Annotated in this window: 61 protein-coding genes (2 of these 61 cut by a window edge); 43 read left to right on the top strand and 18 right to left on the bottom strand. The window is 68.5% G+C overall.

Translation table 11 applies throughout. The features are described 5' to 3' along the window. The 16 genes from AB0M24_RS34390 to AB0M24_RS34315 all read left to right on the top strand — a co-directional run. Positions 1–422, top strand: partial view of a bifunctional oligoribonuclease/PAP phosphatase NrnA gene (locus AB0M24_RS34390; RefSeq protein WP_363777575.1) — the 3' end only. The gene continues 565 nt to the left of window position 1, outside the view; the window shows 422 of its 987 coding nt (coding positions 566–987); its start codon lies beyond the left edge, outside the window; it ends in the stop codon at positions 420–422. After that, positions 419–1,552, top strand: coding sequence for an ROK family transcriptional regulator (locus AB0M24_RS34385; protein WP_363777573.1), 1,134 nt, complete (start codon positions 419–421; stop codon positions 1,550–1,552). Before AB0M24_RS34390 ends, AB0M24_RS34385 begins: the two co-directional genes overlap by 4 nt. Positions 1,553–2,065: 513 nt before the next feature. Continuing rightward, on the top strand, positions 2,066–2,689 hold the full coding sequence (locus AB0M24_RS34380; RefSeq protein ID WP_363777571.1) for a dihydrofolate reductase family protein: 624 nt from the start codon (positions 2,066–2,068) through the stop codon (positions 2,687–2,689). 541 nt (positions 2,690–3,230) lie between these two features. Then, positions 3,231–3,554 (top strand): YciI family protein, encoded by a 324-nt coding sequence (locus AB0M24_RS34375; RefSeq protein ID WP_363777569.1) that lies wholly within the window; start codon positions 3,231–3,233, stop codon positions 3,552–3,554. A 38-nt stretch (positions 3,555–3,592) separates the two neighbouring features. Next, the gene (locus tag AB0M24_RS34370) at positions 3,593–4,816 is read left to right on the top strand and encodes an RNA polymerase sigma factor (protein ID WP_363777643.1); all 1,224 of its coding nucleotides are present in this window, start codon (positions 3,593–3,595) and stop codon (positions 4,814–4,816) included. A gap of 40 nt (positions 4,817–4,856) precedes the next feature. Then, a complete protein-coding gene (locus tag AB0M24_RS34365) occupies positions 4,857–6,158 on the top strand; it encodes an MATE family efflux transporter (protein ID WP_363777567.1) in 1,302 nt (433 codons plus the stop codon). Between the two features lie 110 nt (positions 6,159–6,268). Continuing rightward, complete coding sequence (locus tag AB0M24_RS34360) at positions 6,269–7,594, top strand: MFS transporter (RefSeq protein ID WP_363777565.1); 1,326 nt, start codon at positions 6,269–6,271, stop codon at positions 7,592–7,594. Positions 7,595–7,605: 11 nt separating this feature from the next. Beyond that, positions 7,606–8,493, top strand: coding sequence for a tRNA pseudouridine(55) synthase TruB (truB, locus tag AB0M24_RS34355; protein WP_363777563.1), 888 nt, complete (start codon positions 7,606–7,608; stop codon positions 8,491–8,493). A gap of 29 nt (positions 8,494–8,522) precedes the next feature. Beyond that, positions 8,523–9,455 carry a bifunctional riboflavin kinase/FAD synthetase gene (locus tag AB0M24_RS34350; protein WP_363777561.1) on the top strand — a complete coding sequence of 311 codons (933 nt, stop codon included), beginning with the start codon at positions 8,523–8,525 and terminating at the stop codon, positions 9,453–9,455. An 84-nt stretch (positions 9,456–9,539) separates the two neighbouring features. Further along, complete coding sequence (locus AB0M24_RS34345; RefSeq protein WP_363777559.1) at positions 9,540–10,019, top strand: helix-turn-helix transcriptional regulator; 480 nt, start codon at positions 9,540–9,542, stop codon at positions 10,017–10,019. Then, a complete protein-coding gene (locus tag AB0M24_RS34340; RefSeq protein ID WP_363777558.1) occupies positions 10,016–10,462 on the top strand; it encodes a 2'-5' RNA ligase family protein in 447 nt (148 codons plus the stop codon). The genes AB0M24_RS34345 and AB0M24_RS34340 overlap by 4 nt, the downstream gene beginning before the upstream one ends. A 128-nt stretch (positions 10,463–10,590) precedes the next feature. Then, positions 10,591–10,860, top strand: a complete 270-nt coding sequence (gene rpsO, locus AB0M24_RS34335) for a 30S ribosomal protein S15 (protein WP_030471762.1) — start codon at positions 10,591–10,593, stop codon at positions 10,858–10,860. A 229-nt stretch (positions 10,861–11,089) separates the two neighbouring features. Further along, positions 11,090–13,339: a polyribonucleotide nucleotidyltransferase gene (locus AB0M24_RS34330; RefSeq protein ID WP_363777555.1), complete on the top strand. Its 2,250-nt coding sequence runs from the start codon at positions 11,090–11,092 to the stop codon at positions 13,337–13,339. A gap of 62 nt (positions 13,340–13,401) precedes the next feature. Next, a complete protein-coding gene (locus tag AB0M24_RS34325; protein ID WP_363777641.1) occupies positions 13,402–14,739 on the top strand; it encodes a pitrilysin family protein in 1,338 nt (445 codons plus the stop codon). After that, positions 14,736–15,473, top strand: coding sequence for a 4-hydroxy-tetrahydrodipicolinate reductase (gene dapB / locus AB0M24_RS34320; protein WP_363777553.1), 738 nt, complete (start codon positions 14,736–14,738; stop codon positions 15,471–15,473). Before AB0M24_RS34325 ends, dapB begins: the two co-directional genes overlap by 4 nt. After that, positions 15,470–15,907, top strand: coding sequence for a tetratricopeptide repeat protein (locus AB0M24_RS34315; protein ID WP_363777551.1), 438 nt, complete (start codon positions 15,470–15,472; stop codon positions 15,905–15,907). The genes dapB and AB0M24_RS34315 overlap by 4 nt, the downstream gene beginning before the upstream one ends. Here the strand turns inward: AB0M24_RS34315 and AB0M24_RS34310 are convergent. Beyond that, positions 15,904–16,662 carry an SDR family oxidoreductase gene (locus AB0M24_RS34310; protein WP_363777549.1) on the bottom strand — a complete coding sequence of 253 codons (759 nt, stop codon included), beginning with the start codon at positions 16,660–16,662 and terminating at the stop codon, positions 15,904–15,906. The genes AB0M24_RS34315 and AB0M24_RS34310 overlap by 4 nt on opposite strands. 84 nt (positions 16,663–16,746) lie before the next feature. On the opposite strand from AB0M24_RS34310, the gene AB0M24_RS34305 reads away from it, so the two are divergent. Next, the gene (locus tag AB0M24_RS34305) at positions 16,747–17,322 is read left to right on the top strand and encodes a TetR/AcrR family transcriptional regulator (protein ID WP_363777547.1); all 576 of its coding nucleotides are present in this window, start codon (positions 16,747–16,749) and stop codon (positions 17,320–17,322) included. A gap of 299 nt (positions 17,323–17,621) precedes the next feature. On the opposite strand, the gene AB0M24_RS34300 is transcribed toward AB0M24_RS34305, so the two are convergent. Beyond that, positions 17,622–18,827, bottom strand: a complete 1,206-nt coding sequence (locus AB0M24_RS34300; protein ID WP_363777639.1) for a crosslink repair DNA glycosylase YcaQ family protein — start codon at positions 18,825–18,827, stop codon at positions 17,622–17,624. Positions 18,828–18,897: 70 nt separating this feature from the next. Between AB0M24_RS34300 and AB0M24_RS34295 the strand changes: the two genes are divergently transcribed. Together AB0M24_RS34295 and AB0M24_RS34290 are read left to right on the top strand one after the other, a co-directional pair. Beyond that, a complete protein-coding gene (locus AB0M24_RS34295) occupies positions 18,898–19,440 on the top strand; it encodes a GNAT family N-acetyltransferase (RefSeq protein ID WP_363777545.1) in 543 nt (180 codons plus the stop codon). A gap of 21 nt (positions 19,441–19,461) precedes the next feature. After that, entirely contained in the window at positions 19,462–19,974 is a 513-nt protein-coding gene (locus tag AB0M24_RS34290) for a hypothetical protein (protein ID WP_363777543.1), read from the top strand. Between the two features lie 168 nt (positions 19,975–20,142). On the opposite strand, the gene AB0M24_RS34285 is transcribed toward AB0M24_RS34290, so the two are convergent. After that, a complete protein-coding gene (locus AB0M24_RS34285) occupies positions 20,143–21,018 on the bottom strand; it encodes an SRPBCC domain-containing protein (RefSeq protein WP_363777541.1) in 876 nt (291 codons plus the stop codon). Next, the gene (locus AB0M24_RS34280) at positions 21,015–21,557 is read right to left on the bottom strand and encodes a helix-turn-helix domain-containing protein (RefSeq protein ID WP_363777539.1); all 543 of its coding nucleotides are present in this window, start codon (positions 21,555–21,557) and stop codon (positions 21,015–21,017) included. The genes AB0M24_RS34285 and AB0M24_RS34280 overlap by 4 nt, the downstream gene beginning before the upstream one ends. Positions 21,558–21,685: 128 nt before the next feature. On the opposite strand from AB0M24_RS34280, the gene AB0M24_RS34275 reads away from it, so the two are divergent. Genes AB0M24_RS34275 through AB0M24_RS34265 form a run of 3 tightly spaced genes read left to right on the top strand, consistent with a single transcriptional unit; the run spans position 21,686 to position 23,796 of the window. After that, complete coding sequence (locus tag AB0M24_RS34275) at positions 21,686–22,669, top strand: aldo/keto reductase (protein ID WP_363777537.1); 984 nt, start codon at positions 21,686–21,688, stop codon at positions 22,667–22,669. Positions 22,670–22,674: 5 nt separating this feature from the next. After that, complete coding sequence (locus AB0M24_RS34270; protein ID WP_363777535.1) at positions 22,675–23,283, top strand: TetR family transcriptional regulator; 609 nt, start codon at positions 22,675–22,677, stop codon at positions 23,281–23,283. An 18-nt stretch (positions 23,284–23,301) separates the two neighbouring features. Beyond that, complete coding sequence (locus tag AB0M24_RS34265) at positions 23,302–23,796, top strand: hypothetical protein (protein ID WP_363777533.1); 495 nt, start codon at positions 23,302–23,304, stop codon at positions 23,794–23,796. Between the two features lie 30 nt (positions 23,797–23,826). Here AB0M24_RS34265 and AB0M24_RS34260 read toward each other — a convergent pair whose 3' ends face one another. Next, entirely contained in the window at positions 23,827–24,723 is an 897-nt protein-coding gene (locus tag AB0M24_RS34260; protein WP_363777531.1) for a DUF4097 family beta strand repeat-containing protein, read from the bottom strand. A 7-nt stretch (positions 24,724–24,730) separates the two neighbouring features. After that, positions 24,731–25,246: a toxin-antitoxin system HicB family antitoxin gene (locus tag AB0M24_RS34255; protein WP_363777529.1), complete on the bottom strand. Its 516-nt coding sequence runs from the start codon at positions 25,244–25,246 to the stop codon at positions 24,731–24,733. 42 nt (positions 25,247–25,288) lie between these two features. Here AB0M24_RS34255 and thyX point away from each other — a divergent pair, with 42 nt between their 5' ends. From thyX to AB0M24_RS34210, 9 genes are all read left to right on the top strand, one after another. After that, a complete protein-coding gene (gene thyX / locus AB0M24_RS34250; RefSeq protein WP_363777637.1) occupies positions 25,289–26,008 on the top strand; it encodes an FAD-dependent thymidylate synthase in 720 nt (239 codons plus the stop codon). Positions 26,009–26,013: 5 nt separating this feature from the next. Next, on the top strand, positions 26,014–26,415 hold the full coding sequence (locus AB0M24_RS34245; protein ID WP_363777527.1) for an ACT domain-containing protein: 402 nt from the start codon (positions 26,014–26,016) through the stop codon (positions 26,413–26,415). A 70-nt stretch (positions 26,416–26,485) separates the two neighbouring features. Then, positions 26,486–27,925, top strand: coding sequence for a serine/threonine-protein kinase (locus AB0M24_RS34240; protein WP_363777525.1), 1,440 nt, complete (start codon positions 26,486–26,488; stop codon positions 27,923–27,925). Between the two features lie 10 nt (positions 27,926–27,935). Next, on the top strand, positions 27,936–28,346 hold the full coding sequence (locus AB0M24_RS34235) for a hypothetical protein (protein WP_363777523.1): 411 nt from the start codon (positions 27,936–27,938) through the stop codon (positions 28,344–28,346). A 23-nt stretch (positions 28,347–28,369) separates the two neighbouring features. Then, positions 28,370–28,981 (top strand): TIGR03085 family metal-binding protein, encoded by a 612-nt coding sequence (locus AB0M24_RS34230; protein ID WP_363777521.1) that lies wholly within the window; start codon positions 28,370–28,372, stop codon positions 28,979–28,981. Positions 28,982–29,000: 19 nt separating this feature from the next. Beyond that, entirely contained in the window at positions 29,001–29,897 is an 897-nt protein-coding gene (gene dapA / locus AB0M24_RS34225; RefSeq protein WP_363777518.1) for a 4-hydroxy-tetrahydrodipicolinate synthase, read from the top strand. Continuing rightward, the gene (locus AB0M24_RS34220; RefSeq protein ID WP_363777516.1) at positions 29,894–31,573 is read left to right on the top strand and encodes a ribonuclease J; all 1,680 of its coding nucleotides are present in this window, start codon (positions 29,894–29,896) and stop codon (positions 31,571–31,573) included. The genes dapA and AB0M24_RS34220 overlap by 4 nt, the downstream gene beginning before the upstream one ends. Before the next feature lie 70 nt (positions 31,574–31,643). Then, positions 31,644–32,441, top strand: a complete 798-nt coding sequence (locus tag AB0M24_RS34215; RefSeq protein WP_363777514.1) for a F0F1 ATP synthase subunit A — start codon at positions 31,644–31,646, stop codon at positions 32,439–32,441. Then, positions 32,441–33,277, top strand: a complete 837-nt coding sequence (locus tag AB0M24_RS34210; RefSeq protein ID WP_363777512.1) for an alpha/beta hydrolase — start codon at positions 32,441–32,443, stop codon at positions 33,275–33,277. Before AB0M24_RS34215 ends, AB0M24_RS34210 begins: the two co-directional genes overlap by 1 nt. Here AB0M24_RS34210 and AB0M24_RS34205 read toward each other — a convergent pair. After that, positions 33,274–33,888 (bottom strand): class I SAM-dependent methyltransferase, encoded by a 615-nt coding sequence (locus AB0M24_RS34205; protein WP_363777510.1) that lies wholly within the window; start codon positions 33,886–33,888, stop codon positions 33,274–33,276. The two genes, AB0M24_RS34210 and AB0M24_RS34205, sit on opposite strands and share 4 nt — an antisense overlap. A gap of 140 nt (positions 33,889–34,028) precedes the next feature. Between AB0M24_RS34205 and AB0M24_RS34200 the strand changes: the two genes are divergently transcribed. From AB0M24_RS34200 to AB0M24_RS34190, 3 genes are all read left to right on the top strand, one after another. Beyond that, a complete protein-coding gene (locus AB0M24_RS34200) occupies positions 34,029–36,800 on the top strand; it encodes a BTAD domain-containing putative transcriptional regulator (protein ID WP_363777508.1) in 2,772 nt (923 codons plus the stop codon). Between the two features lie 188 nt (positions 36,801–36,988). Continuing rightward, on the top strand, positions 36,989–39,304 hold the full coding sequence (locus AB0M24_RS34195; protein ID WP_363777506.1) for a tetratricopeptide repeat protein: 2,316 nt from the start codon (positions 36,989–36,991) through the stop codon (positions 39,302–39,304). Positions 39,305–39,360: 56 nt separating this feature from the next. Then, positions 39,361–40,038, top strand: coding sequence for a hypothetical protein (locus tag AB0M24_RS34190; RefSeq protein ID WP_363777504.1), 678 nt, complete (start codon positions 39,361–39,363; stop codon positions 40,036–40,038). Here the strand turns inward: AB0M24_RS34190 and AB0M24_RS34185 are convergent. Next, the gene (locus AB0M24_RS34185) at positions 39,935–40,708 is read right to left on the bottom strand and encodes a lysophospholipid acyltransferase family protein (RefSeq protein ID WP_363777502.1); all 774 of its coding nucleotides are present in this window, start codon (positions 40,706–40,708) and stop codon (positions 39,935–39,937) included. The two genes, AB0M24_RS34190 and AB0M24_RS34185, sit on opposite strands and share 104 nt — an antisense overlap. A gap of 118 nt (positions 40,709–40,826) precedes the next feature. Between AB0M24_RS34185 and AB0M24_RS34180 the strand changes: the two genes are divergently transcribed. Then, entirely contained in the window at positions 40,827–43,208 is a 2,382-nt protein-coding gene (locus tag AB0M24_RS34180; protein ID WP_363777500.1) for a DNA translocase FtsK 4TM domain-containing protein, read from the top strand. On the opposite strand, the gene AB0M24_RS34175 is transcribed toward AB0M24_RS34180, so the two are convergent. After that, a complete protein-coding gene (locus AB0M24_RS34175) occupies positions 43,205–43,720 on the bottom strand; it encodes a GNAT family N-acetyltransferase (RefSeq protein ID WP_363777498.1) in 516 nt (171 codons plus the stop codon). The two genes, AB0M24_RS34180 and AB0M24_RS34175, sit on opposite strands and share 4 nt — an antisense overlap. Then, the gene (locus AB0M24_RS34170; protein ID WP_363777496.1) at positions 43,717–44,517 is read right to left on the bottom strand and encodes a hypothetical protein; all 801 of its coding nucleotides are present in this window, start codon (positions 44,515–44,517) and stop codon (positions 43,717–43,719) included. Before AB0M24_RS34170 ends, AB0M24_RS34175 begins: the two co-directional genes overlap by 4 nt. Positions 44,518–44,667: 150 nt before the next feature. Between AB0M24_RS34170 and AB0M24_RS34165 the strand changes: the two genes are divergently transcribed. Then, positions 44,668–45,240, top strand: coding sequence for a TetR/AcrR family transcriptional regulator (locus AB0M24_RS34165; RefSeq protein ID WP_363777494.1), 573 nt, complete (start codon positions 44,668–44,670; stop codon positions 45,238–45,240). Further along, a complete protein-coding gene (locus tag AB0M24_RS34160) occupies positions 45,237–45,602 on the top strand; it encodes a hypothetical protein (RefSeq protein WP_363777492.1) in 366 nt (121 codons plus the stop codon). Before AB0M24_RS34165 ends, AB0M24_RS34160 begins: the two co-directional genes overlap by 4 nt. A 46-nt stretch (positions 45,603–45,648) precedes the next feature. On the opposite strand, the gene AB0M24_RS34155 is transcribed toward AB0M24_RS34160, so the two are convergent. The 8 genes from AB0M24_RS34155 to AB0M24_RS34120 all read right to left on the bottom strand — a co-directional run bounded on the left by AB0M24_RS34155 (position 45,649) and on the right by AB0M24_RS34120 (position 51,319). Next, positions 45,649–46,116 (bottom strand): phospholipase, encoded by a 468-nt coding sequence (locus AB0M24_RS34155; protein ID WP_363777490.1) that lies wholly within the window; start codon positions 46,114–46,116, stop codon positions 45,649–45,651. Positions 46,117–46,199: 83 nt separating this feature from the next. After that, a complete protein-coding gene (locus AB0M24_RS34150; RefSeq protein ID WP_363777488.1) occupies positions 46,200–46,853 on the bottom strand; it encodes a nitroreductase family protein in 654 nt (217 codons plus the stop codon). 5 nt (positions 46,854–46,858) lie between these two features. Then, entirely contained in the window at positions 46,859–48,016 is a 1,158-nt protein-coding gene (locus tag AB0M24_RS34145; RefSeq protein ID WP_363777486.1) for a YcaO-like family protein, read from the bottom strand. Beyond that, positions 48,013–48,435 (bottom strand): hypothetical protein, encoded by a 423-nt coding sequence (locus tag AB0M24_RS34140; protein WP_363777484.1) that lies wholly within the window; start codon positions 48,433–48,435, stop codon positions 48,013–48,015. Before AB0M24_RS34140 ends, AB0M24_RS34145 begins: the two co-directional genes overlap by 4 nt. 82 nt (positions 48,436–48,517) lie before the next feature. Then, the gene (locus AB0M24_RS34135; protein WP_363777482.1) at positions 48,518–49,312 is read right to left on the bottom strand and encodes a TOMM precursor leader peptide-binding protein; all 795 of its coding nucleotides are present in this window, start codon (positions 49,310–49,312) and stop codon (positions 48,518–48,520) included. Then, entirely contained in the window at positions 49,296–50,147 is an 852-nt protein-coding gene (locus AB0M24_RS34130) for a MerR family transcriptional regulator (protein WP_363777480.1), read from the bottom strand. Before AB0M24_RS34130 ends, AB0M24_RS34135 begins: the two co-directional genes overlap by 17 nt. A 63-nt stretch (positions 50,148–50,210) precedes the next feature. After that, positions 50,211–50,711 (bottom strand): amino-acid N-acetyltransferase, encoded by a 501-nt coding sequence (locus AB0M24_RS34125; RefSeq protein ID WP_363777478.1) that lies wholly within the window; start codon positions 50,709–50,711, stop codon positions 50,211–50,213. A 5-nt stretch (positions 50,712–50,716) separates the two neighbouring features. Further along, on the bottom strand, positions 50,717–51,319 hold the full coding sequence (locus tag AB0M24_RS34120) for a hypothetical protein (RefSeq protein ID WP_363777476.1): 603 nt from the start codon (positions 51,317–51,319) through the stop codon (positions 50,717–50,719). Positions 51,320–51,365: 46 nt separating this feature from the next. On the opposite strand from AB0M24_RS34120, the gene rimO reads away from it, so the two are divergent. From rimO to AB0M24_RS34090, 6 genes are all read left to right on the top strand, one after another. After that, complete coding sequence (gene rimO / locus AB0M24_RS34115) at positions 51,366–52,784, top strand: 30S ribosomal protein S12 methylthiotransferase RimO (protein ID WP_363777474.1); 1,419 nt, start codon at positions 51,366–51,368, stop codon at positions 52,782–52,784. Further along, entirely contained in the window at positions 52,781–53,359 is a 579-nt protein-coding gene (gene pgsA, locus AB0M24_RS34110) for a CDP-diacylglycerol--glycerol-3-phosphate 3-phosphatidyltransferase (protein WP_363777472.1), read from the top strand. Before rimO ends, pgsA begins: the two co-directional genes overlap by 4 nt. Then, the gene (locus AB0M24_RS34105; protein ID WP_363777470.1) at positions 53,356–53,835 is read left to right on the top strand and encodes a CinA family protein; all 480 of its coding nucleotides are present in this window, start codon (positions 53,356–53,358) and stop codon (positions 53,833–53,835) included. Before pgsA ends, AB0M24_RS34105 begins: the two co-directional genes overlap by 4 nt. Positions 53,836–53,937: 102 nt before the next feature. Continuing rightward, the gene (locus tag AB0M24_RS34100; protein WP_363777468.1) at positions 53,938–54,372 is read left to right on the top strand and encodes a helix-turn-helix transcriptional regulator; all 435 of its coding nucleotides are present in this window, start codon (positions 53,938–53,940) and stop codon (positions 54,370–54,372) included. A 349-nt stretch (positions 54,373–54,721) separates the two neighbouring features. Continuing rightward, entirely contained in the window at positions 54,722–55,573 is an 852-nt protein-coding gene (locus AB0M24_RS34095) for a PspA/IM30 family protein (RefSeq protein ID WP_363777466.1), read from the top strand. A gap of 34 nt (positions 55,574–55,607) precedes the next feature. Next, on the top strand, positions 55,608–56,075 hold the 5' portion of the coding sequence (locus tag AB0M24_RS34090) for a hypothetical protein (protein ID WP_363777464.1). Its footprint extends 354 nt past the window's final position; 468 of the gene's 822 nt are visible here — the first part of the coding sequence; the start codon lies at positions 55,608–55,610; the stop codon falls past the right edge of the window.

The raw sequence follows: 56,075 nt of genomic DNA, 5'->3' as shown, positions 1-56,075 counted from the left end.
CCGGAGTCGATGCCTACAGCGTCACGCGGCCGTTGATGGACGCGCATCCGTTCGCGTACCTGGGCATGTTGTCGCGAGTGCTGGCGAAGGCGGAGCTGGATCAGCGGGCTGCCGGCGGGCTGGGGCTCGTGCACGCGGTGGTCGGGGTGGACGACGCTGCCGGCGTGCGGAGTGAGGAGGTGGAGAGCGTGATCGATGTCGTGCGCTCTGCTTCCGAGGCCGAGGTCGCGGCGGTGTTGAAGGAGTTGCGGCCTGGGTTCTGGTCCGTGTCGTTGCGGGCAGTCAGCCGGGTGGACGTTCGTGAGGTGGCGCAGGTGCTCGGGGGTGGTGGACACCGGCTGGCAGCCGGGTTCACGTTCGACGGCGCTGCGGACCAGGTGGTCGCCGCGCTGAAGGGCGCGTTGGAGCGGGTGGGGTCATGACACGGACTGGAAGCCCGCGGCTGCTGCGGGAGATCAACGACCGGGCTGCGATCGAGACGCTGCTGCGCAGCGGAGCGATGACCCGGGCCGAGCTGGAGGAGGTGATCGGCCTCTCGAAGCCCGCGACCGCTCAGTTGCTGGCGCGGCTCGAGGAGGACGGCATGGTCGTCCGCACCGGGCTGCGTGGTGGCGGGCGCGGACCGCGGGCACAGATGTGGGCGGTCAACGGCGGCGTCGGGTACGTCGCGGCGGTGGCACTGACGCCGGAGCTGATCGACGTGGTCATCGCGGACATCACCGGGTCGCTGCTGGCCGAGCACAGCGCGCCGATGCCTGCTTCCAACACTCTGGCGGTGTTTCGCGAGACCGTGCAGAAGGCGGCCGCTTTGGCCGGACTGCGGCTGGACGCGCTGTCACACGTGGTGGTCGGCACGCCCGGTGCGGTGGATCCGGCGACCGGGCACCTCGGCTTCGCACCACACCTGCCAGGCCTCGTGGACGTAGACCTGCCTTCGACGCTGCGTGAGCTGCTCGGGGCGTCGGTGTCGATCGAGAACGACATCAACCTGGCGGCTCTGGAGGAGATGAGCTCCGGCAAGGCCGTGGGCGTGCGGAACTTCGTGCTCTTCTGGCCGGCGGACGAAATCGGCTCGGCCGTGGTCGTCAACGGCGTGCTGCTCCGAGGCGTCACCGGCGGCGCGGGCGAGATCGACTCGATGCAGATCCCCGGCGGCCGCTACGGCGACCAGGTCGACAGCGACGCCATCGTGGCCCTGGCTTCTTCGCACGGCATCGCGTCCTCGTCCGGCCTGGAAGCCGTCGCCCACGCTCTGACCGCGGGCACGGAAGGCCGCGCATTTCTGTCAGACCTCGCCCGTAGAATCGCATTGGGTCTGGCGAACGTCGTGTGCGTTCTCGATCCGGAACTCGTCCTCTTGTCGGGTGGAGTGGCGCAGGCCGGTGGCGAGACGCTGTGCGACCTGGTGTCGGCGGAACTGCTGAAGCTGGTGGTCCCGCGCACCCCAGTGCACCTCGCCCAGATCACCGCCAACCCCGTGCGCTCGGGAGCCCTGCATTCCGCGCTAGCGGTGGCGCGCGAACGCGTCTTCGGCCTGCCGCAGCGGGCCTAGGGTCGCCCGGTCGGGTGAACATGGGCCGCCTGGTGTCCTGAAACGCTGTTACCAATCCCTCGCGTAACGAGGAAGCGCGCATGGGAGCGGACTACAGCAGTGCGGCCGCGCAATGCGATGCGGTGCGGCCGTGTAGTGCAGTGCGGCCGTGCGGTGTGCGATGCGTGTGATGCGGTGCGGTCATGCAGTGCAGTGCAGTGCGGCCGTGCGGTGCGGTGCGGCCGTGCGGTGCGGCCGTGCGATGCGGCGCGGACGTCCGGTGCAGCGCAGCGCAATGCGATCGTGCAGTGCCGCCGTGCGGGTGCGGTGCCGCCGTGTGATGCGGTGTGGCTGTGCAGCGCGGTGCAGCGCGATCGTGCGGTGCAGTGCAGCCCGGCGCGGTCCTACGGTCGGCTCCAGAAAATTCTTCGAAGAATTTCGGGGACGGGTGTCGGATCGGGGGCGAGGTGTTCGTAGCAGTGGTGAGGCCGCCCACGAGGGGCGGCGCCACCACAGCAGGGGAGCACCACGACCATGAAGCTGACGACCATGACCCAGCTGACCCTCGACGGCGTCGTGCAGGGCAACGGCGGCGCGTCGGACGAGGACCGCAAGGCAGGCTTCGAGCGCGGCGGCTGGGCGCTGGGCAAGGGCGACGACGAAACCCACGCCCTGATCAAGGAGACGTACCACCGAGCCGACGCCTTCCTGTTCGGCCGCCGAACCTACGAGCTCTTCGCCGGCTCGTGGGGTTCCTGGACCGAGCAGGACGCCCCCGGCTGGGAGCCAGTGGTGCACGCGCTGAACGCCCGCCCCAAGTACGTGGCCTCGACAACCCTCGCCGACCCGGCCTGGTCAGGCAGCACCGTGCTGTCCGGCGACCTCGCCGCGGCCATCGCGGACCTGAAGGCCAAGCCGGGCGGCGAGCTGCAGGTGCACGGCAGCGGCACCCTGGTCCGGTGGCTGCTGGCGAACGACCTCGTCGACGAGCTGACCCTGATCACGATCCCGGTGATCGTCGGCCAGGGCACGCGCCTGTTCCCGCAGGCCGGCCCGGACCTCGCGCTCGACCTTGTGGAGTCGCGTGTGGACTCTAAGGGCGTGACGACCCAGGTCTTCCGTCCGGCGGGGCGACCCGTGTACCCGCCAGCGCGTTGACACACGGCCCGTGTACCCGCCAACGCTGAGGCGCAGCCAGCGGCCCGTTGCCGGCCAGCGCCGACGAGGTAGCCAGCTGGCGGCCGCTGGTACCTGCGGTGGGCGGCCGACGCGTGGTCGGCAGGGCGTCCTGCGCACTCGCGACGGGCCGACGCGGTGGCCAGCTGCGGCCGTGTCCCCATCGGTGTGTTCACGCGCTGGTCGGAAGGCGCCCGGCGTATCCGCTGGGTTCGCGCCGTGGCCAGCTGGCGTCCGGTGTGTCGGAGGCGGGCGGTTCCGGTGGTTGGCTGGCATCGGGTGTGCGTGAGTTCGAGGGGTGCGGTGGTCGGGTGGCATCCGGCGTACCCGTGGTGGGCTGGCGCAGTGGGCGGGAGGCGTCCGCCGACCCATGTGCTCGTTGGCCTGGTGTTCTTTGGCCAGGTCTGGGGGCATTTTGGCCCGATTTGGGGGATTTGGGCGGCGGAATGATGGGGCGGCGGGCGTCCGCTGTCGCTGCGAGCTTGCTGAGCTGGGTGTTTGGCGCGTGAGGGAGGATTTTCGGATGCGGTATCTGGTTTCCGTGATCGACGACAAGAGCAATCCCGGTCGGACCGACAGGCAGCCGGCGATCAGCGAGTTCAACGAGCGGTTGATCGCCGAGGGCTATTGGGTGTTCGCGGGCGGGCTGGCTGACACCGGTACGGCCACGGTGATCGACAACCGGGGGGAGCGGGCGGTGTTCAGCGATGGGCCGTTCGTCGAGTCGAAGGAGTACCTGGCCGGGGTTTGGGTTTGGGAGGCGCCCGATTTGGACGTTGCGCTCAAGCTCGCGGCTGAGGCTTCGAAGGTTTGTGACCGGAAGATCGAGGTGCGGCCGTTCCTGTGAACGTGAACGCGAACATGGACGCGAGCGCGAGCGCGAGCATGAGCGACGTCGACGAGGCGGTCAGCCGGGCCCACCGCGAGGAGTGGGCGAGGGTGGTTGCGGCTCTGACCAGGCGGTTTGGGGATCTCGACACGGCTGAGGAGGCGGCGGCCGAGGCGTTTGCGACGGCCGTTGAGCGGTGGGCCGCGGACGGTGTGCCGCCCAACCCCGGCGCGTGGTTGACCACTACGGGCACCAGGAAGGCCATTGATCGGATTCGGCGCGAGAGCAAGCGGGATGACAAGCAGAAGGAGGCTCAGATGGCGTATCACGACGAGGCTGAGCCGGCGAGCGTCATCGAGGACGATCGGCTCAGGTTGATCTTCACGTGCTGTCATCCGGCGTTGGCGGTGGAGGCGCGGGTGGCGTTGACGTTGCGGATGGTCGGCGGCTTGACGGTGCCGGAGATCGCCAACGCGTTCCTCGTGGCCGAAAGTGCTGTGGGGCAACGGATCACGCGGGCCAAGGCCAAGATCAAGGCGGCGAGGATCCCGTATCGCGTGCCTGCGCGGGAGGATCTCGCGGAACGTGTCGGGGGTGTGCTCACGACGTTGTACCTCGTGTTCAACGAGGGGTATTTGGCCACGGGGGCCGGCACCGACCCGGTGAGGCACGAGCTGACTGCGGAGGCGATCAGGCTCACGCGGCTGATTCACGCGCTGCTGCCGGACGACGGTGAGGTGACCGGGCTGCTGGCGTTGATGTTGCTCACGGAGGCGCGCAAACCAGCACGGATTTCCGCAGAGGGCGAACTCGTAGCGCTCGACGAGCAGGACCGCGGCGAATGGGACACGGAGCTGATCGCCGAGGGCCATCAGTTGGTGCGACAAAGACTCGCGACAGGGGTCGCTCCTGGGCGGTACCAGATTCTGGCCGCGATCAACGCCGTGCACACCGATGCCCGCGACATGCGCGACACCGACTGGGGGCAGATCCTCGCGCTCTACAACCTGCTCGTCCGAGTCGACCCGTCGCCGATCGTCGAGCTCAACCGGGCCATCGCGGTGGCGGAGCTGGACGGGCCGCAGGTGGCGCTGAAGATCGTCGACCGGCTCGAAGAACTCACCGGCTACCACGCCTTCCACGCCACGCGCGCTGATCTGTTGCGCAGGCTCGGGCGCACGAGTGAGGCGCGGGAGGCGTACGACAAGGCCATCGAGTTGGCCGGTAACACCGCCGAGACCGCCGGTCTGATTCGGCGCCGCGATCGGCAGTGGTCCTAGTCACCGGCGGAAACCTCGGCTGACCACCTAGGTTCGACGTGTGGAGGATCGGGTTCCCGCGCGGCGGGTCATCGGGCTGGCGGTGCCTGCTCTGGGGGTGTTGGCGGCCGAGCCGTTGTACGTGCTCGTCGACACGGCGGTGGTCGGGCATCTCGGGGCGCTGCCGCTGGCCGGGCTCGCGCTCGGCGGGGTGTTGCTGACGCAGGTGTCGACGCAGCTCACGTTCCTCTCGTACGGCACGACGGCGCGCACGGCGCGGCTGCACGGGGCGGGCAGGCGGCGGGACGCTGTCGAGGAGGGTGTTCAGGCGACTTGGCTGGCCCTCGCCGCGGGACTCCTCGTGATCGTGCTGGGACAGGTGTTCGCGCGGCCGTTGGCTGAGGTGCTCGCGGGCAAGGGCGCTGTGGCGGACGCGGCGGTCGAGTGGGTGCGGATCGCGTTGTTCGGGGCGCCGTTCATCCTCGTCACGATGGCCGGCAACGGGTGGATGCGCGGCGTTCAGGACACCAAGCGGCCACTCAAGTACATCCTGATCGGCAACGGGATCAGCGCGGTGTTGTGCCCGGCGCTCGTCTACGGCGCGGGGTGGGGGCTTGAGGGGTCGGCCATCGCCAACGTCGTGGCGCAGGTGCTCGCCGCGTCCCTCTTCTTCAAGGCGCTCATCAGCGAGAAGGTCCACCTCGCGCCGCACTACAAGGCCATGCGCGCGCAGCTCGGCATGGGGCGTGATCTCGTCCTGAGGAGCTTGGCGTTCCAGGCGTGCTTCATCAGCGCGGCTTCGGTGGCGGCACGGACGTCCGTGGCGGCCGTGGGTGCGCATCAGGTCGTGTTGCAGTTGTGGACGTTCCTGGCGCTTGTGCTGGACTCGTTGGCGATCGCGGCGCAGTCGCTGGTGGGTGCGGCACTCGGGGCGTCGAAACGGCTCCAGGCCGAGAAGCTGGCGTGGCAGGTCACGCGGTACGGGCTGGTGTTCGGGATCGGGCTCGGCGTCGTTTTCGCCGCGCTGGCAACGGTTCTGCCGCAGGCGTTCACGTCGGATCAAGGGGTGCTCGCGGAAATCCCCAACGCGTGGTGGTTCTTCGTTGCACTGCAACCGATCGCGGGCGTGGTGTTCGCGTTGGACGGGGTGCTGCTGGGCGCCGGCGACGTGAAGTTCATGCGCACGGCGACGCTCGGCTCAGCGGTGATCGGGTTCCTGCCGCTGGTGTGGGCCGCGTACGCGTTCGGGTGGGGGCTCGCGGGGATCTGGACCGGGTTGTCGGCGTTCATGGTGCTGCGGCTCATCGCGGTCGTCCACCGCACCAGAACAGGGAAGTGGGCCGTCGAGGGCGCGGTCAGGTGACCCCCGAACGGCCGCTGTGTCCGACCTCACGGCATGAAATCGTTACCAAGAAGGTTGTTTAGGCGATGTAACTAATGTCTGCCCGCCTCCGACCTGGGGAGAGTGCCGTCTTGCCGTCGGTCGATCGCGCCACCCGACTCTCGTGGCTGATCTGGACCACCGCCGTCTTCGTCTACTTCGCCGCCGTCTTCCACCGCACCACGCTCGGCGTCGCCGGGCTGGAGGCGAGTGAGCGGTTCGGGCTCGGACCCGCGCAGCTCGGTGTGTTCACCGTGCTGCAGATCGGTGTCTACGCCCTCATGCAGATCCCGACCGGTCTGCTCGTGGACCGCTTCGGTCCGCGCAAGATCCTCACCGTCGCCGCGCTGCTCATGGGCACCGGTCAGCTGCTCTTCGCCGTCGCCGACTCGTATGCGCTGGGCCTGACCGCGCGCGCCGTGCTGGGCATGGGTGACGCGATGACGTTCATCAGCGTGATCCGCATCGTCGCGGCGCACTTCCCGCCACGCCAGTACTCGCTGGTCGTCGCAATTACGGCGGCCCTCGGCGGTGTCGGCAACCTCGTCGCCACCGTGCCGCTGACGCTCATGCTCGGCTCGATCGGGTGGACGTGGGCGTTCCTCATCGCCGGTGGCATCACCGCGCTGTACTCGGTCGTGGCGCTCCTGCGGATCAAGGACGTGCCGCACGGCTTCACCGCTCCGAAGCCGGAAACCGTGCCGTTCAAGAAGATCTGGCCCAAGGTGCGGCAGGCGTGGAGCGTGCCCGGCACCCGGCTCGGGTTCTGGGCGCACTTCAGCACCATGTCGACGCCGGCCGTGCTCGGCCTGCTGTGGGGGTACCCGTACCTCGTGCAGGCGCAGGGCATGTCGGCCAAGGCGGCGTCGTCCACGCTCGGATTGCTGGTCATCGGCGCGATCGTGGCCAGTCCGATCGTTGGCGCGCTCTTCTCTCGCAACCCCGAGTGGCGCATGCCGATCGCGGGCGGGTTCCTGGCGTTCGCGCTCACCGGGTGGGCCGTGCTGCTGCTGTGGCCGGGCGGTCACGTGCCGGTGCCGGTCATCGCCGTGGTGTTCCTCGTGCTCACGGTGGGCGGACCGATCTCGGGCGTCGCGTTCGCGCTGGCCCGCGACTACAACCCGTCGCACCGCCAGTCCACGGCGAGCGGCCTGGTCAACGTCGGTGGCTTCCTCGCCGTCACGGTGGCGGCGCTCGGTGTCGGCGTGCTGCTGGACGTCACCGAGAACCTGCTCACGCCTCAGACGTCGTTCCGAGTGGCGCTCAGCTTCTGCGTCGTGGTGCTCGCGGTCGGCGGCTGGCGGATGCTCGTGTGGTGGCGGCGCGCGCGTGCCGCGGTGTTCGCCGCTGAGGAGCGTGGTGAGACGGTGCCGGTGCAGTTGCGGCGTCGGCGCTGGGACGCGTTGCGCGTCGCTTAAGCTTTCCCGCCGTGAAACCCTCTGTTGCACCGGGCCTGGTCGTCGTCGACAAGCCGGACGGCATGACCTCGCACGACGTGGTGGCGCGTGTGCGCAGGATTCTCGGCACCCGCAAGGTCGGGCACGCCGGCACGCTGGACCCGATGGCGACCGGCGTGCTCGTGCTCGGCATCGAGCGCGCGACGAAGCTCCTCGGCCACCTCGCGCTCGACAGCAAGGCCTACCTCGCGACGATCGTGCTCGGCTCGTCCACCACCACGGACGACGCCGAGGGCGAGACCTTGTCCACTGTGGACGCGAGTGACGTCCAGGACGACGCCATCGCGGCCGAGATCGCGAAGCTGACCGGCCCGATCCAGCAGGTGCCGTCGGCCGTGTCCGCGGTGAAGATCGACGGCAAGCGTGCTTACGCGCGGGTGAGGGCGGGCGAACAGGTCGAGATCCCCGCACGACCCGTAACGGTGCATCGGTTCGACGTCCTGTTCACGCGCCGTGAGGACAAGACGGTGCTCATCGACGTGATGGTCGAGTGCTCCTCCGGCACCTACGTGCGCGCGTTGGCACGTGACCTCGGCGCGGCGCTCGGCGTCGGTGGGCACCTGGGTGCGTTGCGGCGCACCAGGGTCGGCCCGTTCGACCTCCGCGTGGCCAAGACGCTGCAGCAGCTGGAGGAGACGCCCGGCCTGTCGCTGGACCTCGACTCGGCGGTCGCCACGGCGTTCCCGCGCCGCGACATCGACCCGGTGGAGGCCTCGGCGCTCTCGCACGGGCAGCGGCTCAAGGCGGGCGGGATCGACGGCACCTACGGCGTGTTCGGGCCGGACGGGCACGTGATCGCGCTCGTGAAGGACGAGGGCACCGCGGCCAAGCCCGTCGTCGTGCTGAGCCCGGCTGGGTGAGGCCGCGAACCCGTCGTAGGCTGATCACCGTGCAACGCTGGCGCGGACTAGATCACCTTCCCGGCGGCTGGGGCCGCTGCGTCGTCACCATCGGCGTGTTCGACGGTGTCCACAAAGGCCACCAGGCTCTGATCGGCAGGGCTGTCGAGCTCGCGAGCGAACGAGGCCTGCCGTCCGTGCTCATGACCTTCGACCCGCATCCGTCCGAGGTGGTCCGGCCGGGGAGTCACCCCGCGCAGCTGACCACGTTGCGGCGCAGGGCGGAGCTGGTCGAGGAGCTCGGCATCGACCACTTCGTCGTGGTGCCGTTCAGCCTCGAGACCAGCAGGATGCCCGCGGCCGAGTTCGTCCACGAGATCCTCGTCGAGAAGCTCCACGCGGCCGCTGTCGTGGTGGGTGAGAACTTCACCTTCGGGCACAAGGCGGCGGGTAACGTCGAACTGCTGCGCCGGCTCGGGCAGCGGTTCGGATTCGTGACCGAGGGGGCTGATCTGGTGTCCGCTGACGAGGTGACCTACTCGTCGACCTACATCCGCGCGTGCATCGACGCCGGCGACGTGAAGGCCGCGGCCGAGGCACTCGGCCGGCCGCATCGGCTCGAAGGGATCGTCGTCAAGGGCGACGGACGCGGCAAGGACCTGGGATTCCCGACGGCGAACCTGTCGACGCCGAAGTTCGCGGCTGTTCCGGCTGACGGTATTTACGCGTGCTGGTTCACCGACTCGAAGGGTAAGAAGCTCAAGGCGGCGGTCAGCGTCGGGACGAACCCGACGTTCTCCGGCCGTGAGCGCCGGATCGAGGCGTTCGTGCTGGACGTGGACGAGGACTACTACGGGCAGAGGGTCGCCGTGGACTTCGTCGACAGGCTGCGCGGGATGGTGAAGTTCGACTCCGTCGAGGCGCTTCTCGAGGAAATGCACCGAGATGTAGACCGAACGAGGGAACTGCTGGCCGAGTCGTGACCGTCAGATTGGGCGAAGCGGACGTGGGGGCGTCCGCAGGCTGGCAGGATGCGGTGCGGAACGGTGCATACAGGAGAGGTCAAGGTGGAGGACCACAAGATCGTTCAGCGCAACCTCGCGCTTCAGCGGGAGTGGTACGGGGAACCTCTGGGTGACCGAGTGCGCCGGCTGGTCGTGGCCTTCAACGTGTCACAGGCTCAGCTCGCGGACGTGCTGGGCATCAGCGCGCCGATGCTCAGCCAGGTGATGAGCGGTCGCCGCGCCAAGATCGGCAACCCGGCCGTGCTCGCGCGGATGATCATGCTGGAGCGCAAGATCCTCACGCCGGACGTGGCGACCGGGGCTCCGGACGCGTTGCAGCGGGCGCTCGACGACGTGCGCGAGTCCAAGCCGACCGTGTCCCGCGACAACCTGCCGGTCAACGGCGACGAGAGCGTCGCGTACCCGGTGCTGCGCCGCGTCGCCGACCGCACCGAGCTCACGCAGGCCGCCGACCTGCTGCACGAGGACTTCCCCGCGATCGCCGAACTGTTCCGCCGCGCCATCCGCGCGGCGGGCCGATGAAGCTCTTCACCGCGCTCTACCCGCCGCGGCACGTGATCGACGAGCTCGACGCCGTGCTCGACCGAAGCCTCGACCTGCAGTGGACGAAGCCGGAGAAGTGGCACATCACATTGTGCTTCCACGGCGAAACCGCAGATGAGGAACGCTTCAAAGCGCTCGAAGGCCACGAGGCCCCCGAAATCCGGCTGAAGGACTTCGGAAACTTCCGCGGCAAGGTCCTGTGGGCGGGAATTCACGGCGATTTAAATCAGTTGGCACGAGCAGCGGGCGCCGACGACAATTGGTGGGCGCACCTGACGGTGGCCTACGGGTACCGGGGACAACCGATGCCGGAGTTCCTGAGCAGCCCGTGGCAGCCGACGGAAGCAGTGCTCGTGAGCAGCGCCGATGGCGTCTACACACCCGTCGCACGGGTGGGGTTGCGCACGTCAGCGCGCCACTGAACGCTGTGCCTGATAGCCTTCGCAGTTGGGTCTGGCTGCGGTCCGTGGCGGCCAGTACCGGCTACCCCGGCCAGCAATTCGGCGGGCGTGGGGCCGCACGGACCTGAACGAAGTAGGAGAAGTACCTAGTGGCACTGTCCACGGAACAGAAGAAGTCCATCCTCGGTGAGTACGGTCTGCACGACTCGGACACCGGTTCCACCGAGGCCCAGGTCGCTCTGCTGAGCAAGCGCATCGCCGACCTCACCGAGCACCTGAAGCAGCACAAGCACGACCACCACTCCCGCCGGGGTCTTCTGCTGATGGTCGGCCGTCGCCGCCGTCTGCTGAACTACCTGACCAAGGTGGACATCAACCGCTACCGCGCGCTGATCCAGCGCCTCGGTCTGCGCAGGTGATGCTTGCCGAGGGGGAGTGACCGGCCGGTCACTCCCCCTCGGCGCACAACCGGGTGTATACAGATCCCTGGTTGAAAGAGGAACAAAACAGGACCCGCATCGCGCGAAGCAGTTATCGCCGGTCCTCGGTAGTGGTCCCCTGGTGGAAGAGCCCCAGGAGACTTCGATCGAAGACCGGCCTCGTCAAGAAGCGTGCTGCGGTGTCCAAAAGACGAGGAGCAACAAGTAAATGACGGACATCGAGGTCCACGAGGCGACTGCCGTTATCGACAACGGCAAGTTCGGCTCGCGCACGATCCGCTTCGAGACCGGGCGCCTCGCGCGTCAGGCCGCCGGAAGCGTGGTCGCGTACCTGGACGACGAGACGATGCTGCTGAGCGCCACGACGGCGTCGAAGCACCCCAAGGACCACTTCGACTTCTTCCCCCTGACGGTGGACGTCGAGGAGCGCATGTACGCGGCGGGCCGCATCCCCGGCTCGTTCTTCCGCCGTGAGGGTCGTCCGAGCACGGACGCCATCCTCACCTGCCGCCTGATCGACCGGCCGCTGCGCCCGTCCTTCGTGGACGGTCTGCGCAACGAGATCCAGGTCGTCATCACGGTGATGAGCCTGAACCCGGCCGACCTTTACGACGTCGTGGCGATCAACGCCGCGTCCGCGTCCACGCAGCTCGCCGGCCTGCCGTTCTCCGGCCCGATCGGTGGCGTTCGCGTCGCTCTGATCGAGGGCCAGTGGGTGGCGTTCCCCAACTACGAGCAGCTCGAGAAGGCCGTGTTCGACATGGTCGTCGCGGGCCGCGTGGTCGAGTCCGGCGACGTCGCGATCATGATGGTCGAGGCCGAGGCCACCGACAACGTGATCGACCTGATCGGCGAGGGCGCTGTCGCCCCCACCGAGGAGGTCGTGGCTGCCGGTCTCGAGGCCGCGAAGCCGTTCATCAAGGTCCTCTGCGAGGCGCAGGCGCAGCTCGCGCAGGTCGCCGCCAAGGAGACCGGTGAGTACCCGACGTTCCCGGCCTACCAGGTCGACGCGTTCGAGGCCGTCGAGGCCGCTGCTTCCGGTGAGCTCGCCCAGGCGCTGACCATCGCGGGCAAGCAGGAGCGCGAGACCACGCTCGACGAGATCAAGGCCGCCACGCTGGACAAGCTGGCCGAGCAGTTCGAGGGTCGCGAGAAGGAGGTCGGCGCCGCGTTCCGCTCGCTGACCAAGAAGCTCGTGCGCCAGCGGATCCTGCGCGACAAGGTCCGCATCGACGGCCGTGGCCTCACCGACATCCGCGACCTGGGTGCCGAGGTGGCCGTGATCCCGAGGACGCACGGCTCGGCGCTGTTCGAGCGCGGCGAGACCCAGATCCTGGGTGTCACCACGCTGAACATGCTGCGCATGGAGCAGCAGATCGACTCGCTGTCTCCCGAGACGCACAAGCGCTACCTGCACCACTACAACTTCCCGCCCTACTCGACCGGTGAGACCGGCCGCGTGGGCTCGCCGAAGCGCCGCGAGATCGGTCACGGTGCGCTCGCCGAGCGCGCCCTGATGCCGGTTCTCCCGAAGCGCGACGAGTTCCCGTACGCGATCCGCCAGGTGTCCGAGGCTCTCGGCTCCAACGGCTCGACGTCGATGGGCTCCGTCTGCGCCTCGACCCTGTCGCTGCTGAACGCGGGTGTCCCGCTGAAGGCGCCGGTCTCCGGCATCGCGATGGGTCTCGTCTCCGACGAGGTCGACGGCAAGACCGAGTACGTGGCGCTGACCGACATCCTCGGTGCCGAGGACGCGTTCGGCGACATGGACTTCAAGGTCGCGGGCACCAAGGAGTTCGTGACGGCGCTGCAGCTCGACACGAAGCTCGACGGCATCCCGTCCGAGGTGCTGGCGGCGGCGCTGGGCCAGGCCCGCGACGCGCGCTACACCATCCTGGAGGTCATGGCCGAGGCCATCTCCGACCCGGACGAGATGAGCGCCTTCGCGCCGCGCGTCACGTCGGTCAAGATCCCGACCGACAAGATCGGCGAGGTCATCGGCCCGAAGGGCAAGATGATCAACTCGATCACCGAGCAGACCGGTGCCGACATCTCCATCGAGGACGACGGCACGATCTACGTCGGTGCGGCGGACGGCCCCTCGGCCGAGGCCGCGATCGGCATGATCAACGCGATCGCGAACCCGCAGCTGCCGAAGGTCGGCGAGCGCTTCCTGGGCACCGTGGTGAAGACGGCCGCGTTCGGCGCGTTCGTCTCGCTGCTGCCCGGCAAGGACGGCCTCGTCCACATCTCGAAGCTGGGCAACGGCAAGCGCATCGCGAAGGTGGAGGACGTCGTCAAGGTCGGCGACAAGCTCCGCGTCGAGATCGCCGACATCGACCAGCGCGGCAAGATCAGCCTCGTCGTGGTGTCCGAAGAGGACGCGGCGAAGCCGGCTGAGGGCGCCGAGGCTCCCGCTGCCGAGGAAGCTGCTCCTGAGGCGGCTCCCGCGCAGTGAGTGCGGCAGACAACAACGTGACGGCCGCGGGTGCATCCACCCGCGGCCGTCCGCGTACTCCCGTGCTGGGGCACCTCCAGAAGCCGGGCACCACCCGCGTGCTGGAGGCGTCCGCGGGGATCGAGGTGCGGCGCAGCATGCTGCCCTCGGGCCTGCGGGTCATCACCGAGCGCATCCCGAGCGTGCGGTCCGCGTCCGTCGGGCTGTGGGTGCAGGTCGGGTCCCGTGACGAGCGGCCAGAGGTGGCAGGCGCCGCGCACTACCTGGAACACCTGCTGTTCAAGGGAACGTCGCGTCGCTCGGCCGCGGCCATCGCGGAGGAGATCGACGCGGTCGGTGGCGAGCTGAACGCGTTCACCGCCAAGGAGCACACCTGCTACTACGCGCACGTGCTGGACGAGGACCTGCCGCTGGCGGTGGATCTGGTGTCCGACGTGGTGTTCGAGGCGATCTGCGGCCCGCGTGACTTCGAGACCGAACGCGGTGTCGTGCTCGAAGAGATCGCGATGCGCGACGACGACCCCGAGGACCTGCTGCACGACGCGTTCATCGAGGCGCTGTTCGGCGGGCACGCCCTGGGGCGCCCGGTGCTGGGCACCGAGAAGTCCATTCAGGACATGGAGCGGGACAACCTCTACTCGTTCTACAAGAAGCGCTACACGTTGCCGCGCATGGTGTTCTCCGTCGCGGGCAACATCGAGCACGCGCACGTGATGCGGCTGGTGCGCAAGTCGATCGGTGACCGGCTGTCGCGGGAGGGCAGCGCGGTCGCGCCACGAGCGGGCCGGGCGCGCATCGCCGACGCCCGCAAGCTGGTGCTGCACACCGACGACACCGAACAGGTGCACCTGATGCTCGGCATGCGCGGTCTCGACCGCCACGACGAGCGCCGGTTCGCGATGAACGTGCTCAACGCGGCCATCGGTGGCGGCATGAGCTCCCGGCTGTTCCAGGAAGTCCGTGAACGCCGTGGCCTCGCGTACCAGGTGTACTCGTCGGTCGGCCTGTACGCGGACACCGGCACGTTCTCCGTCTACGCGGGCTGCCAGCCAGACCGCCTGGGGGAGACCGCGGGCGTGATCCGCGAGGTGCTCGTGGACGTTGCTCGTGGTGGGCTCTCCGACGCGGAAGTGGCTCGGGGCAAGGGACAGCTGCGTGGCGCGCTCGTGCTGGGTCTGGAGGACACCAGCTCCCGGATGTCGCGCATCGGCAAGTCCGAACTGAACTACGGCGACCACCTGAGCGTCGAGGCGACTCTTGCTCGCATCGATGCCGTGACCGCAGACGAGGTGGCGACGCTCGCACGTGATCTGCTTCGCCGTCCCGTCGCCGCGGCGGTGGTCGGCCCCTACGATCATGCCGACGATCTGCCGGACCAGGTACACGAGGTGATTGCATGATTCGCGTCGGAGTTCTCGGCGCGCGGGGCCGCATGGGTTCCGAGGTGGTCCGCGCGGTCGAGGCCGCGAAGGACATGGAGGTCGTGGCCGCGATCGACGCCGACGACCCGTTGTCCGCGCTCGTCGACTCGGGTGCGCAGGTCGTCGTCGACTTCACGCACCCCGACGTCGTGATGGGGAACCTGGAGTTCTGCATCGCCGCCGGAATCCATTGCGTCGTCGGCACTTCCGGTTTCGACAACGAGAAGCTCGCCGCGGTCTCGGAGTTGCTGGCTTCGAAGCCTTCCGTTGGTGTGCTGGTGGCGCCGAACTTCGGCATCGGTGCCGTGCTGCTGATGCGCTTCTCGGAGATCGCGGCCCGCTACTACGAGTCGGCGGAGATCATCGAGCTGCACCACCCGCGCAAGGCCGACGCGCCTTCCGGGACCGCGGCGCACACGGCTCGCCTGATCGCGGCGGCGCGTGCGGGGATGGATCCGATGCCCGACGCCACCACTGTCGAGGAGCCGGGCGCGCGCGGAGCTCTTGTCGACGGCGTGCGCGTCCACTCGCTGCGGATCTCCGGGATGATCGCGCACCAGGAGGTCGTGTTCGGTGGCGAGAGCGAGACGCTGACGATCCGTCAGGACTCGCTGCACCGCACGTCGTTCATGCCGGGTGTGGTGCTGGGCGTGCGCGAGATCGTGGGGCGCCCCGGTCTCGCCGTCGGTCTCGACAAGTACCTCGACCTGTGAAGGTCAGGGTCACGGTAGGGCTGCTGATCGCGGCCCTTCTCGTCTACTTCGTCCTGCTCGCGGGCCGGGCTGTGGCGTTGCTGCAGACCGGCTCGTTGGTCGGCATCCTGCTCGGCATCGGCGTGCTCATCCTGCCGCTGCTCGGCGTGTGGCTCGTGTACTCCAACCTGCGTTTCGGTTGGGAGACCGAGAAGATGGCCCGCGAGCTCGACGCGGACGGCCTCCTGCCGGACGTCTCGCACCTGCCGCGCCGTCCGTCCGGTCGCGTGGACCGGGACGCGGCCGACGCGTGGTTCGAGGAGCGCCGGGCCGAGGTCGAGGCGTCACCGGACGACTGGCGCGTTTGGTTCCGGCTGGCTTACGCGTACGACATCGCGGGCGACCGCGGCCGTGCGCGCGAGACGATGCGCAAGGCCATCGAGCTGCACGCCTAGATCAGCACCTGGGCTTCACCTCCGTCGGCGAACAGCTCGCTGCCGGTCATGAAGCTCGACTGGTCCGTCGCCAGGAACAGGGCCGCCGCGGCGATCTCCTCCGGTCGTCCCATCCGGTTCTGCGCCACTTTGCTCGCGAAGAGCTTCAACATCCCGTCGACCTCGTCAGGGCTGCTCGCCAGCCCCTTGATGCCGGGCGTCTCCGTGGGGCCGGGCACCAGCGTGTTGACGCGGATGCCGCGCGGCGCCAGCTCCAGCGCCCAGACCCGGCTGAGCTGACGAATCGCGGCCTTCGTCGCCGAGTAGGTGCCGAGTGCTCTTGTCGCCCGGGACGCCGACGTCGAGCCGAGGGTGATGATCGAGGCGTCGTTGTTGAGCAGTGGCAACGACTTCTGCACGGTGAACGCCGTGCCGCGCACGTTGATCCGGAAGTCCGAGTCGAACGACTCCGGGGTCAGCGTGTCGATCGTTTCCGTGGCCGCTGAGCCGCCGGCGTTCGCCACGAGGACGTCGAGTCCCTTGCCGTGCTGGGCGATGAGGGCGAACAGCCGGTCGAGATCGTCCAAATTGGACACATCGCTGCGGACGCCTTTCGCTCGCGGCCCGATCCGGGCGACGGCGGCGTCCAGTTCCGGTTTGCGCCTGCCGGTGATGAAGACGTCGGCGCCTTCTTTCGCGAACCGTTCGGCGATGGCGAGGCCGATCCCGGACGTGCCGCCGGTGACCAACGCGGTCTTCTCGTCGAGTGCACCCATGTCGTGCTCCTTCGGTTTTTGACTGATCGGTCCACAACTAACCAGTTATGGACCGATCGGTCAAGAATGGGTACGGTTGAGGGCATGGCGCGGCCGCGGAAGTTCGACGAGCAGGGTGTTCTGCGGGACGTCCGCGACCAGTTCTGGGCCGTGGGCTACGAGGCCACCTCGCTCGACGACCTCACGCGCGTGTCCGGGCTGGGCAGGGGCAGCCTGTACGGAGCCTTCGGGGACAAGCACAAGCTGTTCATGCGCACGCTCGACGACTACGTGACCGACTCGTGCGCCGGGATGCGCCAGAGCCTGGATGAGTCCGAGCGCGCCATCGACGGGCTGCGGGGATTCCTGATGTCGGGCGCGGGGTCGTTGCGGCAGGGCTGCTACCTGGCGAACAGCACGACCGAGCTCGCTGCGACCGATGTCGAGGTCGCGGAGAGGGCTCGGCAGGCGTACGAGGGCATCGTGGGGATGGTCGCGGACGCGGTGAAGCGGGCTCAGCGGGAGGGCGACCTGCCGGATGGGCTCGACGCGGTGGCGTTCGCGCGGACGTTGCAGACGGCGCAGCAGGGCTTGGTCTACATGGGGCGGAGTGGGTTGCCCGCGGAGCGGCTCGCTGGGGTTGCGCAGGACCTGGCCGACAGGTTGTTGTCGGCGAGGTAGTGCCCGGCCTGCGGCGGGCGGGGTCTCGCGGAGCGGCTCGCTGGGGTTGCGCAGGACCTGGCCGACAGGTTGTTGTCGGCGAGGTAGTGCCCGGCCTGCGGCGGGCGGGGTCTCGCGGAGCAGCTCGCCGGGGTTGCGCGCGACTTGGCCGACAGGTTGTTGCCTGCGATAGTGGGGTGAGGGCTTGTTGCAGCTCGTCTCGGGTCGCCCGGTCGGGTGAACATGGGCCGCGAAGTGTCCTGAAACGCTGTTACCAATCCCTCGCATACGAGGAAGCGCGCGGGGGAGCGGTCCGGGCGTCAGGTGTTGACGACGGCGGCGATCAGTTCGGCTGCCAGGTCGCCCTTCTGCACCACCAGAACTTCCTCCAGCCCGAGCCACTCCGCCATGTGCTTCAGCTCGCCCGCGAGTTCGGCCGCGACTCGAGGCCGGTCGACGCCCTCCTCCGCCCACGCCGCCTGCACCCGCAGCACCCCGGCTGCGCGGTCGGCCTTGATGTCCACGCGGCCGACCAGTTCGCCGTCCAGCAGGAACGGGAACACGTAGTAGCCGTGCACGCGGCGCGGCTCCGGCACGTAGATCTCGATGCGGTAGCGGAAGCCGAAGATTCGCTCGGTTCGTGCTCGCTCCCAGATCAGCGGGTCGAACGGGCACAGCAGCGCCCGGCCCACCACGCGGCGTGGGGCCTTCGCGTCGACGTGCCGGTACGCGACGCCACGCCAGCCGTCTACCGACACCGGTTCCAGCACGCCGTCTTCCACCAGTAAGGCCACGGCGGCCTGCGAGCGGCGTGGGTCCAGGCGGTAGTAGTCGCGCAGGTCTGGTTCGGTGGCGACGCCCAGGGCCACGGCGGAGCGCAGCACGAGTTCGCGGGCGCCGGTTTCCGGCGTCCACTTCTGGGCCAGCACGTCGGACGGGATAACGCGTTCGGTCAGGTCGTACAGGCGCTCGAACGAACGGCGGGTGCCCGTGGTCAGGACGCCGACGCCGAACAGGACCTCGCACACCCGCTTGACCTCGGACCAGTCCCACCACGGGCCCTTCGAGCGGCCCGACTCGCCCATCAGCGCCTTCTCCAGGGCGCCGGCGCCGATCGGGCCCAGGTCCTTGATCGCGGCCAGCACCTCGTCGACGAGTTGGGGTGAGCGTTCGAGGATCGTCTGGTAGTTCTGCCACCAGCCGCGCTTCTTCGCGCCCGAGTGGAACAACGGCCAATCCGAAACAGGCACCAGGGACGCCTCGTGCGCCCAGGTTTCGACGAGCATGCGGGGTTTGCGGGCGGTGTGCGTCCACGCCGCGTCGTCCAGCAACGCGGCGTCGTAGGAGCCCAGGCGGGAGAACAGCGGCATGTAGTGGGCGCGTACCGCCACGTTCACCGAGTCGATCTGCAGCAGCTGCACGCGCGACAGGACTCGTTGCAGGTGCCTGCGCGTCGCCGCGGCAGGGCGCAGGTCGGTGAAGCCCTGGGCTCCCAGGGCGATTCGACGGGCCACGTCCGCGCTCATCCGTTGCACGGAGCCGATGTTGCCACGCACCCCTGACAATTCTCGGACACCCCGTAGATAAGGTGCGGTTATGGCTGACGCCGGCGTGCACCTCGCCACCGCCCAAGACCTCGCGGAGATCATCCGCATCCACCGCGAGACGTGGCGGCTCGCCTACGCCCAACTCCTGCCGCAGGACGTCCTCGACACGCTCGACACCGAGGAAGCGTGGGCGGGGATCGTGCAGCAGGGCGCGGTCCTCAAAGCCACGGAAGGCAGCTTCACCGTCGGGTTCGTCGTGGCGAGCAAGGCTCCGGACGACGAAGTGGCCAAAGCGGACGGAAGCCTGCCGGAAGACGCCGCAACCACCGCGCTGATCAGCGTGCTGGTCGAACCGCGCTGGGGTCGCAGGGGGCACGGCACGCGGCTCGTCGCGGAGGCCACCGAACGTCTCGGCGGGGCAGGTGCGACCAGGGGTATCGCGTGGATCCCCGAGGCCGACAAGGCGTCGCGGAACTTCTACGAACGACTCGGCTGGTCGGGTGATGGCACGGTGCGCACGTTGGACGCAGGCGGGCGTCCGTTGCGCGAAATCCGGATGACCGGCCCGCTGGCTGTCCGACTCGACTCCTGAGACCTGTGTAGCCTCGGCCGGGTGTTCGGCTTGGTTGGCCTCACCTTCGGGGTCGCGCTCGGCTCGGCCCTCATCCCCTTCATCAGTGTGGAAGCCTGGGTGGTGGGTGTCGGCGCGCGCTGGCCCGGCGTCTCGTGCTGGCTCGTCGGCCTCGTGGTCGCGACGGCACAGGTGCTCGGCAAGCTGCTGTACTTCTACGCGGCACGAGGCGACATCAAGCTGCCGAACTGGTTGCACCGCACCAAAAAAGAGCGCACCAAGCCGTCCAAACTCGCCCGCTGGTTCGGGCCGGGTACGCGCATGCACCGCTGGGGCGACTGGATCCACGTGAAGTGCAAGAAGCACCCCAACTGGATGGCAGGCACGCACGCCGTCAGCGCACTCGTGGGTGTTCCGCCGTTCATGGCCACGAGCGTGTTGGCGGGGCTCGCGGGCATGTCGACGTTGATGTTCATCGTGACCGGCATGGTGGGCCGCTTCGCGAGGTTCAGCTTCCTCGCGGCCTCACCGGCCATGGTCATGGCCTGGTTCTAGCTGAACAAGATCGACGCCGTCACGGAGAAGGCGATCAACAAAGCGGCAACGGTGACTCGGGCTGAATCAAGCACGACCCTGAAGATATCGACGCTCCGCCGATGAAAGCCAGGCGCAGACGGGTGAGAGCCGAATGATCTGGCTCTCACCCGCCCGTTTCACGCCCGATTATTCAAGTACGAGAACGCCATCGGGCAAACCGGGAATTTCGTACGAGTGCCACATCGGGCGCCAGTCGGGCAGCTCCAGCATCCGCTTCATGTCCGCGAACCCGCTGAGCCAGCCCATCCACGAGCCGTACGGCGGGTTGCCGGCGTCGAACCCGCTCTGCACGAACGTCAGATGCGTCTTGCCGCCGGATTCGGCCAGCTCCCAGGACGACACCATCCTGTCCGGGAACTCCAGCGTGAACTGCGAGGAGTCCAGCGCGAGGATCTTCGCGGGATGGGGGTTGTCCTCGAAGCTCCCCATCGCCCAGCGGCCGCCGACGTACGGCTCGATCTCCGCCCGCGCCCCGAACCACCGCGCGAACACGTCGGGGTCGGTGAGCGCGCCGATGATGGCCTCGGGTGAGGCGGCGATGTCGACGTCGATCCGTTGCTCGGGGGTGGAGAAGTCGCAGCGCGCGAACACCGGCCTGCCCTCGACGTGCTCGACCAGGTTCGCCAGCGCCAGCGACCAGAACGTCTGGACGACGCCCGCCCTGCCCTCGTCGTCGATGCCCTCGCCCCACTCCGGGTACGGGGACTGCGTCGCGGCGATCAGGGTCTGGCCGTCGCGCTCCTCCACGCCGAGCGTGATCGTGTAGTCCGTGCCGTGCAGGAACCACGAGAAGGTCACGGACGAGGAGTCCGCGGACAGCAGCTTCTGCCGGCCGCGCTCGCCTTCCGGGGTGTAGCGGCCCCAGAACTCGAACTGGCCCTGCCCCAGGTCCACGAACGCGTGCTCGGCCAGCCACACCTCCAGGTCGGCGGCCGTCGTCAGGGCCTGGTGGATCCGCGCGGCGGACGCCGAGGTGCGAACGCGGACGATTCCCGTGCTCATCGGTTGTCTCCCTTCGGGTAGCAGGCGAGCGCGATGCGGAACGCATCCCCCTCCGCGCCGCCGTATCGGGTGAAGAGGTCCTGCAACGTCGTCTGCAGTTCGGCGAGGAACCGCTGTCTGTCCTCAGGCCGGACGCGGATCTCGCCGGACACGCCCACCGACGGCAGTTCGGTGTTGCGGTCCAGCGCGGCCACGTCCGCCTGCACTTGCTCGGCGAGGTCCACGAGGTGCCCCAAGGCGAGTTCGTCGCGCGACCCGATCCGGCCGACCAGCCGCGGCGAGAGCCAGTACGAGCGCGCCACGGCCTGGTAGAGGCCCTCCTGGACGCCGCGCACCTTGCGTTCGGCGACCTGGGTGGCCAACCCGGCCTTGACCAGCTGTTTCACGTGGTAGTGCACGCGTTGCGGCGTCTGGTCGAGCACCTCGGCGACCTCGGTGCACGAGCGCGGCGCGGCGAGCTGCCGCAGCACCTCCACGCGCTGCGGCTTGAGCAGGGTCTCGGCCTGCTCCATCCGGTCCAGGTAGATCACGTCTCTCATCGCAAAAAACACTTTGAACGTTCAAAACTCTTTTGTCAATCGCGCAGACAACTATGGACTGACAGATATTGAAGTCTGTCAGTCCATCGGGCAGGCTGGAATCACCGAAGAGACGAAGGAGCCAGGCAATGCAGAAGCGTCAGCTCGGAGCCACCGGCCCGGTCGTGTCCGCCATCGGCTTGGGCTGCATGGGCATGTCCAACGCCTACGGCCCGGCGGACCGCGACGAGAGCATCGCGACCGTCCACGCCGCCATGGACGCGGGCGTCACGTTGCTCGACACCGGTGACTTCTACGGCATGGGGCACAACGAGATGCTCATCGCCGAGGCCATCAGGGGCCGTCGCGACGAGGTGCAGCTCAGCGTCAAGTTCGGCGGCATGCGCGACGCCGGCGGTGCGTTCGTCGGGTTCGACACGCGCCCCAACGCCGTGGCCAACTTCCTCGCGTACTCACTGGAACGGCTCGGCACAGACCACGTCGACATCTACCGGCCGGCGCGGCTCGACCCGAGCGTGCCGATCGAGGACACCATCGGCGCCATCGCCGACCAGATCGAGAAGGGCAGGGTCCGCCACATCGGCCTGTCCGAGGTCGGCGCCGAGACCATCCGCCGCGCCCACGCCGTCCATCCGATCGTCGACCTGCAGATCGAGTACGGCCTGCTGGAGCGCGGTGTCGAGCGGGAGATCCTGCAGACCACCCGTGAGCTCGGCATCAGCATCACGGCGTACGGCGTGCTGTCGCGCGGCCTGATCTCGTCGACGCCGCTCACGATCGGCACCGGCGACTGGCGCGGCCACACGCCGAGGTTCCAGGGCGACAACCTCGCGCAGAACCGTCTCCTGGTCGAGAAGCTCGACGAGATCGCGACGAACAAGGGCGTCACGGTCGCTCAGCTCGCGATCGCGTGGGTCGCGGCACGCGGAGAGGACGTGGTGCCTCTCGTCGGCACGACCAAGCGTGCGAGGCTGAAGGAGGCCGTCGGTGCCGTCGACGTGACGTTCACCGAGCGGGAATTGCAGGAGATCGAGGCTGTTGTTCCTGTTGGGGCCGCTGCGGGCACGCGGTACGCCGCGGAGCAGATGGCCCTGCTGGACAGCGAGAGGTGAGCGACGTGGCGGAGGCGTTGACCGGGGAGGCGATCCTCGCGGCGACCGAAGAGGTGCTGCGCAGGTACGGGCCGGCCAAGGCGACGGTGGTCGACGTCGCCAAGGCGCTCGGGGTCAGCCACGGCAGCGTCTACCGCCACTTCCCGACGAAGGCCGCGTTGCGCGAGGCCGTGACGCGGCGCTGGCTCGACGCGATCCACGTCGAGATGGAGTCCGTCCTCGACGAGAACGCCACCGCGTCCGACAACCTGCGGGCCTGGTTGCAGCACCTGTTCGACAAGAAGAGGCTCTCGCACACCGACGAACCCGAGCTGTTCGCGACGTACAAGGTGCTGGTGGGGGAGAGCTGCGTCATCCCCGAGTACCACGTCGGACACCTGGTGGGGCAGGTCGCGCGCATCATCCGCGCGGGAGTGGATACCCAGGAGTTCGTGACGGACGACGTGGAGACGACGGCCCAGGCGGTGTGGACGGCGACGGAGAAGTTCCACCACCCGGCCCACGCCCAGGAGTGGGGGGATCCTCACATTCAGGCCGCTTTCGACGCCGTCGTCTCACTGGTCGTCGCCGGACTGCGGTACAACCGAAGCCCGAGTGCCGCAGGCGATGCTTGAGGGTCACGGAGGTGAGCGGTGCCGCCTGACGAGTGGATCGATCTGCTGGGAGCGCCGGAACGGCGTCCTGACCCAGTCGACTGGGACGCGGTCAAAGCACGTGCCGGCACGCCGTTGCCCAGCGACTACGTGCATCTCGCCGAGGCCTACCCACCGCTGATCGTGGGCGGCTACGTGCGGATCCTGCACCCGACGGCGCGGGCCGGTTTCATGAACTGGATGGCGCAGGCGCCCAAGATGCTGCGTGCGCTCCGCCGTCAGCCCGGTCTGCGCGTGCACCCGGAGTCGCCCGGTCTGCTGCCGTGGGGCATGACCGTGAACGGCGACCACTGCCTCTGGTACACCAGCGGCGAGCCCGACGAGTGGACCGTGATGATCACGGACATGCGCCAGCGCTGGTCGTTCGACGGCACCTTCTCGAGCTTCATCAGGAAGTTCCTGACCGGCGAGATCCGCGTGCCGCTGTTTCCGGACGACGTCCCCGGCGGCTCCAAACCGTTCCAGGAGCCCTGACCGGGGACGTCTTTTCCTCCGACCCCCCGGTCAGCTCGCGGCGGCGGTCACCAGTGCGTTGCCGCTGCCCGTACGGCCCGTGACCGACAAGGACGCGTCGCCCAGCGGTTCGGTCGAGACCTCGAAGTCGCTGCGCGCGTTGCCGGACGTGGACACCAGGTCGATGCGGGCGAGCGTGCCCTGACGGATGCCGACGCGGATGTTGCCGGATCCGGTGCCCAGCTGGATCTCTCCGGACGCGGCGTCGGCCACGGTCAGGTCGCCGCTGCCGGTGCGCACCTGGACGTTGCCCTGCACCGCACCCAGCCACACGTCACCCGTGCCGGTGATGAGCGTGGACGTGCCGCCGACCGACGACACCTCGACGTCACCGCTGCCGGTCTTGGCCTTCAACGACGCCAGCATCGTGCCCAGTCGAACGGTGCCCGCGCCCGAGTTCACCTTGGCCTCGCCGGTCGCGCGGTCCGCGGACACGTTGCCCGTGCCGGTGTTCAGGTCGAGCCGGCCCGCGCCGCCCGTGACGACGACGTCGGCCGCGCCGGTCCGTGACGTCACGTGCGACCCCACGGGTGCCGTCACGACGACGGAGAGCGGCACCGCGCGCAACGGCAGCGCCTTCGACGACTCGATGCGCAAACGGTTGCCCAGCAGCTCGACGCGGGCCTCGCGCACGGCCTCGTCCGGGCCGGCGGGAGCTGTCTTGTCCGGGCCGAACTGGCCGCTGACCCAGCTCAGCACGCTGGACAGGCCCTCGGTCCAGGAGTTGCCCGCGGCCGGGTCGTGCCGTACCTCGACGTGCACGCCCGGATCGTCGGCCAGGTGCACCTGCACGCGGCCGCTGAGCAGCGAGATGTCGATCTCGGCGATGCCCGCGAACTCGAAGCTCTGCTGACGAACGACGCCTGTCGGTTCTGTTGGCTCGGTCATCCCCTGCTCACCCCTGCACCCATCCGCGGACCCGCGAGCCGGAGCCCGCGTTGCCCTGCCACCCCTTGTGTCCGTGATGCTTGTGCTTCGTGTGCACCGCGCCCCCGACTGCCTGCTGGATGAACGAGTTCAGCGACACGCCCTGAGCGGCCGCGGCGGCCTCGGCCTTCGACTTGAGCTCGTTGATCATGCGCAGGGTGATGCGGCTGATGTCACCCGTGGCGTCACCTGCGCCAAAGTTCGGCACCTCCTGACGCGGGGCGGGCTCCGGCTCCGGCTCGGCCGATCCCGTGACGACCACCTGGACGTCCCTGCCGGCCAGGCGAACCTCCACGACCTGGCCTTCCAGGGATGCGGTGACCTCCGCTGCCAGGTCCGACAGTGCGTTCATGATTGCCAGTCGCGCGGCTGGCTCGAGCGCTGCGGACAACGCGGCGGCCGTTCGACGGGTGTTCTCGTCCCCCGCTGAGGCGGCCGTCGCCAGGTCCTCGCGCAGTGACGCGATGTACGGCGACAGATCCATGACACCACTATGACGTCACATCTGGTGTCGCGCAACCGTCAGATAGTGTCTCGGGTCATGCCGAGAGTGCGCTTGGTGGCGAAAACCGAGTTCATCCCGCCGGACGACGTGCCGTGGACGACCGACGCGGACGGCGGCGCGGCGCTCGTCGAGTTCGCCGGCCGGGCCTGCTACCAGTCGTGGGACCGCTCGAACCCCATGACGAACACCAACGCGACGTTCCTGCACCACCTGCTCGACGTCGGCCACCTCGCCGCGTTCGAGCACGGCAGCGCGACGCTCTACCTGACCGAGCTGCCGCGCTCGCTCACCCACGAGCTGATCCGGCACCGGCACTTCTCGTACTCGCAGCTGTCCCAGCGCACCGACCCGACCGACGTCGTCGAGCCCGGCCTCATCAAGAACGACCCGGAGCTGCACGCGCGGTTCGTGGCGGCGACCGAGGCGAGCCTCAAGGTCTACGAGGACCTGGTGCAGAGCCTGGAGAAGACGGTCAACGGACGGCGCGCGCGTGAGGTCGCACGGTCCGTGCTGCCCAACGCGACGGGCACGGAGATCGTCGTGACGGGCAACTACCGGTCGTGGCGGCACTTCATCGCGATGCGCGCGACCGAGCACATCAACGTGGAACTGCGCGAACTGGCCGTGGCGTGCCTCAGGGAACTCACGAAGGCGGCGCCCAACGCGTTCGCGGACTTCGTCATCTCGACACTCCCGGACGGCACAGAAGTTGCTTCAAGCCCACTGGTGGTTGAAGGCTGACGCCCATGAAGCGGCTCAGCGTGGACGTCCGGCCCGGCGAGTACACAGTCACGCGCCTCGCGCCGGACGCCCCGGTCCCCTCCGGGCTGCTCGACCTGACCGACGTGCTGGTGTCGGTGACCAGGACGCCGGACGAGATGTCGATCATCGCGCCGTCGTCGTTCGAGCTCGTGAGCGACAACGCCGAGAAGGGCTGGCGGCTGCTCACCGTGCGCGGTCCGCTGGAGTTCACCCTCACCGGCATCATGGCTGCTCTCGCGGGTGAGCTGGCGGCCGCGGGCGTCTCGCTGTTCGCGCTGTCCACATACGACACCGACCACCTGTTGGTGAAGCACACCGACCTCGGTCGCGCCGTGCTCGCGCTACGTGCCGCAGGTCACGAATTGGTTGTAGCGCCGGAAGTCTAGGAACCGATCCCCCATGTGGCGGGTCTTTAGTACCGTCAACGCCCCTTGCTCATCTTGGTAGGAGCGCACGTTGCACGGACAGGCAGTCGAACCGCGCGTCATCGCGGGCAGGTACGCCCTGGTCGCGGAGCTGGGCCGCGGTGGCATGGGCATCGTGTGGCGAGCCCAGGACCGCCACATCGGACGCTTCGTCGCGATCAAGGAACTGCACCTGCCGGACGGCATCGCGCACGAGGAGCGTCGTGTGCTCGAGGAGCGCGCTCTGCGTGAGGCGCGCACCGCGGGCAAGTTGAACGACCCGGCGGTCGTGACGGTCTACGACGCGATCAACGAGAACGGCACGACGTACATCGTCATGGAGCTGGTCGAGGCGGCGACGCTGTCGACGTTGATCAGCACCCACGGCCCGATGCCGCCGAACCAGGTCGTGTCGATCGCGTTGCAGGCGTTGTCGGCGCTGGAGACCGCGCACCAGTCCGGGATCGTGCACCGCGACGTCAAGCCCGGCAACCTGATGGTCCGCCCGGACGGCAAGCTCAAGCTCACCGACTTCGGCATCGCCCAGGCCGTCGACGACCCGCGCCTCACGACCAGCGGCAGCCTCATCGGCTCGCCCGCGTACATGGCGCCCGAACGCATCCACGGCCACGAGGCCGGCCCCGCGTCGGACCTGTGGGCGCTCGGCGCGACCCTCTGCTACGCCGTCGAGGGCTGGAGCCCGTTCGAGCGCTCCTCCACGGCGTCGACGCTGCACGCGATCATGAGCGAGACGCCACGCCTCACCCGCGCGACCGGTGTGCTCGGTGCCGTGATCACGGGTCTGCTCATCGCCGACCCGAACGCGCGGCTGTCCGGTCCGCAGGCTCGCGCCATGCTCAACAGCATCGGCAACCAGCCGACGCCGCCCACCGGAATTCCGCCGGCGGCGACCCAGCAGTACCAGCAGACGCCCGCCGCCGACCCCGCGAAGAAGAAGCGGAGCCGCATCCTCATGGCGGTCGGTGCGGTGCTGGTGGCCGCGTTGGCGTTCACGGGCGGCATCTACGCGCACAGGTGGTTCACGACGCCTGGCGGCAGCGGCAGCAACACGCTGACCTACGGCGAGGGCGGCGAGATCCCGGTCTTCGGCCTGTCCGAGAACGTGTGCGGCAACGGCACCGTGGCACCGACCAAGCAGCTCGACTCGGACACCCGCGAGGAGTGCGACAAGCCGCACGACTTCGAGGTGTTCGACGTGGTCGAGACGCTGCCGATCAACTCGAGCCTGCCCGACACGACCTACCCCGGCGTCGACGCGCTGACGAGCCTCGGCGTCGCCCGGTGCGACCTGACGCTGAAGTCGCAGTGGGTCAAGGACGGCGCGAAGCTCAAGCTCACCACGCTGATCCCCACCGAGACGGCGTGGAAGAAGGACAAGAACGACAACGCGCAGCGCCGCATCTACTGCGTGGCCAACAAAAAGGACGGCAGTCAGCTCAACAACACCATCAGCGCGAAGAAGGACAACTAGTCTGCGCGCTGTGAAGAGGTTCGTTTCCGCCCTGCTGGTTCTCGGGTGCACCGCCGCGCTGTCCGCGTGCACCAGCAACGAGGACAAGTTCGTCTCCGAGCTCAAGGCCGCCGGGTTCACCAACCCCGGCGCGCCCAGCACGGAGAAGGAGAAGAAGTCCAAGAAGGTGGGCAAGCGCACGATCAAGTCCTCGTCGAGCACCATCGAGGTGATGGTGCGGGTCAAGGGCTGCGACCTGGAGATGGCCAAGTCCTCCGGTCAGTCCGGCTACTGGCTGGACGAGCTGCACGTCAAGGGGCAGGAACCGGACTGGCCGAACTACCCGGAGAACCTGACCCGCGACCAGGTCGTGAAGCTGCTCGCCGACAGCTCGGCCAAGCCCGACGGCTTCAAGGACTGCTACAAGCCGAACGAGGCCTGACGCGGCTGTGGTGGAATGGCGGGGTGAGTGTTGCCCGCGATGAGCGCAAGGCCCTAGTCGACCTGATGACCGAGCTCGGCCCGGACGCGCCCACGTTGTGCGGCACCTGGACGAACAGGGACCTGGCCGCCCACCTCGCCATCCGCGAGCGGCGCCCGGACACCGCGCCGGGCATCCTGCTCAAGCCGTTCGCGCGGTGGGCGGAGAAGGTGCAGGACGACTACGCGCACAAGGCGTGGGGTGAGCTCCTCGACCTGGTGCGCACGCCGCCGTTCTGGATCCAGCCGCTCGACTCGTACATCAACACCACCGAGTACTTCGTGCACCACGAGGACGTGCGCCGCGCACAGCCCGACTGGGAGCCACGGCCCTATGACGGCAAGCGCGAGCACGTGCTGTGGAAGTTCCTGCCGTTCACGGCCAGGTTCACCTACCGCACGTCCCCCGTCGGCGTGACCCTGGTGCGGCCTGACGGCGAGCACTTCGTCGCCAAACCGGGTGCGAACGGCGTGGTGATCACGGGTGAGGTGGCCGAGCTGGTGATGCTCGCGTTCGGGCGTGACCAGGTCCGCGTGGAATACAGCGGGGACGCCGACGCGGTCGAACGCGTGCGGTCGTTGAACCGAAGTGTCTGAACTCGGGTAGTTTCTGCGCATGCCAGCAAGCCCGTACGCAGGGCCGAACCGCCCGTTCGGCCGCGTTCTCACCGCTATGGTCACGCCGTTCGACTCGCGTGGCGAGGTCGACCTCGCCAAGGCGCAGGAACTGGCGAAACACCTGGTGGACCTGGGCAACGACGGCCTGGTCGTCAACGGCACGACCGGAGAGAGCCCGACCACGACCGACCGCGAGAAGGCCGCGCTGATCACGGCCGTCGTCGAGGCCGTGGGGGACCGGGCGACCGTGGTGGCGGGCGCGGGCACCTACGACACCGCGCACAGCGTCCACCTGGTGCAGCAGGCGGCGAAGTCGGGCGCGCACGGCGTGCTGGTCGTGACGCCCTACTACTCGCGGCCGCCGCAGGAGGGGCTGCTGGCGCACTTCACCGCCGTCGCGGACGCCTCCGAGTTGCCGGTGATGCTCTACGACATCCCGCCGCGCGCGGTCGTGCCGATCGAGGTCGACACGCTCCTGCGCCTGGCGGAGCACCCGCGGATCCTGGCCGTGAAGGACGCCAAGGGCGACCTGCACGCCGGCAGCCGGGTGATCGCCTCGACCGATCTCGCCTACTACTCGGGCGACGACCCGTTGAACCTGCCGTGGTTGTCCGTGGGCGCCGTCGGGTTCGTGAGCGTCATCGGTCACCTCGCCGCAGACCGCCTGCGGGATCTCATTGATGCGTATGAAGCCGGAGACGTGGCCCGGGCTAAAGAAATCCACGAGTCGCTGCTGCCGCTGCTGCGACCCTTCCGCCGGGTTCCCGGCGTGACGTACACGAAGGCCGCACTGCGCCTGCGCGGACTGGACGTGGGCGACCCACGTCTGCCGCTGGTGCCCGCCGCGGCCGAGGACATCGAGGCCATCGCGGCCGAACTGGGAGTAAACGCGTGACCCAATCGACCGAATTGCCGCCCGTTCTGCCGGAAGGCGGCCTCCGGGTCGTCGCACTCGGCGGAATCGGCGAGGTCGGCCGCAACATGACCGTCTTCGAGCACGCCGGCAGGCTGCTCGTGGTCGACTGCGGCGTTCTTTTCCCCGAAGACGACCAACCGGGCGTGGACCTGATCCTGCCCGACTTCCGTGCCATCGAGGACAGGCTCGACGACATCGACGCCATCGTCCTCACGCACGGCCACGAAGACCACATCGGCGCCGTGCCGTTCCTTCTGAAACTCCGCCCGGACGTGCCGGTGGTGGGCTCGCGCTTCACGCTGGCGCTGCTGGCCGCGAAGTGCCGCGAGCACCGGCAGAACCCCCGGCTGGTGGAGGTGCGCGAAGGCGAGAAGAGCACGTTCGGCCCGTTCGAGCTGGAGTTCTTCGCGGTCAACCACTCGATCCCGGACGCGCTGGCCATCGCCATCCGCACCGCCGCCGGTCTGGTGCTGCACACCGGCGACATCAAGCTCGACCAGCTGCCGCTGGACGGTCGGCTGACCGACCTGGCCGGGTTCTCGCGGCTGGGCGACGAGGGCGTGGACCTGTTCCTGGTCGACTCGACCAACGCCGAGGTGCCCGGGTTCGTGGTGCCGGAGCGCGAGATCGGCCCGGTGCTGGAGAACGTGATCCGCAAGGCCCGCCAGCGGGTCATCGTCGCGTGCTTCGCCTCGCACGTGCACCGCGTGCAGCAGGTGCTCGACGTCGCCGTGCAGTACAAGCGCAAGGTCGCGTTCGTGGGCCGCTCGATGGTCCGCAACATGGGCATCGCCTCCGACCTGGGCTTCCTGAACGTGCCGGACGGGTTGTTCGTCGACCTGGACGTCGCGATGCGGATGGAGGCCGACGAGGTCCTGTTCGTCTCGACGGGGTCGCAGGGCGAGCCGCTGTCGGCGTTGTCGCGCATGGCCCGCGGCGACCACCGGCAGATCTCGATCGAGGAGGGCGACACGGTGATCCTCGCGTCGTCGCTGATCCCCGGCAACGAGAACGCGGTCTTCAACGTCGTCAACGGCCTGGCCAAGCTCGGCGCGACCGTCGTGCACCAGGGCAACGCCAAGGTCCACGTCTCCGGTCACTCACCGGCGGGCGAGCTGCTGTTCCTCTACAACGCTGTCCGGCCGTCCAACGTGATGCCGGTGCACGGCGAGTGGAGGCACCTGCGCGCCAACGCGGCTCTCGCGGTCGCCACCGGTGTCGCCGAGGACCACGTCGTGATCGCCGAGGACGGCGTCGTCGTGGACCTGGTGGACGGCAAGGCTTCCGTGTCCGGACGCGTTGTGGTGGGCCACGTCTACGTCGACGGCCTGTCCGTCGGTGACGTCGGCGAGTCCACTTTGTCCGATCGTCTGGTGCTGGGCGAGGGCGGGTTCATCTCGATCTCCGTCGCCATCGACACCGCGACCGGGCGGGCGGTGTCGTCGCCGACGATCTCCGGGCGCGGCTTCTCGGACGACCCGAAGGCGTTGGACCAGGTCGTGCCGCTGGTCGAGATGGAGCTGGCGCGCACCGAGGCCGAGGGCATCACGGACACGCACCGCGTCGCGCAGGCCGTGCGCCGCGTCGTGGGGCGTTGGGTGGCGGAGACCTACCGCCGCCGTCCGATGATCGTTCCGACGGTTATCCCGGTGTGACCCTGCTGTGATCTGCGTCCCCCTCGTCCGCTAAGGTCTAGATCCAGACCATGGACGAGGGGGTCGCCTCATGGCCGATGACGTTTTCTCTCCGCCGGGCAAGGAAGACATCTTTCTTCCGCCGATCTTCACCTGGCACGAGCCGTTCGGACTTCCGTTCGACCTAGCGGTCACCAAAGCCCACGTGCTGCTGGTGCTGTCGATCGTGATCATCCTGTCGTTCTTCCTGATCACCACCAGGAACCTTAAGCTCGTGCCGACGCGCTGGCAGTTCGCCGCCGAGTCGGTCTACGACTTCGGGCGCAACACGATCGCGCGCGAACAGATCGGCGCCAAGGAGTTCGCGCCGTACGTCCCGCTGATCGTCAGCATCTTCTGCTTCGCGCTGGTGAACAACCTCTACGGGCTGATCCCGTTCGTGCAGTTCCCGACGTTCACGCACAGCGGTTTCCCGTTCGCCGTCGTGCTGATCGTCTACCCGCTCTACCACGTCGTGGGCATCAGGAAGTTCGGTCTGCGCGGGTACCTGCGCAACCAGTTCATCATCCCGGACGTGCCGAAGGGCGTGCTGTGGGGTCTGCTGATCCCCACCGAGGTCATCCTCAAGTTCTTCTTCGACCCGCTGAACCTGATGATCCGGGTGTTCGCGGCGATGTTCGCGGGTCACCTGCTCGTGCTGGTGTTCACGGTCGGCGGCGAGTTCCTGTTGCTGCACGGCCCGATCTGGCTGAAGCCGGCGTCGGTGCTGGGCTTCGCGCTCGCGATTGGGCTGATCTTCCTGGAAGCGCTGGTGCAGGTGCTGCAGGCCTACATCTTCGCGTTGCTGTCAGCGCACTTCATCGGTCGCGCGCTCGCGGACCAGCACTGATGTGGAGTGAGCGGCTGGTTCCCGGCACGCCGGAGATCTTCGTGGCGTGCCGGGAGGGGAACGCGGATCGGACGTTGCTCGCGATCCACGGCGGGCCCGACTGGGACCACAGCTACCTGCGCGATCCGCTGGAGCGGCTCGACTGCCGGGTGCTGCTGCCGGACCTGCGCGGCTGCGGGAGGTCGGGGCGCGTGCCGGAGGCGGAGTACCACCCGGACGGCATGATGCGGGACCTGGTGCGGGTGCTGGACTCGTTCGGTGTCGAGCGCGCGGACGTGCTGGGGCACTCGTACGGCGGCATGGTGGCGCAGCGGTTCGCGATCACGCACCCAACGCGGGTGCACGGCCTGATCGTGTCGGGCAGCAGCGTGCTGCCGGTGCCGCCGGACGCCTTCGCCGGGTGGACCGAGCGCGAGGAGATCCTGGCTCGCCAGGAGAACCCGTGGCAGCGTGAGGACCTCTCACCGGAGGAGTGCGTGCGCGCCGAGGCGTTCGCGGCCGTCCACGCCAACGTCCGGCGCCCCGAGGCGGTGCCCGGTTATCTGCGGCGGCTGGAGGAGATCAGGTTCGGCGCGCAGTACGCGCGACCGTTCCTAGCGGGAACGCTGGTCTCGCCGCGGTTGCCCGATGCGGCGCAACGGATCGCGGAGATCGGCATCCCCGTGCTCCTGCTGCACGGGCGGCAGGACATGACGTTCCCGGTCGACCTGATCGACCCGACCCTGGCGCTGATTCCGCGGGCCCGCGCCGTCGTGCTCGAGGACGCGGGGCACATGGTGCACGTCGACGAACCGGACGGGTACTTGGACGCGGTGCGGGAGTTCCTTGCGCGTTAGGGACGCTGGCACACCAGGTGCAGCGACTCCTCGGGCATGGCGCCGGGGTAGGACGGGGTGAACACCGGCCGGCTCCGGCGCACCACTCGCAGGCCGACGTTCGCGAGGTGCTGCTCGAAGTTGTCCTCCGAGAACGACGACACCACGATCTCCTGGCCCATCCACGGCAGCGTGACCTGCTCGGCGTCGACGGCGACGGTGGCCAGGAAGAAGTGGCCGCCGGGTCGCAGCCACGTCGAGATGCGGCCGAGGGTCTGGATGATCTCGGCCTGCGGCATCTGGAGCAAGGAGAAGACGGCGCAGATGACGTCCCACGAACCGGCGGGCGACTCGAAGTCGCGGATGTCGATCTTGTGGAACGACGCCTCTGGGACCTGGGAGGTCGCGATGTCGACCATCACGGGCGAGACGTCGAGGCCGGTGACCTTCATACCCGCCTTGGCGAGCGTCCGCGCCACTGGGACGCCGGTGCCGGAACCGATGTCGAGCACCCGTGAACCGGAGGGCTGTGTGGCGGCGAACCAGGCGAGAGTGCCGTGCAGTGCGGGCTGGTGCGACCAAGCGCGTTGGTACTCCAGCCCCAGCGTGTCGAAGACATCGGCCGCGTTCATCATCCGCCCCCGTCATTTCGGCCCAATCCACCTGATGTGAAGTGTGGAGAACACGTCTGCACGGACTCTGGATGGCTTCTGGACGAAAACTGACGGTAGGTTGCTAGGTGACTGCGGACAGCGACGAAGTGAGACAAAGGGTGCAGAACGAGTTGCGCGTCAGCATGTTGGGCGCGCTCGCGGCGACGGTGGACGATCAGGAGCTCACCCTGGGTCCGCCGCGGCAGAGAGCCGTGCTCGCGGTGCTCGCCTTGCGCGCCAACCACGTCGTGTCGCGCAGCGAGCTCATCGACGCCGTCTGGGGAGACGAGCCGCCCGCCAGCGCGGACAACGGCATCCACACCTACGTGGCCGGTCTGCGCCGTCTTTTCGAACCGGGACGGGCCTCGCGCGCGCCGAGCTCGGTGCTGCTCTCCACAGACGCTGGATATTTGCTGAGGCTCCCATCCGCTGCCTCGGACGCCGCCCTGTTCCGCGCCCATCTGGACGAGGCCGGTCGTCTGCGCACGCAACCGGCGGAGGCCATCAGCGCGTTCGACGCTGCTCTCGGGTTGTGGCGCGGCATCGCTCTGGACGGCGTTCCCGGTCCGTTCGCGGCGGTGGAACGCGCGCGCCTCGCCGAACTGCGGCTCACGGCCGTGGAGCAGCGCGCCGCGTTGATGCTCGCCGTCGGGCGTGAGACGGAGGTGGCGGCGGAGCTGACGACGTTGGTCAGTGCGCATCCGCTGCGAGAACGGCTGCACGGCCTGCTCATGTCCGCTCTCTACCGCGGGGGCAGGCAGGCCGAGGCGTTAGCGGTCTACACGGACTTACGCCGGTTGCTGATCGAGGAACTGGGCATCGAACCCGGTCCCGAGCTCCGCCAGCTCCACGAACAACTGCTCGTCGGCCGTCATGATCCGCAGCCGGAGCCCGCGGCGCCCGTCCTGGTGCCCGTCCAGCTGCCGCACGAGATCCGCGACTTCACCGGCCGTGCCAAAGAGCTCGCGAAACTCTCCGAAGTCGTTCCGCACGACCACTCACCCGTGCTCGTCGCGATCACCGGCACCGGCGGCGTCGGCAAGACCGCCTTGGCCGTCCGGTTCGCGCACCAGGTGGCTTCCCGCTTCCCCGACGGCCAGCTGCACGTCGATCTGCGCGGGTTCGACGCGTCGTCGCCGCCCGTGCAGCCCGCCGCCGCTCTGCACCAGTTGCTGCAGTCGCTCGGCGTTCCGGCCGAACGGATTCCGGACGACCTGCCCGCGAAGTCGGCGCTGTACCGGAGCGTGCTGGCCGGCAAACGGGTGCTGGTGCTGCTCGACAACGCGCGGCTGGCCGAGCAGGTCCGTCCGCTGCTGCCGGGCCGGTCGTCGTCGATGGTGCTGGTGACCTCGCGCAACCACCTCGGCGGGCTCGTCGCTCGTGATGGCGCGCATTCGGTGACGCTCTCGACGTTGACGCGCGACGAAGCGTTGGCGCTGCTGACTTCCGCGGTCGGGCCTGACCGTGTCGCCGCCGAACCCGCTGCCGCCGCGAAGCTCGTCGAGCTGTGCGGGCACCTGCCGTTGGCCGTGCGGATTGCCGCCGAACGCGTTGTCACCCGGCCACATCTGACGTTGGCGGACCTCGCCGGGGATCTCGCCGACGAGCGCGACCGGTTGAACGTCCTGGCGACCGGCGACGACGAGGACACGGCCGTGCGCGCGGCCTTCTCGTGGTCGTACCTGGCCCTCAAACCGGACGCCGCCAGGATGTTCCGGCTGATCGGCCTGCATCCGGGTGCCGAGATCAGCCTGAACGCCGCCGCTGCCCTGGCCGGTGTGCCGGTGTCGCGCGCGCGGGTTCTGCTGGACGTGCTGGCAGGCGGGCACATGCTGGAGGAGGTCGCCCGCGGCCGTTTCCGCCTGCACGACCTGCTTCGCCTGTACGCCACGGAGCTCAGCGCCACCGAGGAGTCCGCGGACGGCCGCGCCGAGGCCGTGAAACGCCTGCTGCAGTGGTACTTCGACACCGCGAACGCCGCCGGCACCGTGATCGCGCCGCCGGACCACCCGTCGTTCCTGCTGCCTCCACTGTCCACTCAGGACTTCACCTCGCACGACGAGGCTTTCACCTGGTGCCGCACGGAATCCTCGAACCTGCTGGCCGTCTCCAGGCTGGCGGAGGAAGAGCATTCGCCCACCGCGTGGCAGATCCCGGTCGCGCTGTGGAACTACTTCATCGTCTCCAGCGCATTGGACGAGTGGACGCGCACGTACCGCGTCGCCGAACGCACGGCGGCTCGTGACGGCAACCAGGGCGCTCGTGCGTGGGCGGTGCATGGTCAGGGCCTCGCGGCCTTCCGCGGTCAGCGTTTCGCCGATGCCCTCGAACTGTTCGACCGCGCGTTGGCGATCCGGCGCGAGATCGGTGACCAGGTGGGCGCGGCGTGGTCGCTCACCGGCCTGGGCATGGCCTACGGCGGCCTGCGCCAGTTCGATCTGGCCGTGGACCGCTTCAGCGAGGCGTTGGACCGCCACGCCGAAGTGGGGTCGTGGTTCGGCGAGGGTGGCACGCGGTTGTTCCTGAGCGACATCCTGCGTTCGGCGGGCCAGTACGAGGCATCACTGGAGTCGGCGCAGACGGCGTTCGAGCTGATGGACTCGCACGATGCCGTGCACGGCAAGGCAATGGCTCTGGTGAGCATCGGCTGGGCGCAGTTCAGGCTGGGGCAGCGGGTCGAGTCGCGGGACTCGTTCCGGCACGCGCTGGCGTTCCTGCGGGTGCTCGGTGACCGCAAGAGTCTCGCGGAAGCGTTGCACGGCTTGGGGGAGACGAGCGCGGGGCAGCCCGAGGTGGCGCGCACGCATCTGCTGGAAGCGTTGACGATCTACGAGGACTACGACCACCCGCTCACACCGGAAGTGCGGGCACGACTGCACGAGCTCGCCTAGAAATGTTTTTCACGTCTTCGAACTCAGCATGGAATAAATCGCACAAGGGGTAAATTCATCCACGACCCCTGAACGGCGGTATTCCTGCGGCGAGTGGTTCGCCGATGTTCGGTGGAGCTGATCAGCTTCACGTTCCTTTTCTTGTTCTCCGCTCGGTCGCCCTGCTTTGCTGGCTACTGTGCGTTCCCGTGGAGAACGGGGTGAGCGGCGCTGTGCACGGCGCTGTGTTCCAGGCGCACAACATCCATGGCGACGTGCAGTTCCACGGCGGTGCGGGCGGTTCTGTGACGCCCCGTCAGCTGCCCGCGTGCGTGCCCCAGTTGTTCACGGGCCGGTCCAAGGAGCTCCGCGCACTCACCGCCGCCCTCGACGGTCCCGCGCGGCTGGCCGTGGTGCGCGGTGTCGGCGGCATCGGCAAGACCTGGCTGATGCTGCACTGGGCGCACCACCACGCCGAGCTTTTCCCGGACGGGCAGCTCTTCGTCAACCTGCGCGGGTTCTCTCCCGACGGCAAACCGGTGTGTCCGAGCACGGCGTTGCGCGGTTTTCTGGAAGCCCTGCAGGTCGCCCCGTCGGCGGTGCCGAAGGACGTGGAAGCCCAGGCGGGCCTGTACCGCAGTCTGGTGGCCGGCCGCCGGATGCTGGTCGTGCTCGACAACGCCGCGAGCGCCGACCAGGTGAGGCCGTTGCTGCCCGGTGGTTCGCACTGCGCGGTGATCGTCGCCAGTCGCCGTGACCTGTCAGGCCTCGTCACGGCCAACGGGGCCATCAGCGTTCTGCTCGGCGTGTTCGACAGCTGCTCGGCCCTGCAGCTGCTGGTCCGGCATCTCGGGCCGAGGCGCATCATCGCCGAGCCGGACGCGACGAAGGAGCTGCTGCGGTGCAGTGCGGGACTGCCGCTCGCCCTCGGCATCGTCGCGGCTCGGGCGTCGACGAATCCGGGTTTCCCGCTCGCCCTGCTGGCCGACGAGCTCCACGACGCCACCACCCGGCTGGACGGCTTCGAAACCGGCGACACCACGTCGAGCCTGCGTGCTGTGCTGTCGTGGTCGCACGCGAGCCTCACCGACGACGCCGCGCACCTGTTCGGGCTGCTCGGCGCGGCACCGGGCTCCGACGTCGCACTGACGTCGGTGTTCAGCCTGTCCGCCCACCCTGCTGCCAGGACGAGGCTGCTGATGCGGGAACTGGAGAGCGCGCACCTCGTCCGGCAGCACGTGCCCGGCCGCTACCGGATGCACGACCTGGTGCGTCTCTACGCCCGCGAGCAAAGCGCCTCGCTGGACGTGCGTCCGGCGATGACCAGGTTGTTTGAGAACTACCTGAACACCGCCGCACGGGCAGTGCGTGCCCACTATCCGTGCGGCAGGCACAGCAGCCCTCTCATCGAAACGCCGTCACCGCACCAACCGCAGCCCGACCTCTCCGATCCCGACACCGCCACGGCGTGGATCGAGACGGAACGCCCGAACCTGGTGGCGGCCGCGCGGTTCGCCGCCGAGCACGGCTACCCGATCCTGCCGAACCAGCTGTCCATCACCATGTGGGCCTATCTGCTCAACCACTCGCATCACGACGACGCGCTCGCCATGCACACCCACGCGCTGGGGGCCAGTCGGCGTGGAGGGGACCGTGCCGGTGAGTGCCAGGCGATCATCAACCTGGGCACCGTGTTCGAACGGCTGCGGCGTTACCCGGAAGCGAGCGAACACCTGACCTGCGGCCTGGAGCTGAGCAGGGAGATCGGCGACCGCGCCCAGGAGGGTCGCGCGCTCAGCAACCTGGGCATCGTGTGCTGGCTGACCGGGAACTACGCGGGAGCCGTCGAGCACCTCGAACGGGCGCTGTGGCTGAGCCGTGAGTTCGCGGACCCGAACCTGGAGTCGTACGCGCTGTGCAAGCTCGGTTTCGTGTACCGCTCGCTGGGCCGGTACGACGACGCCGTGAGCCATCTGCAGTCGGCGTTGCGGATGACTCGCCACCTCGGTGACCGGGTCGACGAAGCGTTCGCACTGTGCGACCTCGGTGGCTGTCATCTCCTCATGGGGCGTCACGACGAAGCGTTCACGTCGCTCCAGCAGGCTCTCGCGCTGAGCCGGGAGCTCGCGGACCGCGCCGCGGAATCGCTGACTCTGACATTCCTCGGCGCATTGCATCGAAAAACCGGATCTCACACCGATGCGATGGACGTGCTGAACCTCTCCCTGTCGATCAGCCGCCGGCTCGGCGACAAATGTCTCCAGGCCAAGGCATTCCACGAACTCGGCAATGTCTATCTGGCGCTGGGCGACTACATGAGGGCCATTGGGTGCTATTGCTACGCCCTGGTGGCCGCCAAGTCGATCGGCGACGCCTACCAGTTGGCGCGAGCTCACGATTGTCTCGCCTTGATTCACCGGCACTGCGGCAACACCGGCGACATGAACCATCACCGGGAGGCGGCCGCCGAGGCCTACCGGCTGCTTCACCTGCCCGCCGGCGCGGTCGTCGGCGCGGCGTTCTGACGGTGTCCGGGAGATCCCTGATGCGCTTCCGCTGATGCGTAGGCAAGCTACAGGTCATGCAGAAGCGCGCGCGGGTTTTGCTGGTGTGGCTGCACGTCGTCACGTCCGTCGGCTGGCTCAGCCAGGCCGTGGCGTTGCTGGCGTTGGTGCTCTACGGCATGAAGACGGGTGAGGTCGGCGCGTTCCGGATGGCTCGGGTGCTCGACCACAACGTGCTCGCGATCATGGCCAACGTCAGCGCGTTCACCGGGTTCATGCTCAGCGCGACGACGCCGTGGGGCTACTTCCGGCACTGGTGGGTGCTCGCGAAGTTCGCGATCACCGTCAGCCAGCTCTACATCGGCATCTTCATCCTGAGCAAGAACCTCGCGGACGCCGCGAACGGTCACGTCACCGCGTGGATGCCCGTCGGCACGGCGTTGATGATCGGCGCGATCGCGTTCCAGACGTGGCTCAGCGTCGCGAAGCCGTGGGGACGCACGCCGTGGGCGGACTCCAAGAAGCTGACCACGGCGAGCGCTGGTGCGTTCGTGCTGGCGTTGGTCGTGCCGGCCGCCGACTTCGCGTTGAGCCAGTGGATGGGCAATCCCATGCCGGCGTTCATGCTGGTCACGGTGATCGCCTACTCGATCAGGCGGGCCGCCAGGGCGAGGAACCGGTCGTCGGACGCGTCGGGTCGTGGAAGCGCGGCACGTCCGGTTCGTCGAGGCGCAGCGGCACCAAGCCCTCGGTGATCGCGCGCATGATCCGTTCGTGAGCGCGGCGGGCGTCGCCCATGGTCGTTTCCGAGAGATCCGACAGTTCGACGGGCTTGCCGAAGTGGACCTTGAACGTGGGCCGTTTGCGGATCGCGGAGAACCAGGACGTCAGGTACGGCAGGAAGTCCTTCCATCCGCCGACGCTGAGGTTGCCCCAGTACACGGCCTCGTGCGCGCCCCACTGGCTGATGGGAACCACCGGGATGCTGCCGCCGAGCGCCATCCGGGCGACACCGGTCTTGCCGCGCTCCGGCCACATGCCGGGGTCCAGCGTGATCTTGCCCTCGGGGTAGACGGCGATCGGGTCGCCGCCCTTCTGCAACGCCTCGACGGCGCGGTGCATGGCCTCGCCGACGTTCGCCGACGCCCGGTCGACGCGCAGGTGACCGCACGCCTTGAGGGCCGGGCCCATGATCGGCGCGTCGAGCAGGCCGCCCGCGAGCATGAAGCGCGGGTTGATGCCGATTTTGCGACACGCGGCGATGAGCACGAACGGGTCGAGGTTGCCGATGTGGTTGGAAGCCAGCAGGAGTGGCTTGCCGAGCAGCTCTGGTGGAACGTCGCCGGACACCTCGAGCTTGCCGGTCAGCGCGACGAAGCCCCGGTCGATCGCCATGAGCACGCGCCAGAAGAGCGGTGTGGACACGCGAGGGAGCGTACGGCGTGTCGGAACGACACCGTGCCGGATCCGGGGAACCATGAGCTTTCGCACGCGTCCTGGTTACCTGCGGGGCTGGTGAGACGCGAGGGACTACCTTATACACATGGCCGGGCGTACAGGGACTTCACGAAAGACCACGTCACGCGGCAAAGCACCAGCCAAGCCGCGGGCACGATCCACCGCGTCCAAGAAACCCGCTCCACGTCGTAGTGGCGGTGCGATCAGCGCTGTGTGGGGCGCGTTGGGCCGTGGTGTCGGCAGCCTCGTGCGGACGGTCAGCCGTACCAAGGACCTGGATCCCGAACATCGTCGTGACGGGCTCGGGCTGCTGCTGATCGCGTTGGCGGTCATCACCGGCGCCGGTGTGTGGTGGCAGGCCGGTGGGCCCGTTGGCCAGTGGGTCGACGTCGCGGTGCGCAGCTCTGTCGGGTTCCCCGCGGTGATCGTGCCGGTGGTCTTGCTCGGCATCGGCGTGACGTTGATGCGCACCGACCCGAAGCCCGACGCGCGGCCAAGGCTGATCATCGGCTCGTTGCTGATGATGATCGGCGTGCTCGGCATGTTCCACCTCATCGGCGGCCTGCCGATGGACCCGGTCGAACGCCGCACCGCCGGTGGCGCGCTGGGCTACCTGGCCGGTGGGTTCCTCGCGCAGGGGCTCACACCGTGGGTCGCCGGGCCGTTGCTGTTCCTGATCTTCGGGTACGGCCTGCTGGTCGTGACGCACACGCCGATCCGCCAGGCGCCCGAACGCATCCGCTCGCTGCTGCACCCCGGATCGTCGAAGGACTCTGAAGCTCCTGCGGACGAACAGGAAGAGGACGAGCCGAAGCCGGTTCGCCTGCGTCGTCCGTCGCGTCGTCGTCAGGCCGTCGAACCGGTCGAGGAAGAGCCGCAGCCCGAGCTGCCGCTGGACGAACCCGAGCCCGCCCCGAAGCCGGCCAAGGAGTCGAAGAAGGCCGCTGCCGCCCCGGCGATGGCCGTGCGCGCGGTCGAGGGCGACTACCAGCTGCCGCCGCCGACGATCCTCAAGGACGGCGACGCGCCGAAGGCCCGCAGCAAGGCCAACGACCAGATGATCGAGGCCATCACCGGCGTGCTGGACCAGTTCTCGATCGACGCGCAGGTCACCGGCTTCACCCGCGGCCCGACGGTCACGCGCTACGAGGTCGAGCTCGGCCCCGGCGTGAAGGTCGAGAAGATCACCGCTCTCACCAAGAACATCGCCTACGCCGTCGCCACCGACAACGTCCGGTTGCTGGCCCCGATCCCCGGCAAGTCCGCGGTGGGCATCGAGGTGCCGAACAGCGACCGCGAGATGGTGCGCCTCGGCGACGTGCTGCGCTCGCCGTCCACGTTGAAGGACACGCACCCGATGGTGGTGGGCCTCGGCAAGGACATCGAGGGCCACATGGTCACCGCGAACCTGACGAAGATGCCGCACCTGCTGGTGGCGGGCTCCACGGGTTCCGGCAAGTCGTCGTTCGTGAACTCGATGCTGGTGTCGTTGCTGGCCCGCGCGACGCCGGACGAGGTCCGGATGATCCTGATCGACCCGAAGATGGTCGAGCTGACGCCGTACGAGGGCATCCCGCACCTGATCACGCCGATCATCACGCAGCCGAAGAAGGCCGCGGCGGCTCTGGCGTGGCTCGTGGAGGAGATGGAGCAGCGCTACCAGGACATGCAGGTCAACCGGGTGCGCCACATCGACGACTTCAACCGCAAGGTCAAGTCGGGCGAGATCACCGCGCCTCCGGGTTCGGAGCGCGTCTACCGGCCGTACCCGTACATCATGGCGATCGTCGACGAGCTGGCCGACCTGATGATGACGGCGCCGCGGGACGTCGAGGACGCGATCGTGCGCATCACGCAGAAGGCGCGTGCGGCGGGCATCCACCTGGTGCTCGCGACGCAGCGTCCGTCCGTCGACGTCGTGACCGGCCTGATCAAGACCAACGTGCCGTCACGGCTGGCGTTCGCGACCTCGTCCCTGACGGACTCGCGCGTGATCCTGGACCAGCCCGGCGCCGAGAAACTGATCGGCATGGGCGACGGCCTGTACCTGCCGATGGGCGCCTCCAAGCCGGTGCGCATCCAGGGCGCGTTCGTGGGCGACGAAGAGATCTCGCAGATCGTCGACTACACCAAGAACCAGGCGCAGCCCGAGTACACCGACGGCGTCACCTCGCAGAAGGCGGGCGAGAAGAAGGAGATCGACGCCGACATCGGCGACGACCTGGAGCTGCTGGTGCAGGCGACCGAGCTGATCGTCACCTCGCAGTTCGGCTCGACCTCCATGCTGCAGCGCAAGCTCCGCGTCGGCTTCGCGAAGGCAGGCCGGTTGATGGACCTGCTGGAGACGCGCGGGGTCGTCGGGCCGTCCGAGGGCTCGAAGGCGCGCGAGGTGCTGATCAAGCCGGACGAGCTCGAGTCGGTGATCTACCTGATGCGCGGCGGTGGCCCGGTGGACGACTCCGACTAGCTGTTCCAGACCCCGAACCACTGCTCGACGCCCCAGTCCTCGAACCGGTCCACCTCGGTGAACCCGAGCCTGCGCACGAGGCGCATCGACGCGTCGTTGGCGCTCGCGGTGGTGAGCACCACCGGTTCACCGGGATGCGCGTCGGCGAACCAGCCGAGTGCCGCTTCGCACGCCTCCGCGGCGTACCCGCGGCCCCATGCCGACGGCAGGAACAGGTAACCGAGCTCGGCCTCGCCGCCTTCCGGCAGGAGCAGACCTTTGCGCCCCGGGGGACGCCGGTCGAACGTGATCATGCCGATCATCGTGCCGTCGAGCTCGGCCACGAACGAGCCTTCGCGTCTGCCGGGGATCTCGGGCGCCGTGCGTTCCAGCTCGTCACGGGGTTGGGCGCCGCCGATGTAGGTGCCGACCTCGGGTGAGGCGAACAGCTCGATGTAGATGTCGCGGTCGCGGGCTTCCGACTCGCGAAGGACGAGTCGCTCGGTCCTGATGGGGGCGGGCGGCCAGCTCACTGGACCACCAGCTTCAGGGTGTGATGGACGTCTTTCGGGCACACCAACACGTTCAACCCGCCGCTGCCTCCGTAGAACTCCCAGCCCACCACGTGATAGCCCTCCGGTTGGTCGCATTCGTCGCACTCGGTCTCGTCCGCCGCCAGCGCGAGCAGCTGAACGCGGGTGGTGCCACACTCGGGGCACTCCATCTCGTACGGCTCCCCGGCGTACCACCGAGTCCAGCCGCCGATCTTGCTGGCGTCCTCGAGGCTCGGCCAGGAGTCCGGGTCGATCTCCAGCTCACGCACCAGGTCGCGCGGCACTTCGTACACCATGGGGTACTCGTCGGCACGGCACGGCGTGAACACGCACGGCTGGAACGCGAACGTCGGATCCACCAGCGCCGGGACGGGCCGGTCGGTCAGCGGCTCGGTGACCTGATCCGCCTTGCGCCACACCAGGCGGACGTCCGGACCCCAGTGGTCCTCGTGCAGGATCGGGCACAGGAACACCTGGAGCAGGTCGGTGCCGTCCGGGAACGGCAGCTCGGGGAAGTCTCTTTTGTACAGCTGCACGCAGCCTGCGAACGGTGTGTGCAGGCCGCGCACCATCTCGGTGGTCACGTCGAGGATGCCGTGGTGCCGGGCACCGTCGCAGTGCGGCCAGGGTTCGTCGCGCGGCCACAACATCGGGCCGCCGAGGTGGCTGTCGGTCTCGGTGGCCGTACCCGGTGAGGGGTGGAGGCGGACGACAGGGCGAACCCAGGCGTCGAGCCACGGGATTTCGCGGCCGTTGGCGGTCGGCTTGGTGCTCAATTTCGTTCCCCCAGAACGCTGACGCAGGCGCCCCCTGGACTGGGAACCCCTACAACTCAACCTACTCGGCAGGTCTGACAAGAAACCGCTCGTGCGGCGGCCCGGCAGCCCGGTTGATTACAAAACGGGTCGACCCGTATGGTAATCGGTGTGAGCTCCTCCAGAGGACGTCCCAGAGACCCTCGCTCCCACGCCGCGATCCTCGCCGCGACCACCGAGCTGGTGATCGAGACCGGCTACGCCGCGACCTCGATCGGTGCGGTGGCCGCGCGTGCCGGCGTCGGCAAGGACACGATCTACCGCAGGTGGCGGGGCAAACCGGAGCTGGTCTTCGAGGCCGTTTTCACCACCACGGACCAGGTTCCGCCTCCGGACACCGGAACGCTGACGGGGGACCTGACCGCGTTGACCCAGGCCCTGGTCGACGAGTTCACCGCACCTGCAGCCGCGGCCGCGTTGCCGGGTCTGCTCGCCGACTTCGCCGCCGATCCGGAGCTGAAAGCACGTATCCGAGCCGACTTCCTGGCGCCGTCGAAGGAAAGGCTGCTCGGGGTTTTCGAGCGTGCTGTGACGCGCGGGGACATGGCGGCCGGCATCTCCGCGGACCTGGTCCTGGACACACTGGCGGGAGCTGTGTTCTTCCACATCGGCCTGGTCGGGGAACAGCCGGACCCGCGCCTCGCCGGGAGACTGGCCGGGCTCGTGGCCGGAGGACTCCGATGAACGGCTGGCTGCTCGCGGCGGGCATCACCGCGCTCGGTGTGGCCGCGATCCACATCATCGGCGGGCACCGCGATGTGGTGCGGCCGCTGCTTCACGCCGGACTCGCGGAGGAGCCCAAGCGGGTTCTGCAGGCCGTCTGGCACATGGTGAGCATCGACCTCGTGCTCTCCGGGATCGCCCTGACGTACCTGGCGTTCACGTCGGCCAACGAGCTGCTGGCGTGGTTCGTGGCCGCGCACTTCGTCGGCTACGCGGGGGCGTTCCTGGCCGTCACGGTGTCGGTCCGCTGGCCGCTTTTCCGGTTGCCGCAGTGGGTTCTGCTGCTGCCGGTCGCGGTTCTGACGCTGGTGGGCAGCACGTAGGAACGCGAAGGGCGGGCACGACGAACGTGCCCGCCCTGGGTCACTTCTACTTCAGGCCCGCCTGCTGGATCGAGCTCGCGGTGGAGGAAGCGCTCGCACCGAACTCGCGCACGGCCTTGTAGTAGACGTCGGCCGTCCACTTGCAGGCGATGTTGCTGCCGCACTGCTTGTACATGTCGGACTTGAAGTTGTTGTCGATGCGCAGCCGCGTGGTCTCGTTGAACCGCGACTGCTTCTTGTAGTTGCGGTAGCCGAAGTCGTGGCGGTGGCAGGCCGGCAGGAACTTGAAGCCGAAGGGGTTGTCCGGCGAGTACGAGCAGCCGTCGGACGACCAGTCGAGCTGGCCGTTGTACGGCGCCTGGCCGCGGATCGTCGTGAACTGGGCGAGGGTCTTCGAGAACAGGTAGTCGTCGGTGACTGCCGGGATGTCCACGGCCTGGGCCGGGGCACCTGTGAAGATCAGGGCCAAGGACGCGGCGGCACCCACGAATGCCGAGCGCAGGGTCTTCGACATGGTGAGCTCCTCGGAATGTGAGCAGGGTCTCGCCATGTTGTAGCCGTGATCGACTGTCCTCGGTAGACACGATCTGATGAACGTCAGGTGATCATGTGACCGCACGCGATCGCTGTGGCCACACGAAGTTCCCTGGGTAGCCCCAACGAGTGAAGCATCTCGTTGTCCGCTACTCCACCGAGCAGATAGCCACCCAGTTTCTGCTCCGCCAAACGGAGGCAGATCGACTGGGCGGCGCACCCTACCTCGATCAAACCGAACCTGCCCGCACGTTCGCCGTACTTCTCGAACGACTCGTTGTCTTTTAACACCAGCACGATCGTCACCGGCGGTACCTCGGAAACCCCGAGGATCGAGGCCAGGTCGGCAGGTGCCGGGCCGATGTCCTGCAGGGCGTGCCGGGCGATGTCGTAACGGACCGCGCGATCGCCGACGAAGGCGTAGCAGCGCAACGGGTTGAGGCCACCGGCGGACGGGAAGCTGTTGTCGGACAAAGCGCCGAGCACGTACCCGAGTTGCTTGTCCGTCAACGGTTTCGAGGCGAACTCGCGGGTGCTCCGCCGCGCCTGGAACAGCTTCTGCAGCCGATCCGAAGGCCTGGGCAGCGGCACCGGCGGCGACGGCAGCTCCAGAGGGTCGATCAACGGCGGCGAAGGCCGGAAGTCGCGCAACCGTTCGCCGAGGCGGAGCTGGTGCAACGGGGAGAACCGGCTGGCGGCCCAGAAGTCGTCGAACAACGAAGTCACCCCAGCGGATGCGGTGCGGGATTGGGGAACACGCCCGGTGAGGCGTGCGGGTAGCGCCACGACAGTTCACGCGCGCGGCCGCCGAGATGTGGCCAGCGGTGGTCGGAGTGCAGCGGAGCGAGGTCGGGGGACAGGACTCGGACGCAGTGCAGTCCCACGGCTGACAGTTCCGGCGTCGTCAGTTCCCGGTACGCGAGCCGGATCCGGTGCGAATCCAGCGCGTGCACCAACTCGGTCAGTTCGGCGGCGGCTCCACGTCCGGTGGCGTCCGGCGGCGGGTCCGTCTCGATGCCGCGGAACCACGGCAGCGCTTCCCACTCAGCCGAAGGGCGGGTGGAGTAGTAGGCGGCGTGCTTGTCGAAGTCGGTGACGTCCTCGATCGGCGATGATCCGTTGCGCGCCAACCACACCTCGATGAACACCGTGCCCTGCACCCACTCCTCGTAGGCCTTCTGCAGCGCTTCCGCCACGGTCGCCCGGCACGCGAGGCCGAGCGTCGGCCGCGGACGACCGGCGATCGGCAACGACCCGGCGACCGCGATCACCGGATGCGGGCTGTAGGCGGGCGTGAGGTCGAACGCCCGCGCGCCATGAGGCAGGTCGGCGTCAAACCGTTGAGGTGCAATGGAATGCAGCCACACAGTGGTGAACGCGTCCCGCTCGACCAGCTCCTGCGTGGCCCGCAACAACGCGCTCGTGGTCGACGGCCCGGCCGCCAACCCTGAAGACGTCGTCGGCAGCCCGTAGGAAGCATCAAGGCTCACCAGTCCAGCAGGCACCCGGATCGGCGAGTTGCCGGGCAAAGTCCAGGCACGGGTGTACCGGGTGTCGACGTATCCCTTGCGGTAGTGGTAGTCGCCACGGACACGCTGCTCGACGGTGTGCAGGCTGAAGTGCTCCAACGGCCAGCACTCCCCGTCGGTCACGATCTCCAGCGGAGCCCGTGCGGCGGCATGCCGTTCCAACGCCTCCGCCACAGCCGCGACCCGAGTGGTGCCACCGGAAGTGCCGCCGGACGAGAACGGCTCCGGCACGGCGGCCCAGCCGTCAAGCTCCACATCGGACAGACTGTGCGGCACGGGATGCAGCTGCGACACCACACCCTGCCGCCACCCGACCGCGCGCTCGATCAGCGCCTCCGCGACGGTCTTCACGGCTTGCTCCGATAACGGCGGAAGAGCCAGTACCCGAACGCGAGCGCCCCGCCGATGTACAGCACGCCTACCACCACGGCCGTGGTGTTCCCGATGGACGCGATCCGTCCGAGCGTCGGGAACACGATGATGGGCTCGATGATCCACAGCAGTGCCCAGCCGAGCAGCCGCCGGGCGCTGCCGAACGGCTTCGGCGACTTCGAGATGGACCCGGCCGCGAGCGCCCACACCAGTGCGGCGGCGAAAGCGCCGACCCACCAGCCCCAGTGCAGCTCGAAGACCGCGCCCAGAGTGGCGAACGGCAGCACGAGGACGAGCAGTGGGAACAAAGCGGCGGGCAGCACCAGCGCACTGCGCGGGCGCGGAAGGTCTTTGGTGTCCTGGTACAGCGCTTCCGGGATGTGCACGGCCGCGCCCACCGAGGAAACCGCGCAACAGCAACAACAACAGCAACAGGTGGGCGTCGCGGCGTTGGCGGCGGCCGCACCCGGTGAGAACTGGTCAGGTAACCGGACTGCTGTGGTCAAGGTGGTCCCCCCAAGGCAACGACACGCGCCCGACGGGCAGCGCGGTGCAGATCTCGCAGTCGGCGGCGGGCAGCACGGTCTCGCGGGTCGTCGTGAACTCGTCGAGGTTGACGGTCACGACCGCGTCGAGCAGCGCCAGCGAACCGCCGCGGATGTTCTGGACTGCTTGCAGCGCAAGGGCAAGAGCGAAATCGGAGGACATCGCTCCCGGATGCGGGGGAGGCGGCGGATCCCCCCACCGCCGCCCCGCCCGCACCGCGAGGCACGCCAGGCACGCGCCGGCACCGGGCACCACGAAGGGCCCGATCGCGGCGGTGTGGTGGTACGCGAGGTCCAGCAACAGGTGCGGAACCGTCACAGAACGCGCCACCTCGACCAGGTCGACCAACGTGCCAGTCGTCCGCACCACGAGCACCAGGTTCGGATTCTCGTTGTGCGGCAACCGCTCCACCAGCCCGGCGGGCGCCTCACCGACGAACAGCGTGCCAACCCCCGCGGGCCGCGTTTCGTCGGAAGGAGGCAACCCCGCCGGGCGGAGAGCGCCCAGGGTCCTCAGCTGGGCCACGTGCCGGCGCACCGGTTCCCCCAACCGGCTTTCGTCGACCGTTCGAGCCACTCCCCTCAAAACTGGCTCGAACAGTCCTGCCAGCGCCACGGCCACCGCCCTGGGCAGGTCTGGAATCAAATAGGCGAGATCAGCTCCCGCGTAAACGACAAGGCCTTCGTCGCGAACTTGGGCGTGCCACGCGGGATCAGCGACCAGACTCATCCTCGTCCCCTCTCGCCAGGAAGCACTCGATCTCCTGCTCGCTCGGCAGGTCACCGGCCGGATCGACGAGGTTCTCGGCGATCGGCGGCAACGGCTGCTCCGCCCACGCGGGCTGGAAGTCGTCGCTGGGCAGCAACCCGTGCCGCGACGCGAACTCCTCGGCCGCGTCCCGGATCGACTCGCGCAGCGTCCCCACCACCGCGGTCTCCGCCGTGTAGGTCAGCTCGACGAGCAACGCCCGCACGTTCTCCAGCTGGTTGTCGTCGCCGGCCTTGCGAGCGAGCTCCGGCCAGAACTCCCGTTCGAACAACCGCACGAAGTCCGAAGCGATCGCGTCGGTCGCCGTGCGCAGGCGGGTGAAGCTGTCCATGACGTCATCGCTGGGCACCCTGAGGCCGGCGAGCCTGCCGCCCGCTTCGAGTGCCCAGCGACGCGCGTGCGGCCAGCCGTACTTCCACCGCACCAAGCCCAACCGCATAGCCCGGAGGAGGAGTCGCGGTTGGACATCTCCCATCGGAATCAGGTGCTTGATGTCGCGCACCTTGATCCGAACCCAGTCGTCGGGCCCCTCGGTCTCGCCCATGCCGAGAACCGCGGCGACCGACTCGCCCTTTTCGCGTGCCGAGATCAGCTCGGCGATCGCGGGCAGCGAGAACCCCCGCTGCTGCAACCGCTGGACCAGCGTCAACCGCTCGACGTGCGAGGCGTCGTAGTACGCCACGCGCCCCTGCCGTCTCGGCGCGTGCAGCACACCCTTCGTCTGGTACATGCGAATGGTGCTGCTGGGCAGGCCGATCCGGGCAGCGAGCTCGTCGACGGTGAGCGATTCGGGCACGCCACAGATCTTGGCGTGCCCTGGTTCATCGAGTCAAGACTCTTCGAGTAATTACTCGAAGAGTTACAACTCCAGGAGCATCCGGCTGTTGCCGAGCGTGTTCGGCTTCACGTAGCTGAGGTCGAGGAACTCGGCGACACCCTCGTCGACCGACCGCATGATCTCCTCGTAGACCTCGGGGCTCACCGGCGTGCCCTCGATCTCCACGAACCCGTGCTTGCCGAAGAACCGCGTCTCGAACGTCAGCACGAAGATCCGCTTGAGCTGCAGCTCCTTCGCCACGGCCACGAGCTGCGCCACGACCCGGTGCCCCACGCCCCGGCCGAGCGCGACGGGGGAGACGGCGACGGACCGGATCTCCGCCAGGTCCTCCCACATCACGTGCAGGGCTCCGCATCCGAGCAGCTCGCCGTCCTGCTCGGCCACCCAGAACTCCTGGACGGCCTCGTACAACGTGACCAGCGGTTTGGACAGCAGGACCTTGCCCGCGTACCCGTCGATCAACGCCTTCATGGCGCGCACGTCGCTGGTGCGGGCGCGCCGCACGACTACCCCACTGGTCACAACCGTCAAGTATGAGTGCCCATCGCGGACGTCCACCGGCGGGCAAGCACCTCGCGTTCGGTGTCGGTGTAGAGGTCCTGCTCCAGCCCCCAGGCCGCGGCGACCGCGCAGTCCCGTGCGGCCCGCCACGCTTCGTCGTCGACGTACTCGGCCGCTCGTTCGACCGCGCGGTGCACCTCCAGGTACGACAGGAACATCCCGTCGTCCCAGTGCTTCTCGTACAGCCTCCGCTCGCGGTTGCCGTCGATCGCGGCGATCCGGTCGACCTGCTCGCGGGTCAGCCGTTCCGCCTGTTCGAGGATCGTGAGGACCTGGTCGCCGCGCGGGCCGAACACCAGCCACGCAGGGACTTCCTCGACCACCGTCAGTTCCCGGGCGCGGAAGAACCGGTACTGCGAGCAGTCGCAGGGCACTCGCGTCACGTCCCGCACGCGCCAGAGACGGACCGGCCAGTCCAGGACGTCGCGCGGACTCTCGTGCACGACCATCCCGTCGCACTTGTGCGGCTCGCGGCCGGACGGGTCGAACGTGCACCGGGCGCCGGGAGCGAGCGGCGGCGAGCCGTAGAACCCGGAGCCGTCCGGGCGGGTCGAGAGGAACAGGTCCACGCAGCTCAATTTAAGGTGCGAGACCTACCCGGTTACGCTGAGCACCGTGTCTTCTCCCACCACTCCGCGACGCGTGTCGCTGCTCACCCTGGGCTGTGCCCGCAACGAGGTCGACTCCGAAGAGCTCGCCGGGCGCCTCGGCGAGGGCGGCTGGGAGCTGGTGGACGAGGGCTCGGACGCGGACGTCGTCGTCGTCAACACCTGCGGCTTCGTCGAGCAGGCCAAGAAGGACTCGGTCGACACGCTGCTCGCGGCGTCCGACACCGGCGCGAAGGTCGTCGCGGTCGGCTGCATGGCCGAGCGCTACGGCAAGGAGCTCGCGGACAGCCTGCCCGAGGCGGCCGCGGTCCTGGGCTTCGACCAGTACAACGACCTGGCCGAGCGCCTGAACGACGTGCTGCACGGCAAGCCGATCGAGTCGCACGTGCCGGTGGACCGCCGCACGCTGCTGCCGATCACGCCGGTGAAGCGCCAGGACGCCAAGGACAACGTCCAGGTGCCCGGCCACGGCTGGGGCCCCACCAAGACGCCCCGCAAGCGCCTCGACGACGCTCCCGTGGCGCCGTTGAAGATCGCGAGCGGCTGCGACCGGCGGTGCTCGTTCTGCGCCATCCCGAGCTTCCGCGGCGCGTTCGTGTCGCGGCACCCGGACGAGATCGTGTCCGAGGCGATGTGGCTGGCCGAGAACGGCGTCAAGGAGCTGTTCCTCGTCAGCGAGAACTCCACGTCGTACGGCAAGGACCTGCCGCGCGAGCAGGGTGCCCTGGAGCAGCTGCTGCCGCGCCTGGCGAGCATTCCCGGCGTCGAGCGCGTGCGGGTCAGCTACCTGCAGCCGGCCGAGACCAAGCCGTCGCTCGTCGCCGCGATCGCCAAGACGGACAAGGTCGCGAACTACTTCGACATGTCGTTCCAGCACTCCAGCGAGAACGTGCTGCGCCGCATGCGCCGGTTCGGCGACACGGACAGCTTCCTCAAGCTCGTGTGGCAGATCCGCGAGCACGCGCCCGAGGCGGGCATCCGCAGCAACTTCATCGTGGGCTTCCCCGGCGAGACCGAGGAGGACCTGCAGGAGCTGGAGCGGTTCCTGACCGAGGCGCGGCTCGACGCGGTCGGCATCTTCGGCTACTCCGACGAGGACGGCACCGAGGCCGAGAACCTCGACGGCAAGCTCGACACCGACACCATCGCGGAACGGGTGCAGCGCATCGGCAACCTGGTCGAGGAGCTGACCAGCCAGCGCGCCGAGGACCGGGTCGGCAGCGAGGTCGTCGTGCTGATCGAGCACGAGGAGGACGAGGAGAGCGACTGCGTCGGCCGGGCCGAGCACCAGGCGCCCGAGGTCGACGGCGAGTGCATCGTGCTCGAGGGCGAGGACCTCAAGCGCGGTGACTTCGTGCGCTGCCGCGTCGTGGACTCCGAGGGTGTCGACCTGGTCGTTGAGGTAATCGAGGTGCTGGGGACATGACGGAGGCCAGGAAGGTCCCGCTGCTCAACATCGCGAACGTCCTCACGATGGCGCGGTTGGCACTCGTTCCGGTCTTCCTGTTCTCACTGTTCGCGGCGGGCGGCTTCGACACCACGTGGCGGCTCATCGCGTTCGGGATCTTCGCCGTCGCGAGCTTCACCGACCACATCGACGGCACGCTCGCCCGCAAGTACGCGCTGATCACCGACTTCGGCAAGATCGCTGACCCGATCGCGGACAAGGCGCTCACCGGCTCGGCACTGGTGGGCCTGAGCATCCTCGACGTGCTGCCGTGGTGGATCACGATCGTCATCGCCGTGCGCGAGGTGGGCGTCACGCTGCTGCGGTTCTGGGTGATCCGCTACGGCGTGATCCCCGCGAGCCGCGGCGGCAAGGCCAAGACGCTGGCCCAGATCATCGCGATCGGCCTGTTCCTGCTCCCGCAGAACGACGTGATCGCGATCATCGCCTGGGTGATCATGGCCGCGGCGCTGGTCCTCACGGTCGTCACGGGAATCGACTACGTCATCCGGGCGTTCAAGCTGAAGGCAAGGGCAGGTCGCGCCGTCGCATGACGAACGTCGTCGAGCTGCTCAAAGCGAGGCATCAAACCGTCGCCACGGCCGAGTCGCTGACCGCGGGTCTGCTGTGCGCGACGCTGGTTGACACACCGGGGGCGAGTGCCGTGGTCCGCGGTGGGTTGATCGTCTACGCCACCGAGCTCAAACACGAGCTCGCGGGCGTTGATCAGCAGTTGCTCGACGAGCACGGTGCCGTGCACCCCGACGTCGCGATCCAACTGGCCGAGGGAGCCCGGAAACGGTGCAAATCGGACTGGGGAATCGGACTGACGGGCGTGGCCGGCCCAGATCCGCAGGACGGAGTGGCTCCGGGAACGGTCCACATCGGCTTGAGCGGGCCTGGAGTGTCCACAGTGCGGACTATCACGGTGAGTGGCGACCGCACAGCGGTGCGTTTCACTTCAGTGGAGAAAGCGCTGGTCCTGCTGTCGGAATACCTGCTGATGACCGTGGACGGGAACAAACGATGACTCCGCGTTCGTTCGCCCTTGGCGGACGTGTTCGGAAGTCACTGCCCGTTGTCGGTGTCGATCGGTAACGTAGGGACACGGCCGGCCGGAAGGAGGCGCGCGATGACCGTGCTGCTACGCGAGGCGATCGGTGATCGGCTTCGCCATGCCCGCACCAACCAACGCCGCACGCTGCGCGAGGTCTCTCGGACCGCCCGCGTGAGCCTGGGGTACCTGTCCGAGGTGGAGCGCGGCCGCAAAGAGGCGTCCAGCGAGCTCCTCGCGGCCATTTGTGACGCGTTAGAACTGCCCCTGTCCGAGTTGCTGCACCACGTCGCCTCCGACATCGGCGCCGTCTCGCAGACCCCGGACACGGTTCCCGACACCGTCCCGGACGGCCGCCCCGTGCACGAGTCCGGGCGCGGGAAGCTGGAGGGTGGCCGCGTGCTGCCGACCACGCTCTCGGACGACCTGTCCGACCTGCGCCTGCAGCCGATGCTCAGTCACCGGCTCACGAGCAAGATCGGCGAGACGCCCAAGGCAGTCGTCGCGGCCTGATAACCCATGTCGTTCCGACCCCGCTTGCCAGATGGCGAGCGGGGTCGCCTGCATTCGGGTGAGCTGTGGCCCCCGCCACGTCACGGTCTGCAACAAGAACGGCCCTTCGGACGTTCACCATGCAACGACGCCAGCACGCTGAACGGCAGGCAACGGCTTGGCCACAGCACGTTGGGTCACCGCGTCTCGGGGCGCGGGTGCGGGCAGGATTGGGCGCCGTCAGGCGTTTCACTCCAAAGTCCCAGGGAGGGTCGGGGTCATCCCGGATATCTCCCCAGGTTGGTGGAACCGCCGACGCACAATTGAGACGATGGATCCAACACCGGCACCGAGAAGGCAGGCGTAGGAGATGGCCAGTCCGTTCGTGAAGTTCTGGAAGTACCTCATGGCATCGTTCTCGTCCAAGATCGACGAGCACGCTGACCCGAAGGTGCAGATCCAGCAGGCCATCGAGGAGGCGCAGCGTCAGCACCAGGCGCTCTCCCAGCAGGCGGCGGCCGTGATCGGCAACCAGCGGCAGCTGGAGATGAAGCTGAACCGGCAGCTCGGCGACGTCGAGAAGCTGCAGGCGTCCGCGCGTCAGGCGCTCGTGCTCGCCGACGAGGCGCGCTCCAAGGGCGATGAGCAGAAGGCCCAGCAGTTCGAGAACGCCGCGCAGGGTTTCGCCACCCAGCTCGTCACCGCTGAGCAGGGCATCGAGGACCTCAAGACGCTGCACGACCAGTCGCTGCAGGCCGCCGCACAGGCCAAGCAGGCGGTCGAGCGCAACTCGATGATGCTGCAGCAGAAGCTCGCCGAGCGCACGAAGCTCCTCAGCCAGCTGGAGCAGGCGAAGATGCAGGAGCAGGTCTCCGCGTCGCTGACCCAGATGAGCGAGCTCGCCGCGCCCGGCAACGTGCCGTCGCTGGAAGAGGTTCGCGACAAGATCGAGAAGCGCTACGCCACCGCGATCGGGTCGGCCGAGCTGGCGCAGAACTCCGTGCAGGGCCGCATGCTCGAGGTTCAGGCCTCGACCACGCAGCTCGCGGGTTCGTCGCGGCTCGAGCAGATCCGCGCGTCCATGCACGGTGGTGCGGCCAGCACCCCGCCGCAGGTCACCGCGGGCAACAGCGCCGCAGCGCAGATCCAGGCCGAGATCGCGCAGCGCGTCCAGCAGGAGCAGAAGACCACGCAGCAGCAGGTCCCGCCGGCTCAGCACTGACGCTGCGCCACGGGGGAGGAGTCAGCAGGTGATCATGGAGCCCTGGAGAAACCGTCCCAACAACGAGATCGTCCGCAAGGTCGTCAACGAGTTGGGTGCGTCGCTCCAGGGCCACCCGCTGGCCGAACAGGCGCGCTACCGCCTGCAGAAGTGGAACGACCCCCGCGCCAAGCTGGAACGCAAGCGCAAGCGCACCAACGCCGTGCTCACGTTCTGGATGGCGCTGATCACGATCTTCGGCACGCTGGCCGTGTTCGGCTTCACCGGCGCGCTCGGCACGTGGGCCGCCGTCACCGGCACGATCGGCACGGCGGTGCCGACCCTGCTCGCCGTCCGCAGCGGGTTCAAGCTGCGTGAGCTCAGGGGCGCGAAGCAACGGCTGGAGCTGATGCCACCGCCTGCTGTCCGGCCGCCGCTGCCCGCGCACATCTCCGCCGCGCGCATCCCGATGGAGAAGCTGCACGGAGCCGAGGACGCGATGCACGAGCTGCTGCTTCAGCTC

This window comes from Lentzea sp. NPDC051838 (genome assembly GCF_040681245.1).
In the GTDB taxonomy this organism is placed as follows: domain Bacteria; phylum Actinomycetota; class Actinomycetes; order Mycobacteriales; family Pseudonocardiaceae; genus Lentzea.
The sequence above is the reverse complement of the archived record's forward strand: the minus strand, read 5'-3'. Positions and strand labels throughout refer to the sequence as shown.

Excerpts from the sequence above, each read along its gene's own strand:
- AB0M24_RS34385 (WP_363777573.1), top strand. The coding sequence starts at position 419 with ATGACACGGACTGGAAGCCCGCGGCTGCTGCGGGAGATCAACGACCGG.
- AB0M24_RS34380 (WP_363777571.1), top strand. The coding sequence starts at position 2,066 with ATGAAGCTGACGACCATGACCCAGCTGACCCTCGACGGCGTCGTGCAG.
- AB0M24_RS34375 (WP_363777569.1), top strand. The coding sequence starts at position 3,231 with ATGCGGTATCTGGTTTCCGTGATCGACGACAAGAGCAATCCCGGTCGG.
- AB0M24_RS34370 (WP_363777643.1), top strand. The coding sequence starts at position 3,593 with ATGAGCGACGTCGACGAGGCGGTCAGCCGGGCCCACCGCGAGGAGTGG.
- AB0M24_RS34340 (WP_363777558.1), top strand. The coding sequence starts at position 10,016 with ATGAAGCTCTTCACCGCGCTCTACCCGCCGCGGCACGTGATCGACGAG.
- AB0M24_RS34330 (WP_363777555.1), top strand. The coding sequence starts at position 11,090 with ATGACGGACATCGAGGTCCACGAGGCGACTGCCGTTATCGACAACGGC.
- dapB (WP_363777553.1), top strand. The coding sequence starts at position 14,736 with ATGATTCGCGTCGGAGTTCTCGGCGCGCGGGGCCGCATGGGTTCCGAG.
- AB0M24_RS34310 (WP_363777549.1), bottom strand. The coding sequence starts at position 16,662 with ATGGGTGCACTCGACGAGAAGACCGCGTTGGTCACCGGCGGCACGTCC.
- AB0M24_RS34305 (WP_363777547.1), top strand. The coding sequence starts at position 16,747 with ATGGCGCGGCCGCGGAAGTTCGACGAGCAGGGTGTTCTGCGGGACGTC.
- AB0M24_RS34300 (WP_363777639.1), bottom strand. The coding sequence starts at position 18,827 with ATGAGCGCGGACGTGGCCCGTCGAATCGCCCTGGGAGCCCAGGGCTTC.
- AB0M24_RS34295 (WP_363777545.1), top strand. The coding sequence starts at position 18,898 with ATGGCTGACGCCGGCGTGCACCTCGCCACCGCCCAAGACCTCGCGGAG.
- AB0M24_RS34285 (WP_363777541.1), bottom strand. The coding sequence starts at position 21,018 with ATGAGCACGGGAATCGTCCGCGTTCGCACCTCGGCGTCCGCCGCGCGG.
- AB0M24_RS34280 (WP_363777539.1), bottom strand. The coding sequence starts at position 21,557 with ATGAGAGACGTGATCTACCTGGACCGGATGGAGCAGGCCGAGACCCTG.
- AB0M24_RS34275 (WP_363777537.1), top strand. The coding sequence starts at position 21,686 with ATGCAGAAGCGTCAGCTCGGAGCCACCGGCCCGGTCGTGTCCGCCATC.
- AB0M24_RS34260 (WP_363777531.1), bottom strand. The coding sequence starts at position 24,723 with ATGACCGAGCCAACAGAACCGACAGGCGTCGTTCGTCAGCAGAGCTTC.
- AB0M24_RS34255 (WP_363777529.1), bottom strand. The coding sequence starts at position 25,246 with ATGGATCTGTCGCCGTACATCGCGTCACTGCGCGAGGACCTGGCGACG.
- AB0M24_RS34245 (WP_363777527.1), top strand. The coding sequence starts at position 26,014 with ATGAAGCGGCTCAGCGTGGACGTCCGGCCCGGCGAGTACACAGTCACG.
- dapA (WP_363777518.1), top strand. The coding sequence starts at position 29,001 with ATGCCAGCAAGCCCGTACGCAGGGCCGAACCGCCCGTTCGGCCGCGTT.
- AB0M24_RS34215 (WP_363777514.1), top strand. The coding sequence starts at position 31,644 with ATGGCCGATGACGTTTTCTCTCCGCCGGGCAAGGAAGACATCTTTCTT.
- AB0M24_RS34210 (WP_363777512.1), top strand. The coding sequence starts at position 32,441 with ATGTGGAGTGAGCGGCTGGTTCCCGGCACGCCGGAGATCTTCGTGGCG.
- AB0M24_RS34205 (WP_363777510.1), bottom strand. The coding sequence starts at position 33,888 with ATGAACGCGGCCGATGTCTTCGACACGCTGGGGCTGGAGTACCAACGC.
- AB0M24_RS34190 (WP_363777504.1), top strand. The coding sequence starts at position 39,361 with ATGCAGAAGCGCGCGCGGGTTTTGCTGGTGTGGCTGCACGTCGTCACG.
- AB0M24_RS34180 (WP_363777500.1), top strand. The coding sequence starts at position 40,827 with ATGGCCGGGCGTACAGGGACTTCACGAAAGACCACGTCACGCGGCAAA.
- AB0M24_RS34160 (WP_363777492.1), top strand. The coding sequence starts at position 45,237 with ATGAACGGCTGGCTGCTCGCGGCGGGCATCACCGCGCTCGGTGTGGCC.
- AB0M24_RS34155 (WP_363777490.1), bottom strand. The coding sequence starts at position 46,116 with ATGTCGAAGACCCTGCGCTCGGCATTCGTGGGTGCCGCCGCGTCCTTG.
- AB0M24_RS34135 (WP_363777482.1), bottom strand. The coding sequence starts at position 49,312 with ATGAGTCTGGTCGCTGATCCCGCGTGGCACGCCCAAGTTCGCGACGAA.
- pgsA (WP_363777472.1), top strand. The coding sequence starts at position 52,781 with ATGACGGAGGCCAGGAAGGTCCCGCTGCTCAACATCGCGAACGTCCTC.
- AB0M24_RS34105 (WP_363777470.1), top strand. The coding sequence starts at position 53,356 with ATGACGAACGTCGTCGAGCTGCTCAAAGCGAGGCATCAAACCGTCGCC.
- AB0M24_RS34100 (WP_363777468.1), top strand. The coding sequence starts at position 53,938 with ATGACCGTGCTGCTACGCGAGGCGATCGGTGATCGGCTTCGCCATGCC.
- AB0M24_RS34095 (WP_363777466.1), top strand. The coding sequence starts at position 54,722 with ATGGCCAGTCCGTTCGTGAAGTTCTGGAAGTACCTCATGGCATCGTTC.